Source organism: Gilliamella sp. B2969, from assembly GCF_026536195.1.
In the GTDB taxonomy this organism is placed as follows: Bacteria; Pseudomonadota; Gammaproteobacteria; order Enterobacterales; family Orbaceae; genus Gilliamella.
Window position 1 is genome coordinate 57,672 of record NZ_JAFNOP010000006.1, and the last position, 57,671, is coordinate 115,342.

General features: G+C 35.0%; 56 protein-coding genes, 1 tRNA gene and 2 pseudogenes (2 of these 59 cut by a window edge). 10 read left to right on the plus strand and 49 right to left on the minus strand.

What is annotated here, in order from left to right; translation table 11 throughout:
* The 19 genes and pseudogenes from J3U66_RS06655 to ilvI all read right to left on the minus strand — a co-directional run.
* Positions 1-2,117 carry the 5' portion of a DUF4132 domain-containing protein gene (locus tag J3U66_RS06655; RefSeq protein WP_267348489.1) on the minus strand. 427 nt of this gene lie to the left of the window's left edge, so 2,117 of the gene's 2,544 nt are visible here — the first part of the coding sequence; the start codon lies at positions 2,115-2,117; its stop codon lies off the left edge, out of view.
* 116 nt (positions 2,118-2,233) lie between these two features.
* Positions 2,234-3,256 carry a hypothetical protein gene (locus J3U66_RS06660; protein ID WP_267344590.1) on the minus strand — a complete coding sequence of 341 codons (1,023 nt, stop codon included), beginning with the start codon at positions 3,254-3,256 and terminating at the stop codon, positions 2,234-2,236.
* Positions 3,253-4,098: a deoxyribonuclease IV gene (gene nfo, locus J3U66_RS06665; RefSeq protein WP_267344589.1), complete on the minus strand. Its 846-nt coding sequence runs from the start codon at positions 4,096-4,098 to the stop codon at positions 3,253-3,255. Before nfo ends, J3U66_RS06660 begins: the two co-directional genes overlap by 4 nt.
* Positions 4,099-4,118: 20 nt before the next feature.
* Positions 4,119-5,123 carry a nucleoid-associated protein YejK gene (gene yejK / locus J3U66_RS06670; protein WP_267344587.1) on the minus strand — a complete coding sequence of 335 codons (1,005 nt, stop codon included), beginning with the start codon at positions 5,121-5,123 and terminating at the stop codon, positions 4,119-4,121.
* A gap of 694 nt (positions 5,124-5,817) precedes the next feature.
* Positions 5,818-5,953: pseudogene (locus J3U66_RS06675) on the minus strand (sodium:proton antiporter); the annotation flags it as partial.
* Positions 5,954-5,989: 36 nt separating this feature from the next.
* Complete coding sequence (locus tag J3U66_RS06680; protein WP_065633492.1) at positions 5,990-6,964, minus strand: sugar-binding transcriptional regulator; 975 nt, start codon at positions 6,962-6,964, stop codon at positions 5,990-5,992.
* A 22-nt stretch (positions 6,965-6,986) separates the two neighbouring features.
* Entirely contained in the window at positions 6,987-7,766 is a 780-nt protein-coding gene (locus J3U66_RS06685; protein WP_267344586.1) for a triose-phosphate isomerase, read from the minus strand.
* A gap of 214 nt (positions 7,767-7,980) precedes the next feature.
* Positions 7,981-9,093: a glycerol dehydrogenase gene (locus J3U66_RS06690; protein WP_065633494.1), complete on the minus strand. Its 1,113-nt coding sequence runs from the start codon at positions 9,091-9,093 to the stop codon at positions 7,981-7,983.
* Between the two features lie 82 nt (positions 9,094-9,175).
* Entirely contained in the window at positions 9,176-9,826 is a 651-nt protein-coding gene (gene dhaL, locus J3U66_RS06695; protein ID WP_267348491.1) for a dihydroxyacetone kinase subunit DhaL, read from the minus strand.
* An 18-nt stretch (positions 9,827-9,844) separates the two neighbouring features.
* Entirely contained in the window at positions 9,845-10,843 is a 999-nt protein-coding gene (locus J3U66_RS06700; protein WP_267332955.1) for a dihydroxyacetone kinase subunit DhaK, read from the minus strand.
* Between the two features lie 41 nt (positions 10,844-10,884).
* The gene (locus J3U66_RS06705; protein WP_416379676.1) at positions 10,885-11,232 is read right to left on the minus strand and encodes a Lin0368 family putative glycerol transporter subunit; all 348 of its coding nucleotides are present in this window, start codon (positions 11,230-11,232) and stop codon (positions 10,885-10,887) included.
* A 28-nt stretch (positions 11,233-11,260) separates the two neighbouring features.
* Positions 11,261-11,734, minus strand: coding sequence for a Lin0368 family putative glycerol transporter subunit (locus tag J3U66_RS06710; RefSeq protein WP_065799081.1), 474 nt, complete (start codon positions 11,732-11,734; stop codon positions 11,261-11,263).
* Between the two features lie 15 nt (positions 11,735-11,749).
* Entirely contained in the window at positions 11,750-12,133 is a 384-nt protein-coding gene (dhaM, locus tag J3U66_RS06715; protein WP_267332957.1) for a dihydroxyacetone kinase phosphoryl donor subunit DhaM, read from the minus strand.
* A gap of 581 nt (positions 12,134-12,714) precedes the next feature.
* On the minus strand, positions 12,715-13,623 hold the full coding sequence (locus J3U66_RS06720) for a lysine exporter LysO family protein (protein ID WP_267348492.1): 909 nt from the start codon (positions 13,621-13,623) through the stop codon (positions 12,715-12,717).
* Between the two features lie 82 nt (positions 13,624-13,705).
* Complete coding sequence (locus J3U66_RS06725) at positions 13,706-14,650, minus strand: VirK/YbjX family protein (protein ID WP_267332959.1); 945 nt, start codon at positions 14,648-14,650, stop codon at positions 13,706-13,708.
* A 226-nt stretch (positions 14,651-14,876) separates the two neighbouring features.
* Positions 14,877-16,178, minus strand: coding sequence for a phosphopyruvate hydratase (gene eno / locus J3U66_RS06730; RefSeq protein WP_065633501.1), 1,302 nt, complete (start codon positions 16,176-16,178; stop codon positions 14,877-14,879).
* Positions 16,179-16,224: 46 nt separating this feature from the next.
* Positions 16,225-17,862, minus strand: a complete 1,638-nt coding sequence (gene pyrG, locus J3U66_RS06735) for a glutamine hydrolyzing CTP synthase (protein WP_267332960.1) — start codon at positions 17,860-17,862, stop codon at positions 16,225-16,227.
* A gap of 402 nt (positions 17,863-18,264) precedes the next feature.
* The gene (gene ilvN, locus J3U66_RS06740; protein ID WP_065633503.1) at positions 18,265-18,759 is read right to left on the minus strand and encodes an acetolactate synthase small subunit; all 495 of its coding nucleotides are present in this window, start codon (positions 18,757-18,759) and stop codon (positions 18,265-18,267) included.
* Positions 18,759-20,477, minus strand: a complete 1,719-nt coding sequence (gene ilvI / locus J3U66_RS06745) for an acetolactate synthase 3 large subunit (RefSeq protein ID WP_267348493.1) — start codon at positions 20,475-20,477, stop codon at positions 18,759-18,761. The genes ilvN and ilvI overlap by 1 nt, the downstream gene beginning before the upstream one ends.
* Positions 20,478-20,753: 276 nt before the next feature.
* On the opposite strand from ilvI, the gene ygfZ reads away from it, so the two are divergent.
* Positions 20,754-21,632 (plus strand): tRNA-modifying protein YgfZ, encoded by an 879-nt coding sequence (gene ygfZ, locus J3U66_RS06750; RefSeq protein ID WP_267348494.1) that lies wholly within the window; start codon positions 20,754-20,756, stop codon positions 21,630-21,632.
* A gap of 117 nt (positions 21,633-21,749) precedes the next feature.
* On the opposite strand, the gene J3U66_RS06755 is transcribed toward ygfZ, so the two are convergent.
* The 5 genes from J3U66_RS06755 to ppdD form a co-directional block, all read right to left on the minus strand.
* Positions 21,750-22,901, minus strand: a complete 1,152-nt coding sequence (locus tag J3U66_RS06755; RefSeq protein ID WP_267332963.1) for a M20 aminoacylase family protein — start codon at positions 22,899-22,901, stop codon at positions 21,750-21,752.
* Positions 22,902-23,140: 239 nt separating this feature from the next.
* Entirely contained in the window at positions 23,141-23,890 is a 750-nt protein-coding gene (locus J3U66_RS06760) for a prepilin peptidase (protein WP_267348496.1), read from the minus strand.
* Positions 23,890-25,065, minus strand: coding sequence for a type II secretion system F family protein (locus J3U66_RS06765; protein ID WP_267348498.1), 1,176 nt, complete (start codon positions 25,063-25,065; stop codon positions 23,890-23,892). The genes J3U66_RS06760 and J3U66_RS06765 overlap by 1 nt, the downstream gene beginning before the upstream one ends.
* Positions 25,062-26,171 (minus strand): ATPase, T2SS/T4P/T4SS family, encoded by a 1,110-nt coding sequence (locus J3U66_RS06770; RefSeq protein WP_267332966.1) that lies wholly within the window; start codon positions 26,169-26,171, stop codon positions 25,062-25,064. Before J3U66_RS06770 ends, J3U66_RS06765 begins: the two co-directional genes overlap by 4 nt.
* A 29-nt stretch (positions 26,172-26,200) precedes the next feature.
* Complete coding sequence (gene ppdD / locus J3U66_RS06775; protein ID WP_267332967.1) at positions 26,201-26,632, minus strand: prepilin peptidase-dependent pilin; 432 nt, start codon at positions 26,630-26,632, stop codon at positions 26,201-26,203.
* 203 nt (positions 26,633-26,835) lie between these two features.
* Here ppdD and ampD point away from each other — a divergent pair.
* Positions 26,836-27,375: pseudogene (gene ampD / locus J3U66_RS12915) on the plus strand (1,6-anhydro-N-acetylmuramyl-L-alanine amidase AmpD); the annotation flags it as partial.
* Entirely contained in the window at positions 27,376-27,705 is a 330-nt protein-coding gene (locus J3U66_RS12920) for a YqcC family protein (RefSeq protein ID WP_416379555.1), read from the plus strand.
* A gap of 74 nt (positions 27,706-27,779) precedes the next feature.
* On the opposite strand, the gene mltG is transcribed toward J3U66_RS12920, so the two are convergent.
* From mltG to J3U66_RS06815, 7 genes are all read right to left on the minus strand, one after another.
* A complete protein-coding gene (gene mltG / locus J3U66_RS06785; RefSeq protein WP_267348500.1) occupies positions 27,780-28,802 on the minus strand; it encodes an endolytic transglycosylase MltG in 1,023 nt (340 codons plus the stop codon).
* Positions 28,803-28,807: 5 nt separating this feature from the next.
* A complete protein-coding gene (alr, locus tag J3U66_RS06790; RefSeq protein ID WP_267344569.1) occupies positions 28,808-29,893 on the minus strand; it encodes an alanine racemase in 1,086 nt (361 codons plus the stop codon).
* A gap of 396 nt (positions 29,894-30,289) precedes the next feature.
* On the minus strand, positions 30,290-30,685 hold the full coding sequence (locus tag J3U66_RS06795) for a hypothetical protein (protein ID WP_267344567.1): 396 nt from the start codon (positions 30,683-30,685) through the stop codon (positions 30,290-30,292).
* A gap of 30 nt (positions 30,686-30,715) precedes the next feature.
* Entirely contained in the window at positions 30,716-32,308 is a 1,593-nt protein-coding gene (locus J3U66_RS06800) for a hypothetical protein (protein ID WP_267348502.1), read from the minus strand.
* A gap of 329 nt (positions 32,309-32,637) precedes the next feature.
* Entirely contained in the window at positions 32,638-33,183 is a 546-nt protein-coding gene (locus tag J3U66_RS06805) for a hypothetical protein (protein ID WP_267348504.1), read from the minus strand.
* Positions 33,184-33,301: 118 nt separating this feature from the next.
* Entirely contained in the window at positions 33,302-34,942 is a 1,641-nt protein-coding gene (locus tag J3U66_RS06810; protein ID WP_267348506.1) for a hypothetical protein, read from the minus strand.
* A gap of 302 nt (positions 34,943-35,244) precedes the next feature.
* Complete coding sequence (locus J3U66_RS06815) at positions 35,245-35,580, minus strand: nitrous oxide-stimulated promoter family protein (protein ID WP_267343899.1); 336 nt, start codon at positions 35,578-35,580, stop codon at positions 35,245-35,247.
* Positions 35,581-35,655: 75 nt separating this feature from the next.
* On the opposite strand from J3U66_RS06815, the gene J3U66_RS06820 reads away from it, so the two are divergent.
* Positions 35,656-36,486 carry a shikimate 5-dehydrogenase gene (locus J3U66_RS06820; protein WP_267348508.1) on the plus strand — a complete coding sequence of 277 codons (831 nt, stop codon included), beginning with the start codon at positions 35,656-35,658 and terminating at the stop codon, positions 36,484-36,486.
* Positions 36,487-36,541: 55 nt separating this feature from the next.
* Here the strand turns inward: J3U66_RS06820 and ycaO are convergent, their stop codons facing one another.
* Positions 36,542-38,308 (minus strand): 30S ribosomal protein S12 methylthiotransferase accessory factor YcaO, encoded by a 1,767-nt coding sequence (gene ycaO / locus J3U66_RS06825; protein ID WP_267348510.1) that lies wholly within the window; start codon positions 38,306-38,308, stop codon positions 36,542-36,544.
* 123 nt (positions 38,309-38,431) lie between these two features.
* Here ycaO and J3U66_RS06830 point away from each other — a divergent pair, with 123 nt between their 5' ends.
* On the plus strand, positions 38,432-38,779 hold the full coding sequence (locus tag J3U66_RS06830; protein ID WP_065634591.1) for a DUF4282 domain-containing protein: 348 nt from the start codon (positions 38,432-38,434) through the stop codon (positions 38,777-38,779).
* A gap of 83 nt (positions 38,780-38,862) precedes the next feature.
* On the opposite strand, the gene tsaD is transcribed toward J3U66_RS06830, so the two are convergent.
* The 4 genes from tsaD to coaE are packed head-to-tail and all read right to left on the minus strand — an operon-like array spanning position 38,863 to position 41,472.
* Positions 38,863-39,882 (minus strand): tRNA (adenosine(37)-N6)-threonylcarbamoyltransferase complex transferase subunit TsaD, encoded by a 1,020-nt coding sequence (gene tsaD / locus J3U66_RS06835; RefSeq protein ID WP_267343896.1) that lies wholly within the window; start codon positions 39,880-39,882, stop codon positions 38,863-38,865.
* Positions 39,882-40,085 (minus strand): DNA gyrase inhibitor YacG, encoded by a 204-nt coding sequence (yacG, locus tag J3U66_RS06840; RefSeq protein ID WP_416379730.1) that lies wholly within the window; start codon positions 40,083-40,085, stop codon positions 39,882-39,884. Before yacG ends, tsaD begins: the two co-directional genes overlap by 1 nt.
* A 38-nt stretch (positions 40,086-40,123) precedes the next feature.
* Complete coding sequence (gene zapD, locus J3U66_RS06845; protein ID WP_267332980.1) at positions 40,124-40,861, minus strand: cell division protein ZapD; 738 nt, start codon at positions 40,859-40,861, stop codon at positions 40,124-40,126.
* A gap of 2 nt (positions 40,862-40,863) precedes the next feature.
* Positions 40,864-41,472 (minus strand): dephospho-CoA kinase, encoded by a 609-nt coding sequence (coaE, locus tag J3U66_RS06850; protein ID WP_267343894.1) that lies wholly within the window; start codon positions 41,470-41,472, stop codon positions 40,864-40,866.
* A gap of 369 nt (positions 41,473-41,841) precedes the next feature.
* Here coaE and lexA point away from each other — a divergent pair, with 369 nt between their 5' ends.
* Together lexA and J3U66_RS06860 are read left to right on the plus strand one after the other, a co-directional pair.
* Positions 41,842-42,468: a transcriptional repressor LexA gene (gene lexA / locus J3U66_RS06855; RefSeq protein ID WP_267332982.1), complete on the plus strand. Its 627-nt coding sequence runs from the start codon at positions 41,842-41,844 to the stop codon at positions 42,466-42,468.
* A gap of 51 nt (positions 42,469-42,519) precedes the next feature.
* Positions 42,520-42,891 carry a hypothetical protein gene (locus J3U66_RS06860; RefSeq protein WP_267332983.1) on the plus strand — a complete coding sequence of 124 codons (372 nt, stop codon included), beginning with the start codon at positions 42,520-42,522 and terminating at the stop codon, positions 42,889-42,891.
* Between the two features lie 64 nt (positions 42,892-42,955).
* On the opposite strand, the gene J3U66_RS06865 is transcribed toward J3U66_RS06860, so the two are convergent.
* The 3 genes from J3U66_RS06865 to J3U66_RS06875 are packed head-to-tail and all read right to left on the minus strand — an operon-like array spanning position 42,956 to position 45,176.
* Positions 42,956-43,681 (minus strand): ABC transporter permease, encoded by a 726-nt coding sequence (locus J3U66_RS06865; RefSeq protein ID WP_267332984.1) that lies wholly within the window; start codon positions 43,679-43,681, stop codon positions 42,956-42,958.
* A 15-nt stretch (positions 43,682-43,696) separates the two neighbouring features.
* Positions 43,697-44,380, minus strand: coding sequence for an ABC transporter permease (locus tag J3U66_RS06870; RefSeq protein WP_267332985.1), 684 nt, complete (start codon positions 44,378-44,380; stop codon positions 43,697-43,699).
* Between the two features lie 7 nt (positions 44,381-44,387).
* The gene (locus J3U66_RS06875; RefSeq protein WP_267332986.1) at positions 44,388-45,176 is read right to left on the minus strand and encodes a transporter substrate-binding domain-containing protein; all 789 of its coding nucleotides are present in this window, start codon (positions 45,174-45,176) and stop codon (positions 44,388-44,390) included.
* A gap of 538 nt (positions 45,177-45,714) precedes the next feature.
* Here J3U66_RS06875 and J3U66_RS06880 point away from each other — a divergent pair.
* The gene (locus tag J3U66_RS06880; RefSeq protein ID WP_065634191.1) at positions 45,715-45,963 is read left to right on the plus strand and encodes a hypothetical protein; all 249 of its coding nucleotides are present in this window, start codon (positions 45,715-45,717) and stop codon (positions 45,961-45,963) included.
* Between the two features lie 357 nt (positions 45,964-46,320).
* Here the strand turns inward: J3U66_RS06880 and J3U66_RS06885 are convergent.
* Positions 46,321-46,392: transfer RNA gene (locus J3U66_RS06885), tRNA-Arg, on the minus strand.
* A gap of 126 nt (positions 46,393-46,518) precedes the next feature.
* On the opposite strand from J3U66_RS06885, the gene J3U66_RS06890 reads away from it, so the two are divergent.
* Positions 46,519-47,277 carry an MlaA family lipoprotein gene (locus J3U66_RS06890; RefSeq protein ID WP_267332988.1) on the plus strand — a complete coding sequence of 253 codons (759 nt, stop codon included), beginning with the start codon at positions 46,519-46,521 and terminating at the stop codon, positions 47,275-47,277.
* Positions 47,278-47,328: 51 nt separating this feature from the next.
* Here J3U66_RS06890 and J3U66_RS06895 read toward each other — a convergent pair whose 3' ends face one another.
* On the minus strand, positions 47,329-48,132 hold the full coding sequence (locus J3U66_RS06895) for a TIGR03915 family putative DNA repair protein (RefSeq protein WP_267332989.1): 804 nt from the start codon (positions 48,130-48,132) through the stop codon (positions 47,329-47,331).
* Between the two features lie 3 nt (positions 48,133-48,135).
* Positions 48,136-49,401 carry a putative DNA modification/repair radical SAM protein gene (locus J3U66_RS06900; RefSeq protein WP_267348511.1) on the minus strand — a complete coding sequence of 422 codons (1,266 nt, stop codon included), beginning with the start codon at positions 49,399-49,401 and terminating at the stop codon, positions 48,136-48,138.
* A gap of 303 nt (positions 49,402-49,704) precedes the next feature.
* On the opposite strand from J3U66_RS06900, the gene fabB reads away from it, so the two are divergent.
* Positions 49,705-50,916: a beta-ketoacyl-ACP synthase I gene (gene fabB, locus J3U66_RS06905; protein WP_267332991.1), complete on the plus strand. Its 1,212-nt coding sequence runs from the start codon at positions 49,705-49,707 to the stop codon at positions 50,914-50,916.
* A gap of 126 nt (positions 50,917-51,042) precedes the next feature.
* On the opposite strand, the gene J3U66_RS06910 is transcribed toward fabB, so the two are convergent.
* The 7 genes from J3U66_RS06910 to J3U66_RS06940 form a co-directional block, all read right to left on the minus strand.
* On the minus strand, positions 51,043-51,765 hold the full coding sequence (locus J3U66_RS06910; protein ID WP_267332992.1) for an amino acid ABC transporter ATP-binding protein: 723 nt from the start codon (positions 51,763-51,765) through the stop codon (positions 51,043-51,045).
* On the minus strand, positions 51,752-52,513 hold the full coding sequence (locus J3U66_RS06915; protein WP_267332993.1) for an amino acid ABC transporter permease: 762 nt from the start codon (positions 52,511-52,513) through the stop codon (positions 51,752-51,754). The genes J3U66_RS06910 and J3U66_RS06915 overlap by 14 nt, the downstream gene beginning before the upstream one ends.
* A gap of 12 nt (positions 52,514-52,525) precedes the next feature.
* The gene (locus tag J3U66_RS06920; RefSeq protein ID WP_267348513.1) at positions 52,526-53,308 is read right to left on the minus strand and encodes a basic amino acid ABC transporter substrate-binding protein; all 783 of its coding nucleotides are present in this window, start codon (positions 53,306-53,308) and stop codon (positions 52,526-52,528) included.
* 355 nt (positions 53,309-53,663) lie between these two features.
* Positions 53,664-54,899, minus strand: a complete 1,236-nt coding sequence (locus J3U66_RS06925; RefSeq protein WP_267332995.1) for a pyridoxal-phosphate-dependent aminotransferase family protein — start codon at positions 54,897-54,899, stop codon at positions 53,664-53,666.
* Between the two features lie 55 nt (positions 54,900-54,954).
* The gene (gene allS / locus J3U66_RS06930; RefSeq protein ID WP_267332996.1) at positions 54,955-55,878 is read right to left on the minus strand and encodes an HTH-type transcriptional activator AllS; all 924 of its coding nucleotides are present in this window, start codon (positions 55,876-55,878) and stop codon (positions 54,955-54,957) included.
* Between the two features lie 3 nt (positions 55,879-55,881).
* Positions 55,882-56,835 carry a DUF2877 domain-containing protein gene (locus tag J3U66_RS06935; protein WP_267348515.1) on the minus strand — a complete coding sequence of 318 codons (954 nt, stop codon included), beginning with the start codon at positions 56,833-56,835 and terminating at the stop codon, positions 55,882-55,884.
* A 3-nt stretch (positions 56,836-56,838) separates the two neighbouring features.
* On the minus strand, positions 56,839-57,671 hold the 3' portion of the coding sequence (locus J3U66_RS06940) for a DUF1116 domain-containing protein (RefSeq protein WP_267332998.1). The gene runs 424 nt beyond the window's last position; 833 of the gene's 1,257 nt are visible here — the last part of the coding sequence; the start codon falls outside the window, past its right edge; it ends in the stop codon at positions 56,839-56,841.

Consider the following 57,671-nt stretch of genomic DNA (forward strand, 5'->3'; position numbering starts at 1 on the left):
TCATCTGACAAATAGACGCTATGCGCTAACTTAATATAATGCTCAGGATTTAAAGTGACTTCATCATCATTTATGTTAATCAAGCAACCATCTTCTGTCGGCCTAAAACTGTTAATGACTGTGTTGTTATTATCGACTTCAAGCCAGATCAACGATTCAATCATTCTATTCATGATAGGATGTTGGTATAAATTGGCAAACCAATCTTGGTAAGACCACACTTGCCCAATAGACATCATGTCATATAACCGCTTTGTTTGATTGTTGATAACTTGTTTTAACTCTGTTTTACTACTGGTTAGTAATTTTTTATATGCTTTGATTTGTTCAACATTTTCGCTATTTGTTGCTTCTGGTAACGATTTGAGTATTTTACCCGCTTCATTTTTTATCACTAATTGTAAACAGTGATCGAGCTGTGCTGTGAATTTACGATCTCCATAATCAAAATCTAATACACCTCGCTCGTTTAAATTAGCTGTTGGAACCATTCTTTCAATGAGTTGTTCAAGGCTGCATGCTTGCGCTTGCGCAAATTCTTCAAGTATTTTTTTGGCATTTTTACGAACAATATTTGAACTATAACGAAGCGAAGTAGAATAAACTAGTTGAGTAATTACCGCATGATTAATCGTGACAATCGCCTCAAATACCGCTGATATTTCACTACGTTTTGAGGAATGAAATTTTAAATAAGGACGCACAATATCAGCAATTTGATAAGGTTCACTATATTTACACAAAGCCAACATGCCTTTGGTATTTAGTGCAGATCTGACATAACGTGAGTACTTATCGGATGTTAGTTCTGTATCTTGTATAATGAACATTTGCACCACAAAATACCCAAGTTTTTGTTGGCTCTTTACATCTAATAATTTTAAATAGAAATCAAACAAGCCATTATCAGTGGTTTGTTTTAATTTTACCGCTAAGATGATCCACCAATAAATAATTTCAACAGCAACTTTCTGACCATTTTGCCACATTAATTCTGGTAGCATATAAGGTTCAAGCCAATCAAGACTGACTGGTTTTTTGGTTTTCAATCCTTTTTTTGCTTCATTTAGCAGATAATCAGGCGATAAATAATAAGAGATATCTTCACCCAACTGACTTAATGCGCTGAGAATAGATGCAATTACCGCTTCTTTTTTCTCTATTGATAAAGCACGCTTCAGTGATTTGATCGACGAATCCCCCCCTAATCTCGCTAACCAATCACTCGCAACTATTCGTATATCTTGTTTTGTTGATAATAATGCTTTTTCAACTTCTAGATGGATATTAGGAATTTTGTTTAAAATAAGCTGTGACTGTAAACGAAAGCGACGACCAGCGCCTAGAGCCCACTCCTGTAATAGTGGAATATACGGTTTAGGTAACTGTGGAAAAAGGGAAAGAATCGCTAAAGCATTTGCTGTTTTATAACATTCTAAATTAGTTTCACCGAATAGTCCCAATGCCTGATCAATATAATGCAAATTTTCGGCAAAAAATGGCCAAATAAGATGTTCTTGATTTAGTATATATTTTTCTAAAAAAGGTAAGGAAAAATAAAATAAAAAAGCACCGGCAATCTTATCTTTTATTGTCGTGCTACCAGTAATACTTTGTAATACATCAGCTAATAATCGCAGATCAACTCGACAATATAATTCTTGTTCCAATAATGATGAGAGATCTTTGTTGACATATTTAGGCTTTTCTAAATAATAAGCTCGTAATACATGCCATAAATTACACTCAGGTAGTTGTTGCAAACTATCTTGGTATAAGGCGAGTGACAATTCATATTTATCAAATATATCTAATTCATTATTATCCAAATCTAAATTGTTTTTTGGTACCAAACCATTTAAATAAGCAAAAACATTATCAAGATCGTTCGAGGTTATTGATTTCAATATGTCACAACGCTGCTGTTGGTTTGAAAGACTAACATTACAAGTTTTGTTAACTGCTTGTTCATCCTCAACCTTTATTTTTATTATTGCCAATTGCCTATCAATATTTTGTTGTAAGGTTTGTCGAAAATTATCTGGCAGCAGGCGTTGAGGAATGGATTGATATGGAGTTATATCGTTATCTTTAGCTTGTAATGTAGATTGACTCAAAGTATTTCCTTATTTCACTTATTTCATATTATTATAATATCTTGAGGATTATTTAACTCCTCACCCAAAATTTAAATACAACTTATATGACTTTTTAAACAAAATTAAACCTAATATTATTCAAGACAATAGTATTTTGGCGCAAAAAACTGATGCTTTAGATTAATAAATTGAAAAAGAGGTGCGCTGCCATAAATAAAATCAAAAATAACAGGGGGTTCATTTTTTAAAAGTTTACCTGTCCATTGTTCTATTGGTTCATTTTTATCTGCTAAATTATTCAATGGTTTAAAACCACCACCTTCACTATAACAAAGACTAACATTGGTTATCATATTCGAATCCGAATCTAAAATAATCAAATGCTCTAAAACCGTATCAGGATCGGATGGCTTTTGATAGTCTTGTAGATAAAATTGTAAACCATTTACTTCGGACAAATAGCTATCCCCTTTTACTAAGTCATCTGTCGGCCAATGACATCCAATAGAGGCAATTTCAATATTTTTATCAAGTACTGGGAAATCGTCTTTGCTAATTTTTTTCCACGATAATGGCGTTAATTGTTCTTGAGCGAATGGATTCTCTTTACCAAAAGACACCAGATAATCTGAATGGTGATCAAATAGTTTTTCATCTAATTTAAAACCATATATATAATCGTTCTGCTTAAAAGGAGCTTTATAATAAGTCGTATCCACCACAGCAAAAGCATTTAACTGACTAATCGGCAATGATGTTAAGTCATTATGTTTATAATCGTATATAAAAACCTTATCGTCTTCTGATAAACCCGCCAACTCAAAAAATTTAGCACGGTATGAATCTGTCAGTAAATATTGTTCATTTTGGTAACTCTCTTTTTCATCTCCAGGAATTAAAATAATAGCTTGTTGATTATTCTCATCATATAAATGCACATCATCAGATAATGAAACAAAAGTAGATTCAGGTTCATTTTCAATATTATAAACAGTAAATGGGCTATACATGCGAATATCCGACCGATATTGAGACTGAATTGTTGTTTTATCCCATTCTATTAACTTGTTTTCGCCAAGCATTGCCGCATAACTATAAGAATTAAGGGATGATAAAATGAATCCCCAAAATAAACCCTGTAATAAAAATTTTTTCATGCTGATATCTGTTCTTTTAGCCAAGCAATTTCTTGAGCCCAAATATCAGAATTTATGGTTTCTAAAATTAAAGGTATTTCATCAATTCTTGAATCTTGCATGATATATCTAAAAGCAGTTTTGCCAATATTACCTTCACCTAAGCTATCGTGACGATCGACATGGCTAGCCAGTTCGCTTTTGGCATCATTTAAGTGCATACCACGTAGATAATTAAACCCAACAATTTTTTCAAATTCAGCAAAGGTTTCTTGGCAGGCTTTTTCAGTGCGTAAGTCGTAACCGGCAGCAAAAGCATGACAAGTATCAATGCATACACCTACCCGGCTTTTATCATCAACTTGATCGATTATTTGTGCTAAATGTTCAAATTTATAACCTAAATTAGAACCTTGTCCGGCTGTGTTTTCAATAACGGCGACCACATTTTTGGTTTTATCTAAAGTCATATTAATCGACTCAGCTATACGCTTGAGGCATTCATCAACAGTAATCTGTTTTAAATGACTGCCCGGATGAAAATTTAACAGTGTTAAACCTAACTGTTCACAGCGCTGCATTTCGTCTAGAAAAGCAGTGCGCGATTTTTCAAGTTGTTCAGCATCGGGATGACCTAAATTAATTAGGTAGCTATCATGCGGTAGAATTTGTTTACTCGTGAAGCCATATTTTTCACAACGCTTTTTAAAGCTATCAATCATTGCCGGTTCTAGCGGTTTTGCATGCCATTGCCGTTGATTTTTGGTGAAAAGCGCAAACGCTGTTGCACCAATTTGATAGGCATTAATCGGTGCGTTGTCAACACCACCCGAAGCACTCACATGTGCACCAATGTATTTCATACTGTTATTCATCCTAATAGTTAATTTGAGCCATTGTTACGTTGCAGTTGATCCCGTAAATTGGGTGGAATACCTTTAATCACCAAAGAATCAGTTTGTGGATCCCATTTTATGCGTTCGCCTAATAGATCGGAATCAAAGCTAAGGGTTAATCCACCACCACTGCCTGAAAATTTCTTTAATTGACGTAATGCGCTACGATCAACCGGGAAGGTGTCTTCTAAATCATAATCACTGTTTTTAACAAATTGCATAAAGTTGTTATCGTCACTGACTGGTAATTCACTGGCTAGGTTTTTGAGTTCTATCTCTTCGCCTGCTTGTAATTGACCTTGACAGTAGTTATAAACATTTTCACGCGCGGCGTTTTTGTCTTGTTTATCAAATTGCATCTCTTGGCAATAATCATCAACCGCTTTAACTAACGTTTTATTTTGCGCTTTGGCATCTAATCCTTCACTAGCGCCTAAATAATCCATAAAAAAGTCCGATACTTTACGCCCAACTCGCCCTTTTAAAAAAGTCAAATAGCGTTTTGAATCAGCTTGAGTTTCCCATTCTGTTATATCAATTCGCGCAATAATGTCGGCATGATCGATATCTAAATATTGGGTTTCGGAAATATCCAAATCTTCATTCACAAGCATACTTGAACAGCTATTTAACACGGCAATAATTAGATATTCCACCGCTAAATAGCGATAATGACAAAATACGACTGTTCCCCCTTCGGCAAACGGATATTTGGCAAGTTCATTGCGTAATTGTTTAGTTGATTCTTGACTAAAGTGGAGAAAATCTTGATTACCTAAACGTAATTCTTTAAGCGATTGTTCAAACAAACTTTCACTATTAAAAAGTCCATAAGCTTTGCTTTTGTTGTTATAGATACGATTGATATCTTCAATTAAATTTACCACAGCTTGCTGATTGCTTAACATTGAATCACGAAGCTGTAATTCGATTTCAGTGTCACTTTTTCTAATTAATTTATGTAATATAACTTTTTCTATTTGCACACTCATTTTAAATTCCTATTGGGATAATAGCGTTTATTTGCAACTATTTTATCAAAGCGTTCAAAAAGTGCTATCTGCAATTATAAACAACAACAATAAACTAAGCTTATATCTATTTGAATATTCGATTCTTTCTGCCATTCACGCTTTCGTATAAATATTGCCAATCACATGGTTTATTTTTACTATAGCTTTCTGGTAGAACCTAGCTTTTATAGCTAATAATGACAATACGGTATAATGATAACATCCACGATTAAAAGTGGAATGACGTTAGTTACAGAAAATTGTAAGAATAACAAAAAACAATTAATCGAAAAGTGGAACAAACCAATTCTTTGTTATGGCTTTTTTCTATTTTTGCATTAAATGATCTGAATTTTTTGTAAATAGTTAATCTGAAAAATAGACTGTTATTAATTTTGTTTTATTACTTCTATAAATAAAAGTATAAGATGCATCCCCACCATCAATTTTTGCGGTATTTCAAATTGATGTTTTGCAATCTATATTTGACTTCAATATTAAGATCATCATAAATATCGGTAAAATTTTGTGCTATTTTTTAGTTTTTCGAAATACGCTAAAAGCCCCAAAAACAATATTTTTATACATAATCACCGTTGTTTTCTTAAACTTGTTAGCAAAATTAATCATTTTTAAAATGGGGAGGCGGAACATTTATCTTCAATTAATCAATAATATTAACCGGGCAAAGCATCTGCTTAACAGCCCAAAAAATCAACTCTAAAAAAACCAATAAATAACGGCGGATCACCTAATGGTGTTAATTCCCCGCCAATGTTAGCAACGAGAAAGATGAAAAAGATAATAAGAAGATAAAAGCGCCAATATGTGATTAATACAGCTATCTACTTAGCTGTATTTTGCTGCAAACTCAGCACTGTTCTTGCATTCGATGCACTGGTAGCAATAATATCAATTACCCCTGATCTCAACGCACCTAAAATAGCGGTTGATTTGGTGTTTTCCGAGGCAATAGCGATTACGCAGGGAATATTACGTAACTCTTCGATACTTAAACCAATGACCCGATCATTCATTACGGTATCAACTGGGTTGCCATTAATATCGAAAAAACCATAGCCAGCAATATCCCCAATCACCCCTTGATTTAATGTCGCATAGGTGATCTCTTGTGGGGTAAACCAACCTAATTGCACCATATAACAATTTTCGTTCATATCCCCTAAGCCAACTAAAGCAATATCAGCTTTAGATGCACGTTCTAACGTATCTTTTATGACACGATTTTGCATAAAAGCGTGTTTAAGCTCGCGGTTTTCGACATATGCTGGTGCATAAAGCGTTTCACTGCTGGCATTAAATTTTCTAGCTAGGCTTCGACTAATATGATCAGCATCAATAATTTCACCAACTCGTTGCGTTCCTCCTATTCCACAAATGAATTTACATTGTTTTTCAGGAAACACCCCAACATGACTGGCAATAGCAGCAACATTTCGACCTTGCCCTACCGCAACAGTCATACCATTTTTTAAATTACTTGATAAATAGTTAGAAACAAGAGCCGCAACTTGCCGTCGCTGTTCGTCTTCATCTTGATGATCTAAAGCTATCAGTGCACGCTTAATACCAAAATGGTTAACAAATTGTTGTTCAATCCGTGAACTAAATATTGGATGATATTTGACATTGATTTCAACAATCCCTTCAGCTCTAGCTTTTTTTAACAAGCGACCGACTTTAATACGCGAAATGCCAAATCGTTGCGCTATCTCTTCTTGAGTTTGTTCATACTCATAATAGGCAACAGCTATCTCGGTGAGTAGTTCTGCTTCTTGTTTATCGTCAAATCTATCCATTAGTTCGCCTTGTTTCTCAATATTATCGTTGCTGATTTATAGCGGATAATATATTACAAAAACCTGTCGCTTGCCATGCACTACGACCAATAAATAGACCATCAATATTGGGCTGAGCAATTAATTGGGTCGAATTTTCAAGATTGACACTACCACCATAGAGTAAAATCATGTGATTAGCCACTTCTGAACCATAGAGATCAGAGAGCGCTAAACGTAAATTATGATGAATAAATTCAGCCTCTTGAGGTGTTGCCGGTACGCCTTTTTCACCAATTGCCCATATCGGCTCATATGCAATCATAACCTGACTAACTTGATTATGATCAATTCCCGATAGCGCAATCTTCATCTGCTTTACAACAGTTTCACTCGAGACTCCCCAAGATTTTTCTTGAGCGCTGTCCCCAACACAAACTAATGGTGTTAATTGGTGTTTGAGTGCAGCATGAACTTTTTTATTTATTGTCATATCGGTTTCACCAAAAAATTCACGGCGCTCAGAATGCCCTAATTCAACTATTTTAGCACCGGTATCTTTTACCATAATTGGAGATATTTCACCGGTAAAAGCACCCGATTCTTCAAAATGCATATTTTGGACACCGGTTAAGCAATTTATGTTGTGTTGATATAAGTATTCCGCCACATCTCGAACACACGTAAAAGGAGGAATGACAAACGGTTGGATATGACTTTTTAAATCTTCGGGATAGTAGGTTTTTAGTTGTTCACAAAATAACAATGCTTCGGCTAAGGTTTTATTCATTTTCCAGCTGGTGCCTATGAATATTTTTTTCATAATTTGTCCTTTTATTAATGTGATTTTTTATCGCTTTTTTTAATAGGCTTCCAATAGTAAAAATGGGTTGAAGAATAGTTATTGACTAACCTGACTATTCTTCCCCATTTTTTTATCATTTATCTTGTTTTAGTAACACTCTCATTATTACGGCAAAAAGCAACTTATTTAAGCAATAATGATAGTTGACCTAAAAGCACGTGTTGTTTTGGTGTTAGGCGATACCTAAACGTTTTTTATAACTCTTCACATAATAATCTGTTGCTTTGATAGCTTGTATCACATCATCAGCCGTCACCGCAAAAGGCAGACTATGGATAGTTTCAACAGGAGCAATGGCTTTTTCGCCAATTAATTGAAACTCTTCTTCTGTAATTTTATCTAAATGCACTTGCTCTAACGTGATGGGTAAATCCAACTTAATATATAAATCGATATACCTTTCAAGCTCAGCAATTGGTCGACCTTCTAGCACTAGTTGAGCGATTGTGCCATATGCCACTTTTTCACCATGCGTTAGATGATGCACATCACCTGATACGGCAGTAAAACCATTATGAATAGCATGAGCTGCACCTAAACCACCATTTTCAAAACCAAGGCCACTTAGTAAGGTATTCGCTTCAACAATAGCTTCTAATGCAGGAGTAACAAGTTTTTTTTCATTTGATTCAACAGCAAGTAATGCATACTCAAATATGGTTTTTTCACACTCTCTGGCAATTGCTTCACCAGCAATTGTTGCAATACCACCAGCATCCGTTTTATGGCAACTACGAATGGAGGTTCTGGCTTCAACCCAAGTTGCCAGCCCATCAGCTATACCTGATTTTAACGATCTAACCGGTGCATTTGCAATCACTCGAGTGTCAACTAATACCAAATCTGGATTTTTATAATGGTGCCATAAAAAGTCAAAAACACCATCTTCAGTATAAACGACTGAAACTTTAGCCGTTGGTGCATCGGTTGATGCAGTTGTTGGTACACAAACTTTAGGTATATTATATTTGGCGGCAAGTGCTTTAGCCGTATCAAGTGTTTTACCACCTCCTACACCAATAATTGCATCAAATTTTTTTGATTTAAACTCATCAAGTAATCGGTTAATTTCTACCATTGAACATTCGCCGTTAAAAATGGCTTTAGTAATCGATAGTTCGGCTTTTTCGAGTGAATCGGCGAGTTGATTGGCAGCAATATTCCAAATATTCTTATCTGCTAGGATTAAAAAATTGGTCCCAAAGGGTTTGATGTATGCTTCTGCACGAGTCAGCAAATCTTTACCTTGTACATATCTATTAGGACTAACAAAAACCTTATCCATATTAAAATCCTCTTATAAACACATTTACTAACTAATTAATTATTATTAATTCAATTAAAATAATTAATTTACTTCTGGAGAATTACTTCTCGAGTTTTAATTGCTGTAAAAATTCATTCATAATCATCCAAGCTGATTCAGATCCCGCATCCTTGTGCCCTATCGCTCGTTCACCTAATCGCATGGATCGCCCTTTTTTAGCAACCAATGGAATAGTTAACTCGGAACCTTTTTTCATTTCATCAACGCAAATTTCTAACGTTTTTACAGGGTCATCACCCTCTTTATAATTGTTTAAAACATTTAGCCCCGGAATCAGTGCATCTATCATTGTTTTATCATTAAGTTCGGCTTTTCCTCGCATTTGTACAGCTTCAACACCATCTTGATACATTTGACAGAACTCTTTGAATGTTACTGCTTGTTTTCCAGTTGTATGGTTTGCCATTTTCATAAAAAAACTACCATATAAAGGCCCTGATGCTCCGCCGACTTTGCTCAATAAAATCATTCCTACTTTCTTCATTAATTCAGCAATATCTGCTGTTGAGTCAGACAAGAGTGGCAGTTGCTTTTCTACTTCACGAAAACCTATGGTCAAATTAATACCATGATCACCATCGCCAATGTCAGAATCTAATTTACTGAGGTGGTCACGGTTTTTTTCGGCCATATCGGCTATTTTTTTAAATGTTTCGATAAAATAAGATTTATTTAGCATCAGGGCACTCATTTTTCCTCTCCTTGGTAGTTAATAAGCAATTTTAAAATAAGGCGCATCACATGGATGGTCTAATAGCTGTTTTAGTTCATCATCTAACTTGATAACAGAGATAGACATCCCTACCATATCCATTGAAGTCACATAATTGCCCACCAGTGGTTTATAGATTTTAATGCCCTTTTGTGCTAATAAAAGATGTGCTTTTCGGTAGCAGATATATTGGTCCATCAATGCCAAACCACCTAATCCATTAATCAGTAATTGCACTTCATCACCTGCTTTTATTTTGGAGTCTTGTAAAAGATGATCGATTAATTGGCTCACAACGACATCGGCCTTTTCTAGCTTAGTTCTTTCAATACCGGGTTCACCATGAATGCCCATGCCAACTTCCATGTCACCTTCTTGCATATCAAAAATGACTTCGCCGGTAACCGGTAATGTACAAGATGATAGTGCAACACCCATTGAATAAGTATTGGCATTAGCTTTTTCAGTTAAAGCTTTAACTTTATCTAAGTCATAACCTTTGGCGGCAGCACTGGCAGCGACTTTGAACACAAATACATCACCCGCCACACCACGGCGATCACTAATGTTTTTTGAAGAATAGATATCATCAGTCACTGTCACCGTTTCAACCCGGATACCTTCATCGGCAGCTAATTCAGCTCCCATATCAAAGTTCATAACATCGCCAGCGTAGTTACCATAAACAAATAGGCATCCTTTACCAGAATCAACCGCTTTTACTGCTTCATAACAATATTCAGGAGATGGTGAAGTGTTCACATTACCGACTGCTGCCGCATCCGCAAAATCTTTGCCAACATAACCTAAAAATGCGGGTTCATGTCCTGAACCGCCGCCAATAATTATTCTAACTCTTGGCTCTGTACTGATTTTTTTACTTACGATTACGCGATTACACGCTTTTTTTAATTCGACATATTCACTATGCGCTAAGCAGTAACCTTCTAGCATCTCTTCTACGACATCATAGCCATCATTAATTAATCTTCTCATTACATCACCTCGGTCTATCCTTTACATGTTTTACTTGTTACTTAACTCACTAAAAAAAGTGATAATACATACCCACCAACAATACCTGCACATACTGCTGCAACAATATTTTTAACTGATTTACGTTTGCTTCCACCGGTTAAAGCTGAGGCTACCCAAATCCCAACACCAGCGGCTAACCCTTGATCGACCCATACTGAACCACTTTGCGTAATCATTGGCGTTGCTATTCCATGATTAATACACCAGACTGTTCCAACAATAAATGCTGCCGCCATCCAACCACCGATTGGTCCCCAATTGTCAACCATACGCCCCCATGCCATGCGTATAACAAAAGGGAAGATAAAACCACCGATTATTGTTGCAATAGCCAATTTAATTGACATCATCATTTGCTCCCTATATTTCAGCTAATTATTTCTTTTTTTGAAAAACTTTGATTTGTTTGCTACGCAAGATCTTTTCTTTTGCTTCTTTCAACTTTTCAAAATCAGAACGTCTTAAACCAGGTTCTCTTGGATTCTCATTAATAAATTCTGTTTTCTTCGCCATATCTTTTTCAATGAAAGCAGCAGTAATTCCCCCTAAAGTAGCGCCGACAATCACAAGCAATATGGTAGGTAAAGAAGAGACAAATGCATGCCCACCTTGAATAAAGGTATCGCGCATAATGCCACATACTGCAATAGCAAGTCCCATATCAACAAAAGCAGCATCATCTTCATTGCCAGTCAGATTGATATAATGATTCATGTACCACATTGGACCAATAATGATTACCGCCGCCAAAAAACCACCGAAAATGCCGTAAGTACCTAATTGTGACCAAACTGACATTACAATCATTCCAGCGATACAATAACCCACAAAGCTTCGAAAAAATTTCATCCTAACGCTCACTTTTTAAATATTTTGTAGTTCAGCTAAAATACCTTCAACATCTTCATCAACCATGGCTTGTATTGACGCAACAAATGCACCTTCAACAAGGGGGGCATCAACTAACGTCACCTTACTTCTTAAGGCTTCATCTTCGATAAGGTCAATAGCGGTTTCTGTGCTTAAAATGGCACTACCTATATCAGCAAATATCAGTATATTTTTGTGATCTTTTGATTGTTCGATGATGTTATAAATCGCAACTGAATCTGTTCCCAATCGTCCATCCTCTGTTCCGCCTGCTGAATAAATTTTTACATCACCGGTTGAATCGACCATCTCTTCGATCATTTCTTTTAATCCATCAGTAATTTTTTTACTGTGAGAGACTAAAATAATACTAATCATGCTTACCTCTTGAACATATGTCTCGTTAATAATCTTTTGTTCAATTATATCGAATAAAATTAAGGCGGAAATTGTTTTATAATAAATTTGTGATTCAGATCTAACTTTTAGATAGTGATAATTTTGACAGCAAAATAAAATAGAATAATTAGCTATATTAGTGTGATATCTAAAAAACAATACCGTTAACAGATTGATAGTTGATGTCAAATATATGATCAACGTTATTTTATTAAAATGAGCATAAGTTTACATATAAAACAAAAGATTCAGGTATTGATTAGCAAAAAAGATAAAAAGCATCACTCTATGCAATATTTTACAGTTGTATGGGTAACCTAGCTTAATTCGCTACGCTTGATAGTTTAAAAACAAAATAAATAAATTGCTTTTAAAACTGAGTAATGAAATGAATAAGTTGATGTTGATGCTTAGAAGAGTTTAAAAACTATTTAATATTTAGACAAATGACCCGCTAATTTAATTCAGCTTTTTACTCATTGATCCAACTCAATTAGTCAAAAAAGTTTTTAAATGAGCCTGACTGATTAATGAGTTAAATACAACTAATGCTTTTACCATTAAAATCCACCATAATTAAAAAGTGTCATTAAAATTGGCATTAATAAAGTCAATACAAACCCTTGTACAATGGCTGGTGGCACAATAGTGATGCCGGCGCCTTTTTGTAACATTGGTAAAGTAAAGTCCATCGAAGTTGCACCACACAAACCTAACGCAGTAAGTTTATAGCGTCTTATTAAGGTTGGAATAAGAATTATTGCACACAATTCACGCAAAATATCATTTAAAAAGGTTGCACTACCAATGATTGGACCATGCGCTTCTGTCATCAAAACTAAGGACAAAGAATACCAGCCAAATCCCGATGACATAGCAAGCCCAACACGAGTTGGAAAATCCAAAATGAAAGCAGCTAATATTCCACCTAAAAAAGTGCTTATGACCACGACTAAAGATGTCGTCAAACCAATTTTATTTAACAAAATCTGTTTAAACGAGATATTGTTACTACGTAGCTGGATACCAATGAGCAATAGAAGTAAAACTAACACTATTTGAATAATGCTGCCAGTATATTGCCAAAAAAACAAAGGTAAAAAACCCGCAATAAAACCGAGTATCAAGGCAATAAATACTTTTAAAGATTCAAAAATCAATTTAAAACGAGATTCAAACGACGAGCCGGTGTTAGCTGTTTTCCAAGGCAAAAATAGATCAAATAAGATTAATGCCAAAAAATTGCCACCAAAAGTACAGACAAAAACAACAGCGGTATAGAGCAAAATATGCTGTAAATTTGTGATTAAATTGTCTAACTGAGCTAATTCAGCCCCCATGATAAAAAGAATAAAATAGACCATATAGCCAAGTATCTGATTAATTTTGGCTAGCCATTTTTGATCTTTAATTTTAATCAAATAACCTAAACACAATGGGACAAATGCAATCAAAATACCATAATACATTTTTATTCCTTTCCATGTTCATCTTCATATAGTATTGTTATAAAAATTAGAGGTAAAACTCTGCTCTAATATATCCTCATTATCAACGTAATGAGGATAAACTTTCCTCAATGCTAACTTTAAGCTGATCTAATAATGCATAACGATTACGATATTCCGAGCGTTTTTTACTCGCTATTTCGTCAATCGATTTTCGATTAATTTCGGTCGGTAATATAAATAAGTTTCTGGAATCTGGTTTACCGTCAATTGTTAACCAAAAATCATCGTAATCCGATAAAATTCTTTCTTGTCGGCTATTATATCGCCAGTTATTGTACACATGTGTGTTATTGCCAACAGCAATCACCTGTTCTAAATTAAAATATTTAGCAATAATTAATGCCGCTTCTACCGCGACGCGTTTTGGAAAAAGTCCATAGCACTGTTTTGTTGCTTTTTGTACGCGTGTTCGTGCTTCATGATGCCCTGTTCCTTGTAAACCAGCAATAAATAGCGTAGATTTGTTTTGATATTCGACAAGGGTGAAGGTTAAAGTTGCTAAATCAATACCGTCATTATCATAAAAATAGAGACTCAATTCACCTTCACGCGCATATTTATTTCGCGCTTGAATAGCTATTTGTATGTTTGTTTCGTTTTTAGCGTCGATATTAGCCAAAATATAAGGCGATTCTGGGTTATAAAAAGCCTTAGACATATTGCCGGATTGCTTTGATAAAAAATCATAATGATAAACTAAAGCAGCTAAACGCTCTTTTTGTGTCAAACATGATGATAAATACGGCCGTTGTAATTTACAAGGTAAATTGGTTTGGCAGGAAAGGTAATAACCAAGTAAAGGATATTGTCTTAATTTATCAAGCAATTTGAGTGTAATTGGACTTAAAAAAAGTGTGCGAAAAAAGAACTTATATCGATAAGTTGGTTTAAGCCAAAGTTCATTAAGTGGAAGTTTGCCTACACAAAGCCAGTGAAAAAGTTGCCACTTACTTTTAGGCTGGGGCATATTTGTAATATTATTCATAATCAGAAAAAACTAAACTCGGTTAATTTAAAAAAATATAAAATGACTCAAGTATTACTTAATATGCAATATTAAAGATAAGTCATAAAATCAAGGCAATAAGGGTACAACACAATATAAGTCAGTGCAACTATCCTTATATAAGGTTATATTAAATAAAATGAAAATAAAAAACGGTGAATTTATCACCGTTTTTAAATAACGATTAATTTTTGTTAAAAATTAATTATTGACCTTTAACTTCTTTTAAACCGTTAAATGGTGCTTTAGAACCTAACGCTTCTTCAATACGCATTAATTGGTTGTATTTAGCAATACGATCAGAACGGCTCATAGAACCAGTTTTGATTTGACCTGCTGCTAAGCCAACGGCTAAATCAGCAATGGTTGAATCTTCTGTTTCACCACTACGGTGAGAAATCACAGCGGTATAGCCAGCATCTTTAGCCATTTTAACTGCTGCAATTGATTCAGTTAATGTACCGATTTGGTTAACTTTAACTAGGATTGAGTTAGCAATGCCTTTTTCAATACCTTGTTTGAAGATTTTGGTATTAGTAACGAAAAGATCATCACCCACTAATTGGATTTTGTGACCTAATTCTTTAGTTAAGTATGCCCAACCTTCCCAATCGCTTTCATCTAAGCCATCTTCGATAGAAACAATTGGATATTGTTCACTTAAACTTTCTAAATAACGAGTAAATTCTTGAGCAGTAAACTCTTTATTACCTTCGCCTTTTAATACATATTTACCGGTTTCTTTGTTATAGAATTCAGATGCAGCACAGTCCATCGCAAGAGTAATGTCTTTACCTAATACATAACCTGCTTTTTCTACTGCTTCTTTAATACATTCTAATGCTTCAGCATTTGAATCTAGGTTAGGTGCAAAACCACCTTCGTCACCAACTGCAGTATTCATACCTTTAGCGTGTAAAACTTTAGCTAAATTGTGGAATACTTCAGAACCAATACGAATTGCTTCACGCACTGTTTTTGCACCAACTGGTTGAATCATGAATTCTTGTAAGTCGATGTTATTATCAGCGTGTTCACCACCGTTGATGATGTTCATCATTGGTAATGGCATAGAGTATTGACCTGGAGTACCATTTAAATCAGCGATGTGTTGATAAAGTGGTACACCTTTAGCTGCTGCTGCTGCTTTAGCATTTGCTAAAGATACAGCTAAAATTGAATTAGCACCTAAGTTAGATTTGAAATCAGTACCATCTAAATCAATCATGATTTGGTCGATAGCTGCTTGATCTAAAGCATCTTTTCCTAAAACAGCTTTAGCAATAGGTCCATTAACATTTTCAACAGCTTTTAATACGCCTTTACCTAAAAAGCGAGACTTGTCACCATCGCGAAGTTCTAGTGCTTCACGTGAACCAGTTGACGCACCAGATGGAACAATTGCTAGACCAACAAAACCACCCTCTAAGTGCACTTCGGCTTCAACTGTTGGGTTACCACGAGAGTCGATCACTTCACGACCATGTACTTTAACGATTTTTGCCATGTTTTTTTCCTCTATATGACAGATATATAACTAATGTAAAAATAAACTATTTTTGCTGCTGATCTTGATACTCTTTAGCAGCTTTCACAAAACTACTGAACAATGGATGTCCATCTCGTGGTGTTGAAGTAAATTCCGGATGGAATTGACATGCGACAAACCAAGGGTGTTCTGGAATCTCAATAATTTCAACTAATTTCTTATCAGTTGATAGTCCAGTGATCTTCAATCCAGCTTTCACAATTTCCGGTAATAAATTGTTGTTTACTTCATAACGATGACGATGACGTTCAGTGATCGACTCTTTTTTATACATATCAAATACTTTAGAATTTGTATCTAAATGGCAAATTTGCGAACCTAATCGCATAGTACCACCTAAATCGCTGTTCTCATTACGTTGAACCACATTACCAGATTCATCACTCCATTCTGTGATCAACGCGATAACTGGGTTAGCGCAATCTTTAACAAACTCTGTAGAGTTGGCATCTTTAATACCAGCCTTATTACGAGCATACTCAATTAAAGCAACTTGTAAACCAAGGCAAATACCTAAATAAGGAATTTTATTTTCACGCGCATAACGAGCTGCCATGATTTTTCCTTCAACACCTCGATAACCAAAGCCACCAGGAATCAAAATCGCATCTAAACCTTGTAATAATTCCGTACCACGAGATTCAAGATCTTCAGAATCAATATATCGAATATGAACAGTTAAACGATTTTTTAATCCGCCATGTTTTAATGCTTCGTTTACCGATTTATAAGCATCAGGTAGAGCAATATATTTTCCAACCATACCAATGGTAACTTCACCTATTGGGTTGGCTTCTTCATAAATTACCTGTTCCCATTCAGACAGATCAGCTTCTTTACATTCAAGGTGAAAGCGATTGCAAACAAATGTATCTAAATTCTGAGATTTTAATAGTGCAGGGATTTTATAAATAGAATCAACATCTTTTAATGAAATAACTGCGCGCTCAGGTACATTACAAAATAGTGCAATTTTAGCACGTTCATTAGCGGGAATAATGCGATCTGAACGACAAATTAATACATCAGGTTGAATACCAATTGATAGCAGCTCTTTCACTGAATGTTGTGTCGGTTTGGTTTTTACTTCCCCAGCCGAAGCTAAATAAGGTACTAACGTTAAATGCATAAATAACGTATGTTCACGACCAACATCAACGGCTAATTGACGAATTGCTTCTAAAAATGGAAGTGATTCAATGTCACCCACTGTGCCGCCAACTTCAACAATAGCAACATCAAAACCTTTTGCACCTTCAATCACGCGTGATTTAATTTCGTTAGTGATATGGGGAATAACTTGAACAGTTGCCCCTAAATAATCACCACGTCGCTCTTTACGTAGTACATCGGAATAAATTCGCCCAGTAGTAAAGTTATTTTTGCGTGTCATTTTAGTGCGAATAAAACGCTCATAATGCCCCAAATCAAGATCAGTTTCTGCCCCATCTTCGGTAACAAAAACTTCACCATGTTGAATAGGACTCATTGTGCCCGGATCAACATTAATATAGGGATCGAGTTTGAGCATGGTGACTTTTAAATTGCGGGCTTCTAAAATTGCAGCAAGAGACGCTGCGGCAATGCCTTTACCCAAAGAAGAAACGACACCGCCTGTAACAAAAATATAATTCGTAACCATTAATACCAGACCATTATTAATTTATTAGAATAATATTGTGCGTTTTTAAACCATAAAAACCAACACAATATACGAAGAATCAGACGGGAAGATAGTATAACAGAATCAAGTATAGGTCTCAATTGAATAATTACGTTTAGCTGTTGTTTAGGCTGAATGATTTGATTAATCAGTATTTTTAATAGTAACTTGATTGTTGATGTAACTTCAATATTACTACCGTTTAGAACATATCTTAGTTTAGTGAAAACCTTAAGATCAAAGACAATTAAAACAAAGTTAGATGTGCGAGTTTAAGCATGATTTATTGATGTAACATGTCATAATATTTGAAAAATTAACTAAAAATAGCACTTAACAAGGCACTTAAGGTACCTTGTTATAAGCAAACTAAATACATAACTATTTGACTGTTTTTTCACTACGCGACAAACCAATAATCCCTGATCGGACTGTTTCCACAATATTACATGTTTCTCTAATTGATAATAAGAACGAATCAAGCTTTTCACTGGTGCCCGATAACTGAACAATATAATGCGTTGCAGTCACATCAACAATTGATCCTCGAAAGATATCGGCACATCGCTTCACTTCGTCACGTGCATCTGAATCTTTAGCGGCAACTTTAACTAACATAATTTCACGCTCAACATGAGGGCCTTCGGTTAAATCATTAACACGGTATACATTAATTAGTTTATGAAGTTGCTTTTGAATTTGTTCAAGTACATGCTCATCGCCTGAGGTTTGAATGGTCATACGATGCATGGTTGGATCTTCGGTTTGCGCCGTTGTGATGGTTTCGATATTAAAACCACGTTGTGAAAATAGACCAATTATTCGAGACAATGCACCAGGTTCATTTTCAGTTAAAATAGATAATATATAACGCATTAGGTTCTCTCCGTTTTACTTAACCACATCTCACTCATTGAACCACCACGAACTTGCATTGGATAAACATGTTCTGTAGCATCGGTCATCACATCTACAAAAACAAGTCGATCTTTAATTGCTAACGCTTGTTTAAGTTTAGATTCAAGCTCTTCACGCTTATTAATACTTATGCCAACATGACCATAAGCTTCAGCAATTTTAGCAAAATCAGGTAATGACTCCATATAAGACGAGGAATGTCGCCCTGCATAAATCATGTCTTGCCACTGTTTAACCATACCTAAAAAACGATTATTAAGATTCAAAATCAAAATAGGTAAACCATATTGTAATGCTGTTGATAGTTCTTGAATATTCATTTGAATACTACCATCACCGGTTACACAAACAACTCGATTTTTTGGGAAGGCCAATTTAACACCTAGTGCGGCAGGTAAGCCAAAGCCCATGGTACCAAGTCCACCTGAAGTAATAAAGTGTCTTGGTTTATCAAACGGATAATAAAGCGCTGTAAACATTTGATGTTGACCTACATCGGTAGTGATATAAGCATCGCCTTTAGTTAATTTATATAATACTTCAATTGCTTCTTGCGGTTTAATACTGTTACCTTCATGACTATAAGCAAGGCAATGTCGAGCTCGCCAATGATCGATCTGTTTCCACCAATCAACCAAGGCATCTAAGTCACGCTCTATGTTTAGTTCATCAATTTGATCTAACATAGTTTCTACAACAACTTTAGCATCACCAACAACAGGAATACTTGCCATGATGGTTTTAGATATTGATGTCGGATCGATATCGACATGAATTATTTTGGCTTTAGGACAATATTTTTCAACATTATTAGTTGTTCTATCATCAAAACGTGCACCGATAGCCAAAATAACATCCGCATTATGCATCGACATATTGGCTTCATACACACCGTGCATACCTATCATGCCTAGATAATGTTTATTTGTTCCGGGGAAAGCACTAATGCCCATCAGCGTTGAAGCAACAGGCAGATTCAATTTTTCAGCAAACAGTTTGATCGCCTCACTTGCATTAGCAGATATCACACCACCACCAATAAAAAGAACCGGTTTTTTAGCTGTAAAAAGTGTCGTTAGCGCTTTTTTTATTTGTCCTTTATGTCCTTGTATTGTTGGATTATAAGAACGCATCGATACTGATTTTGGATAATGATAATTATATTTATTAGCAGGATTGACAATATCTTTTGGTAAATCAATGACAACAGGACCAGGGCGACCGGTTGACGCAATATAAAATGCTTTTTTGATAATTTCTGGAATATCTTGAGTATCTTTGATTAAAAAACTATGTTTAACAATCGGTCTTGAAATACCGACCATATCGCACTCTTGGAATGCATCATTGCCAATTAAATTACTTGCTACTTGTCCAGATAATATAACCAGTGGCACAGAATCCATATAGGCAGTTGCAATACCGGTAATAGTGTTAGTCGCGCCTGGCCCCGATGTAACTAACACAACACCAACATCACCCGTAGCTCGAGCGTAACCATCAGCCATGTGCACAGCTGCTTGCTCATGACGGACTAATATATGTTCAATACCACCAAGTGTATGAATTGCGTCATAAATATCAAGAACACTACCACCAGGATAACCAAATATCTGTTTTACTCCTTGATCAATCAATGATTGAATGACCATTTCTGCACCTGACAATTTTGCCATGCTTATTGCCTCCAATATAACTTTTTTGTCATCTATTGATTTATTGTGCATTAACTTATATATAAAATCAATTAAGTCAATAATATAACTTTTAACTAAATCACAATAAAAAAATAATGGTGTAAATTTGCAAAATCAAAATAAAGGGAGTTTAATAAAGTAATCAAAATATTATATATTGATTTTCCAGTCATTTTTGTTTTGTTTTAACACTTTAGAAAATTGGAACTCTAGTGTTACTGATGTTAAAATTCTTTATTTGTAAAAGGCACTATTATGAGCAATTTCTCAATTAAACCCATTTCACTTGCCGATTGGCAGTTAGTAAAAGTATCTGGAGTGGATAATCGCAAATATTTACAGGGACAAGTGACGATTGATATCGATCACCTTTCTCAGCAAACTGCCTTGTTTGCTGCACATTGTGATGCTAAAGGCAGAATGTGGAGTAACATGCTATTATTTCAACGAGGACAAGATATCTACTATATCTTACGTAAAAGTGTTGCTGATGTGCAAATTGCTGCTTTAAAAAAATATGCCGTATTTTCTAAAGTCTCTATCGAGCAGGTTAATGATTTAAATATCGTTGGTTTAGAATACGATGCTATACCCGCAGATATTATTGACCAATTCAATCATCAAAATTGTATTACCCATAATAATATTACTTATATCAAATTAAATTTACCTCATACACGGGCAATTAGGGTATCTCCTCAAACTATCGATGAGGATTTACAACCTTGTAGCCGATGGGTTCAACTTGATTTAGAAGCAGGTTATGCCATTATCGATAAAGAAAATTGTGAAACATTACTGCCTCAAGCATGTAATTTACAATATTATGACGCCATCAGTTTTGATAAAGGCTGTTATTGTGGTCAAGAAATGGTAGCTCGAGCTCAATTTCGTGGCGCTAATAAACGAGGGCTTTATTTATTAACGGGTAAAAGCGATAGTTTACCCAATATTGGTGATACCATCGAATGCCAGATTGATGGCAATTGGCGTGAAAGCGGTCAAGTCCTTGCAACGATGAAATTAAATCAAGACAACGATATTTATGTTCAAGTTGTACTTGCTAATGGCATCGATCTCAACACACAATTTAGAGTAAAAGGCGCTGTAGCGAGTAAACTTTGTTTTCATTAATTGATTAAGGCTTGTTAAGATCAGTGAAAGCTAATCAGTTAACATCTACATTTAAAAAGATAGTTAACTGATTAGTTAAGTAAATTTCTGATAACAATTAAAAAATGTTAGGTTGAGTTATCCCCCAAGTTCTTGATTGACTATTTCAATAAAGTATTGCGCCCCGGTTATTAAAACTTCATCGTTAAAATTGTAGGCTGGATTATGTAAATTAGCACCTTTGCCAGCACCTAGCCACACATATACGCCTGGTATTTTTTGCAGCATAAAAGCAAAATCTTCCGAGCCCATTGATGGTAAAGGATCGATAATAAGACCATTTTCACCAACAACGTTTTTAGCAGCTTCTATCGCAATATCAGCTTGCTTAGCATAGTTAATTGTTGCTGGGTAACGCCGTTGATAATCAACCTCAGCCTTAGCTTCGAATGTGCTGGCAATACCTGTTGCAATCTGTGTAATGCGTTGCTCAGCCATATCTTGTACATCGGCGCTAAAAGCACGAACTGTACCACGAATTACCGCTTGTTGTGGTAACACGTTCCACGTATCGCCACTATGTATTTGCGTAACACTCACCACAAGAGAGCTAATAGGATCGACATTGCGGCTGACAATGCTTTGCAAACTATTTACGATTTGTGTTGCCGTTAAAATTGTATCTTTACCAAGATGAGGAGCGGCAGCATGAGCGCCAACACCTGTTACTTTGATTTCGAAAACATCATATGATGCCATCATTGGTCCATGGTTAATGTAAAAATGATTTAATTTCATATTCGGTTGATTATGAATACCATAAACAGCTTCAATTGGAAAACGATCAAACAAGCCATTTTCAACCATAACACGAGCACCGCCTTCGTTTTCTTCAGCTGGCTGGAAGATAACAACGACTGTACCCGAAAAATCACGGTGTTCACTCAAATATTTAGCCACGCCTAATAATGTTGCAGTATGACCATCATGACCACAGGCATGCATTTTACCCGGGATAGTTGAACAATAATCTATTTTATTCTCTTCTATAATATCTAAAGCATCAATATCGGCACGCAATGCGATAACTCGCCCTTCTTTTTTGCCTTTAATAATACCCACAACACCAGTTGGTGCAAAATCGGTATAGAGCTCAGTTATACCGAAAGATTTAAGCTTTTCAATTATAAATTCCGTTGTTTTCTTCTCTTCAAATGCGGTTTCTGGGTGGGCATGGATGTGATGACGCCATGCAATCATCTCTGATTTCAATTCATTAATACGACTCATTATACATTCCTTATTCATTCTCAATTGTAAACTTAATCAGTTTATTGATTAGTACTATACTGCTATTCTAGCTTTTATAAAAATAACTATTTTTACTATGATTAGTGATTTTAGTTATATATTAAAATACAGATAAGTTAACTGATGAACTTTGAAAAAGAAGCAAATATTTAATTGATTTACGTTATATATAAAAATTAGATGTGTATGAGCAAAATTTGACCATTTTAATCATTTAATTAACTAAAATAGCAGCAGCAATACGCCGAAATTAATAAAAATGGACCAAATGGAATAACTTTTAATGATTGTCGATAAAAAAGATAGTTTAAGATCAGAAAATAAAAAATACCCAATATTGAAGCCATAATTACTAATAAAGAAATTAAATGATAAGGAATCCATGCACCTATCGCAGCAAGTAATTTTATATCTCCCCCGCCTAATCCATGCTTGTTTGAAATTAAATAAAATAAACTAGCCGGTACTTTTAATAAAAGATATCCGCATAAAATACCAATAAATGCATCGGCTAATAGTATATTGCTGATATTCAAATATGCCGCCAATAAGCCTCCCCACATTAATGGTTGCGTAAAAAAATCCGGCAATAAATAATATTTAAAATCGATTAAGGCTAATAGTAAAAAATAACAACCCAACATCATTAACACAATACTTTGCGCAGTAATACCTTTATGCCAATAAATCACCATAAACAACACTGACATAGCTAACTCTAGCAAAAAATAGTGAGCCCGTATTTTAGCCTGACATGCATAACAGCGTTGCCTTAATAGCAAATAAGACAACAACGGAACTAATTGCCAAACTTTCAGTTTATTCAAGCAATTTGGACAAGATGAACTTGTTAAACTTATGGCCGATAAATAAATAAAAGGAGAATGTAATGGCGAAAACCGACTAAAAGCAACGCAAATAAAACTGCCCATACATGCACCTAACATCGCAATAATACAAGCTATCATTAGTTAATCACCTCGCCAAGTTGAAAGATAGGCAAATACATAGCGATTATTAAACTTCCAATGATTAGCGCTAGTATTAACATTAACAACGGCTCAACTAATTGAGATAGATTATCAGTTAATGTTTGACTCTGCGCTTCATAGTAATCGGCTAACTTGGTTAGCATTAAATCCAGCGTACCGGATTGTTCTCCTATGTGGATCAATTGACGACATAAAGTTGGAAAACACGGTTGTGTTTGTAAAACATGACTAAATGAAAGCCCTTTTTCGATTTCGGCTATCATATAAAAAATACTTTTTTGATACACGCGATGCATAATCGTATTAGCCGAAGTGGTCAAACCTGCAAGTAAAGGGATGCCAGCTTGTTGAGTTGTTGCTATTGTTTGAAAGATATGTGTTAAACAAGTAGTAGCAATTACTTTACCGATTATAGGTAATTTTATTGTATAACTATCAATCACATCTTGATAGCGAAGCTTAAGATAATACCGATACAATAAATAGCTTAGTAATAGAGTAATTAAAACAACGAACCAAGCCCGTTGTAAAAAGTATGACAAATCGATAACGCACTGGGTAAACAACGGCAATTGAGCATCAAAATCTTGATAGATCTGAGCAAACTTAGGTAAAACCACTAATAACATTATCACTATCACAATTATAGATACCGTGAGTAAAAAGCATGGATAACGCATGGCCTGTTTGATACGCTTTTGTAGTTTTATTGATTTTTCAAGTTGTAACGTTAACTGTTCAAAACTTGAATCTAATTGTCCTGTCATCTCACCGATTGCAACAATTTCACAATAAAGTGTCGGAAAGACCAAATGATGATGAGTTAAAACTTTTGATAAAGGTTCCCCTTTTGCAATCTGTTGTTCAATTTCAACAAGAAGATATTGCCAATGAGGATGAGGGTGCTCTTTCGCTAAAATAAGTAAACTATCAACAATAGAAAGACCTGCTTTAAGCATCGTTGCTATTTGTTTAGTAACAACCAGTAACTCTAAACGAGTAAAACTATGTTTATTAATATATTTAACTGCTTTTATTTTGATGGCAATTTTGCCTTGTAATAATAGCTGTTTTTTCGCGTCTTGCTGAGAAGACGCAATTATTTTATTTTCATTAAAATCCAAATCATACCATACGTAGAGCCTTTTCATAGATAATCACCCAAAACACGTTGCAATTCTGCAATGGTGGTAACACCATCTTTAACCAGTTTTTGTCCTGCAACTTTAAGCGTTATCATATTGGTAGGCGAAATCATTTGGTCACGGAGTAATTGATGTTGTATTTCTGCCGTTATTGGTAAAAATTCATATAATCCTATGCGCCCATGATACCCACCAAAACAATGTTCGCAGCCCATAGCAATAAAATGAGCTGTTGTTTCTCCTCCTAGCACTATTAATTGACTTGCGACAACCTTACAATACTGACAAAGCTTACGAACAAGACGTTGGGCAATAATTAATTTTAAACTTGAGGAAACCAGATAATTTTTAATTCCCATTTGATTTAATCGAATTAAGGCTTCTAAACTTGAATTGGTGTGCAATGTGGATAAAACTAAATGTCCTGTTTGCGCTGCTTGAATAGCAATCTCTGCTGTTTCAGGATCACGAATTTCACCAATCATTATCACATCGGGATCTTGCCTAAGTAAGGCTCGCAATATAACAGCAAAGGTTAAACTTGCTTTAACATTTATGGCAGTTTGATTAATGCCATCAATGGGGATTTCTATCGGATCTTCAACGCTACAAATATTACGCTCAGGTTTGTTTAACTTTTTTAATCCACTATATAAGGTAACCGTTTTCCCGCTACCGGTTGGCCCAGTCACTAAAATCAACCCTTGAGGATAATCTAAAATTTGTTGAAATATTGAAAGATTGTGTTGTGTTAATCCTAAATCATCAATGGTGAGTTCCGATTCATTATTGTCCATGACTCTCAGCACGATTTTTTCACCATTAATGACCGGTAACGTAGATATCCGCATTGCATAACGATCTACTATCAATTGACCATCTTGTGGCAAGCGTTGCTCAGCAATATTTAACTTTGCCATAATTTTTAACCGAGCGGCAATTTGTTTTGCTAAAGCTAATGGTGGCATAAGCATATCTTGCAGCACACCATCAATTCGCATGCGAATACGATAATGATGTAAATAAGGTTCAAAATGAATATCCGAAGCCCGTTTATCTAATGCTGACAACAATAATTTATCTAAACTTTCAACTAATTGCTCTGCATTCATCACATATTCCTTGTCAATCGTTTTAACGATCAAAATTTAAAAATAGCTTCACAAGCTTGTGTTAAAGACGTATCTATCGGTGTTGTTAAACAATTTCGGGTCCAAACTAAATTACCTTCAGTGGTATTAATTGTCGGTGTTAAGGTTGTGGTTAATCCCAATAAAGCGCTCTTGCCAACCAAAGTAATCACGCCGTTAGTTACAGAAACAGATGTGACATAATTCGATGATTTACTGATGGGCACACCATTATTACCATTACTGCAATGTGTTAAATGACCTTGTTCAATTGCACATATTTCAATAGCGGTTTTATAAGCTGTCATAGTCTGTAGCATATCGGTTAAAGCCGCCTTTTTTACATAACCTTGATAAGCCGGCAAGCCAATGGCTGTAAGAATAGCAATAACAACTATTGCAATCATAAGTTCAAACAAGGTAAATCCTGATTGAGCTGTCATAATTTTCTCGTGAGTTAAAGTTAGTGAATAAGGTAGTGACTTTATAGCAAAACAAAAAAATGAAATAATATGTAAAAATTCATTTTGGAAGTAATGATTGATATTTATTGCAACTATTTAAGATGCAAGAAGAATGTTTGAGAACGTTATCGCAAAATTAAATTTTATCCTCACTGTATAAAGCAAAGTTTATTGGAGTCCATATGTCACTTAATATTGTTAATGGTTGGTTACAGGGTGTAAAACAAGTCATTTCACCTTATTATAATGATCGCCCTGCTAATGAAGAAATTTCATTAATAGTGATTCATAATATCAGTTTACCGCCAAATCAATATGGTGGTCCTTATGTTGAACAACTATTTACGGGTAAACTTGATCCTAACGAACATCCCTATTTTGCAACAATTTATCAACTAGAAGTATCTAGCCATCTATTTATTCGTCGTGATGGTCAGATAATTCAATTTGTTCCATTTGATAAGCGAGCTTGGCATGCTGGGCAATCACGTTTTGAAGGTAGGGAGAATTGTAATAATTTTTCGATTGGCATTGAAATGGAGGGTTGTGATACAGATGATTTTACGGATTATCAATATCAACAATTAGCCGCTGTTACCTTATTGTTGCAACACACGTATGGCATTAAAAATATTACTGGTCATAGCGATATTGCACCAGAACGTAAAACTGATCCTGGACCTTGTTTTAATTGGCAATATTATCGCAAACTTATTGATGAATTGTCACAAGCCCAAAAAATAGTAAAACAACTTGAGTTAATCAAACTTGAATTACAAAACATTCGTTTATGGCAAACAACGCCACCACCAACTGCTGCTTTTTTAAGCCAAGAACCTTTTGCAATTGATACTATGCAAAGTCATGAATGGTTACAATGGATTTTTATTCCGCGGATTTTGGCGCTTATCGATGCCAAAACCAATATTCCGACATTTGCACTTCATCCTTATTTTGAAGAAGCCTTAAAAGAACATCCTGAAAATACCGTTCAACTGTTACATCTTATTAAACAGCTTGACAAACTATCCACCGAAAATGAACGCAATTAAACCGTTATGCTTACATTTTTGGAATTTGTTATAGATGCCGCATACTGATTTATGCGGCGATGATAGCGATAAGATTAATTAACATCACGCGTTAATTTACGGTATTCATTTACTGCTTGTTGATGACTACCATAACTATTGGAGAACGTATGACCACCGTTGCCTGTTGCCACAAAAAACAGATAGTTGGTCTTAGCTGGGTGAGCAGCGGCTTCTAAAGAAGCAAGGCTAGGCATAGCAATAGGTGTAGGCGGTAACCCCTCAATAACATAAGTATTATACGGATTGTTGGTATCGGTTAGATCTGAGCGCCTAATGGCACCAGTATAATTATCACCTAAGCCATAAATGATCGTTGGATCAGTTTGTAATTTCATTTTTGCCTTTAATCGATTCACAAATACCGAAGCAACATTCGCTCGTTCAGAACTAATGCCCGTCTCTTTTTCAATAATTGAAGCTATGATTAACATTTCGTAAGGCGATCGATATGGCAAATCTTTATCACGATTATCCCATACTTTTTGTAAATTATTTTTCATGGTCAGATAAGCACGTTTTAATATACTTACATCTGTCGAATCGGCCGTATAAAGATATGTATTTGGTGATAACCATCCTTCGATTGAACCATCAATACCCAATAATTTAGCAATTTCTTCATTGGATTTGCCATCGAGTGTTTGTTGAATATAAGGTGTAGCTTTAAGCACATTAAGCCAATCTTTAGCGCGTTTACCTTCAACAAATTGAATAGAAAAATTACTCTCTTTTCCAGAGACTAGTAACTGTAAAAATTCTTCAACTGTCATGTGAGCATGTAATTGATATGTGCCAGCTTTTATCGAACTCAACGAAGGATCTAATTTATAAAGATAAGGTAACAAATAAGCTTGTTGCATTAAGTTGTTTTGTTTTATTTCAGCAACTAATTGATGCAAAGTTGTTCCCTTTTTAAGCACAAATATTTGGTTGTCATCTGTGACTTGCATTTGCTGTTTTGAGAATTGGTGCAGAAAATAGTAACTAATACCAATTGCACCACCTATAATAATAATGAGTGTAAGAATCGTATATAAAAATATTTTTTTTGTCATAATGATTAATCTATATAGTGAATTTTTGCGCGGGAAGTTAAGCGCGTTAAAAGCTCATATGCACTGATACCGGTGTGTTTAGCAATCTCTTCAACAGGTAACTGTTTACCCCAAAATATGACCTCATCACCGGGTTTTTCTAGACTATCGATCCCTAAATCGATCACAATCATATCCATCGAAACTCGCCCCACAATTGGCACTCGGCGTCCGTTAATAACGACAGGCGTATTTTCCGCAATATTACGTGGATAACCGTCACCATATCCCATAGCAACCACGCCTAAAAGCGTATCTTTGTGGCTTGTCCAGATTTGACCATAACCGACAGCTTGACCTTTTTTATGTTTACGCACAGCAATTAATTCAGATTTGAATGTCATTACAGGTTTAAGATCCGCAATAGGATCGTTGAAAGGAGAAACACCATACAACGCAATTCCTGCTCTTATCATATCACGATGAGAATCCGGCCAATGCAATATTCCTCCAGAGGCAGCAATAGAAAGTTTATTGATCAATGATTTATTACCTGAAGAATGAATAAACGCATCTAATCGTGCATTTTGTTTGTTAGTTTGTGCTGAATCAAATTCATCCGCTGAGCTAAAATGGCTAATAATGTTTATCGATTTACGTATCACTTGACAATTAGCAAGCCGATTAAATTCGGCTTGTGCTTCATCTAAATGAAACCCTAACCGATGCATTCCTGTATCAACTTTAAACCATGCGGTAATTTGATTGTCAATGGCAATATTATTTAAAGCATCAATTTGCCAACTAGCGTGGATCACCGGTTGCAAATTAAAATCGATCAAATCCGCCACATCATCATGAGGAAAAAAACCTTCAAGTAAGACAATCGGTGTATTAATACCAAGTTTTCTTAAAAATAATGCTTCAGAAACTCTTGCAACCCCAAAATAACTGACTTTATCTTGCAATAACTTAGCGATGCCCTCAACACCATGACCATAAGCATTGGCTTTAACAATAGCCATTAGTGCGCTTTGCGGTGCTTGATTTTTTAAAACGTCAAGATTATGCAGAATTGATTTACGATTTATTTCAACAACAGCGATAGACATTGTGTATAACCTAACTGATATATCAGGAAGATATTGTAAATTTTGTTGTTGAGAAGCACAATAAAAATATTGGTTTGATTATTTATGATATAAGTTTAGTAAAACTAGGCGGCACTTTGTAATAAAGTCAGTAAAATAACTTTATCATCAAAAATTTTTAAAAATAATAATTAAATAACCTTAACAGATTGATTAATTATGCTTAATTACAAAACATTATATTATCTTGTGTCAGTGTCTATTCAATTATTAAATTTTTTAGATCTGTTAAAAACGCGTTCGTTTTCAAAATTAATCAATTAAAATTCAGCTTGTTTTGCTAACGATGATGTAATATGAACACAAATCAAATATTTTTTTCTAGACAATAGCAGTTAGCTATTGTCTAGATTTTGCTCAAATATAGTGCGAGCTCCGACGCCGACGGCTCGTCGTTGATAACGACTCGGAGTCGGCTTTTGCCATTTCGTTCATTTCATTCTCTTCAAGGCAACGTCGCGCAAACCATTGACCATAATTCGTTAAATCAAATTCACCAGCAATTAGGTAACCAAAAGAGGTTAAGGTCGCTCCCGGTAAACGTTCGTTTATCTTATTTGCCGGAAAGGCACACTTAACAATCCATTGATTTCGAGCACCTGTAGCTTGATAAAATTTCAATTTTAGCTGTTGTCCAAGTATCTCATTTAAAATGTAGGCAGACTGATTATACGCACGTAAAAATAATCCTTCACGAAATAATAAAATACCTTGATATTGACTCAATAAATCTAACTTCTTATCAATTTTCATTTTTATACCAACCAAACAGATAAAAAGCCGTTATTGTCGACAAACCAAATAGTCAGGAGCCCCTACTGCATCAGCATCTACCCCTAAAAGACCTGAACTTGAATTAACATCAATATGAGTACCATAACTACTTTGATAATATAAATCTTTTGTCCAATATCTATCGCCTTCATCTCGCCATGTTGAATCAGGATAAGTTTGTTGAGTTGAATAACCCCATTCGGGTAGAAGTCCCTGACCAATGGCTCTTGTATAACCATTTATAATTTCAAAAGAACCATTTAAACGATCATCAACAGGTGTATTGGTTAACTCCGAGTATGAGAGCAAATTATTTATACTACATCTTTGAATAGCAACACTCCAAATATCAAAAAAATCTTTAAGCGGATTCGCCCAGACACTGGTTGGATTAAATGTATAATCAAATTTAATTGTTGGATCTCGTTTCAATGTAGCCCGTACAGTAACATTACCAGTTGGTTTGCCTTTTAGTAAGACATAACCTTGTTGATCAATAGCCACTTGCCCCCCAGGATTATTGGGAATACTAAAACTATAATCAGTTTGTACGCCTGCGACTATTAGTTGAAACTTGGCACCAGAAAAGCCGGTAGTAGGAAATGTTTTCCCTCCCGATTCGGTTGGATTAGTTTTAAACCCCTTATTAGGAACATAATCTGCTGTATAGCCACCACCAACAGCTGTCCTTGACGTATAACGTGAATCATTCCATGCAACGAATGTATTACTACTATCAAAACTTAACCACTGAAATTGTGGCATTTTTTCAATAGCATAGGGTTTAGCATAACAAACTTGAGGTTTAAAGGAAATTTGATAACGCTTAGTTATAGGCACATTGTCGCTTTCATTTGGTATGCCATAGGTTGAAACCGTCTTCGCACTCGTGGTTATCTCTAAAGTTAAGGGCAGCGAATATCCACCTCCACAACCTAGTTTTTGACTCAAATCGGTGATTACTTTTCCATTACTGTCATACCATTTGTAACTCGTATCATCGATTAAAAATCGAATATATGGATTCACCTTATCGCCATCTTTATCTCGATAATTTATTCCAACCTTCAAAGTATCTATACCAAATTCTTGTATCCTAAAATCTTTTAGCGTCAAACTGTCATCATCAAATTCCTTTACCACATTGCCCTTTAAATTTTTACTCGCTTCACTATAAAAGACACCGCCCACTCTAAACCCATGATTATTCGCGGCCGAAACTGTATTTATCACTTCCGGCGCATTGCCTTCTATCGCTTTCGCTGTCAATGTACTTAATGCTTGGGCTGGATGAATCGTCAATAAAATAAAAAATATCAATAAAGAACATTGCGCTAATGTTGATTGAATTAATTTAAAATAATCTTTTACATATGAATTATTTAACGAAATAATGCTCGAAAAGTGTTTAAGGAAATATAAAAATTTTAAAAATGTGAAAAAAGAGATAAAAGTCGATAAGTGCGAGGATAATCCACTGACGCGATGACTTGTTGTAACTAGACTATCTAATAATGCCCGATGCCCGATGCCCGATGCCCGATGCCCGATGCCCGATGCCCGATGCCCGATGCCCGATGCCCGATGCCCGATTAAGACCACATTTTAACATATTTTTACCATTCCTTGTAGTTAATTTTATTAACTTTTTCAAAAAATACAACATATTAGCTTTTATATATATCATCTAATGTAACTCATTTGTACGCGATAATATCAAAAATTCAGTCTAATATTAAAATAGAATAATCAAATTGTAATGTGTATTTATGTAAATGTTTGTTAAGAATCTACGATAAGTCGATTAAAATGCACGTTAAATCTATATTATTTTATTGACTAATCTCACCGATTATTAATCGTTAGTTTATTGAAGATCTACAAAACAAAAGAAAAAAAATAGTTATCCTTTCATTAAATAATGATCTCACTTAAGATCTGAACAATTGCCGCTGTAAACTAAGCATAAATTGTTGGGTTATTTTGTTATTATCACTATCAGGCTGCCAATTTTTTAGAAAAATTAATTGATTAGCATTAAGATGCAGCGTTGTTCTTACAGTTTTTGGGGATAATTTTGGCATTATTTTAGGTTGTTGTGATTGATTTATAATTTTAGATTGATGATGAACTAGGGGATTGGCTCTAGTATTAATATCTTTCTTTGATAAAGTAAAAAATTGATTAAACCACATTTGATATCCACTTAAATCGAAATCTCCAGCTATTTGATAGCCCCATTCCATTTTTTGAGCGTTATTAAAATGCAATGAAAGATTTCTTTTAGGAAACCCGCAATAAACTATAGGGTAATTGTTCAATTTACCTAGGATATTATGCATTATCTTCAACTTCTGTTGATATAGCTCACTAATGATATAAGCTGATTGATTATAAATTCTTAAAAAACTCCCCTCATCAATTAAACTTAGATAGCCAAGTCGACGACTAATTTCTAACTTTTTAGTAATATGCATGCTCATTTTTTGTTCTTCAATTTTGGCGTGCTAGCGACTTCGCGCTAACACGCCGGTGACTGGGTAACTTTCTTTAATTAAAATAAAAGTTAATGTTATAATTTACTTCAGTGAAGAATTAACCTTTGCAAACTGCCCTAAGATATTTTCTACTATCTACTAGATCAATATCACTGTTATTGCCCATAAAAGAAACTGCGCCATCGCCAGTAATAACAATAAAGTGAGAAAACGCATCATGAACTTCTTTAGTCCAATAATGAGAATAGGAATAACCAGCTGTACTTGCTAAGGTTTGAGCTCCCCAATTGGCATCAGGATAAGACTTTTTGCCTTCAATATATCCCCATTCTGATAAAATACTTTCACCAATAGATCGTGTATAAACATTATTATGTAACACCCAATTTAAAGGGGCTGATTTAACAGGAGAATTCGTTAACTCACTACGTAAAAACATATTTTGTTCACCACCACATTTAATTTTGACCTGCTCGTAAGTACCATAAAAGTCTCCTTGTGGAATAGCCCAAACACTGGTTGGATTAAACGTATAATCAAATTTAATTGTTGGATCTCGTTTCAATGCAGCCCGTACCGTAACATCACCGGTTGGTTTTCCTTTTAGTAAGACATACCCCTGTGGGTCGATAGTCACTTGCCCACCAGGATTATTGGGAATACTAAAACTATAATCAGTCTGTGCGCCTGAAACAATTAATTGAAATTTTGCACCAGGAAAACCTGTCATTGGGAATTTTTTGCCAGCAGATACCGTTGGATTTACTTTAAACCCCATGTTAGGCACATAATCTGCAGTATAGCCACCCCCATAGACAGGATTTGGAACTTTGTACGTTTCTTGATTCCAATCAGCAATACCACCTGTAGATGAATTAACCCCACGCCATTGATACATAGGAAATATTTCTAAAGAATAAGGTTTAGCATAACAAACTTGAGGTTTAGAAGAAATTTGATAACGTTTTACTATTGGCACATAATCACTTTCCCTCGGCATGCCATATTTAGAATAGGTCTTTACTTGTGTTGTTATTTCAAGCGTTAATGGCATCGGATAACTACTTCCGCATCCCATCGTTTTACTAGTATCTGTAATTAATTTTCCATTACTGTCATACCACTGTTTACTGGTAAATGAGAGTAAAAATGGCTTTGATGTATCTATCCCATCACCATCTTTATCCGCATAATTTAATGTGTTATCCAATGAATTATAGTAAAAATTCTTAACGATAAAATCAGCAGGGCTTAACTCACCACTAAATTCCTTAATTACATCACCCTTGATATTGTTGCTTGCTTCACTGTAAAAAACACCATTAACCGTAAATCCTTGCTTATTCGCTGCCAAATCGATATTTATCACTTCCGGCGCACTGCCTTCTATCGCTTTTGCTGTCGTTGTACTTAATGCTTGAGCGGTATGAGTCGTCAATAAAATAAAAAATATCAATAAAGAACATTGCGCTAATGTCGATTGAATTGATTTAAAATAATCTTTTACATATGAATTATTTAACGAAATAATGCTCGAAAAGTGTTTAAGGAAATATAAAAATTTTAAAAATGTGAAAAAAGAGATAAAAGTCGATAAGTGCGAGGATAATCCACTGACGCGATGACTTGTTGTAACTAGACTATCTAATAATGCCCGATGCCCGATGCCCGATGCCCGATGCCCGATGCCCGATGCCCGATGCCCGATGCCCGATGCCCGATGCCCGATTAAGACCATATTTTAACATATTTTTACTACTCCTTGTAGCTAATTTTATTAACTTTTTCATAAAATACAATATATTAGCTTATATATATTATCTAATGTAACTCATTTGTGCGCGATAATATCAAACATCCAGTCTAATAGTAAAATAGAATAATCAAATTGTAATGTGTATTTATGTAAATGTTTGTTAAGAATGATTAACACCTAAAACAATCAACCTCAAATAAATGATTTATTTTTATCACTGGCAACTTTAACCCTATCATGATCAACCTATTTTCAAACGACGTTTAACAATAAAACTAATAGCTTTATTTTTTTAAATCAAACAAATTTTTATATAAATGCTTCAATGCCATAATCGGGTGATAAATTAGCATTCTTGGACCAGAAAATCGCATCACTTGTTTGATTTTTTGTTGGTAATCTTTACGATAACAATGTTTAGGGCATTTTTCGCAAGTTGTTTTATTTTCGCCAAAGCGGCATAAGATGAGTCTTCGCATCGCATATTGCAATAGATCATCACATTCATTACACAATTGATGCTTTTCAGTATGATGTTTTTTGTGGCAATATAAATGAATCATTACCTTAATCGTTGCTTTTTCTTGCTGTATTTTAGGACCAGTATTATTGGCTACCATAATCAAAATATACGCTAATATAAAAAGTGGTAAAATAAAGTTAATTATCAATTATAATCACAAGGATTCGTTACAATGGCAAGAATTATTAATAAAGATACCATAGTTTGTATGTCACTTTCTGCAAGGCCAAGCAATTTTGGAACCCGTTTTCACAACTTCTTATATGAAAAGCTTGATCTCAATTATATTTATAAAGCATTTACAACCAATAATTTAAAAGACGCTATTTATGGTATTAAAGCGTTAGCCATTCGCGGTTGTGCAATTTCAATGCCTTATAAACAAGCGTGTATTGAGTTTATCGATGAATTAGATGTTTCAGCAAGTTCAATCCAGTCAGTCAATACCATTGTTAATACCAATTATCATCTAACTGCTTATAACACTGATTATATTGCTGTAGCTAAACTTATTGAAGAAAATCAGATAGAAAATACCACGCCGTTTGTACTAAAAGGGAGTGGCGGTATGGCCAATGCCGTTATTGGTGCCTTTTACGATAAAGGCTTTAAAAACGGGATTATTGCAGCTCGAAACCAACAAAAAGGACAAGCACTGGCAAAACGCTATGGTTATAAATGGATAAAAGATGAAACAGAAGTTCCTGCTGAACAAGCAAAATTAATTATTAATGTTACACCAATTGGAATGCAGGGCGGTATCGAAGCTGATCAACTATCTTTCCCTACGACAATGATTGAACAAGCCGAAATTGTGTTTGATGTAGTCGCATTACCTGTTGAAACGCCAATGATTAAATACGCAAGCAAATTAAACAAAACAATAATTTCTGGCGCTGATGTAGCGGTGATCCAAGCACTTGAACAATTTGTATTGTACACTGGAATTAGACCTGAAAAGGAGCTTGTTGAACAAGCCGCAGACTTTGCTAGAAAAGGTTAAACATCAATGTTAGATTTATTCCACCGAAACAATCGGTGGAATATAATTCAATTTCTTATAACATTGCCTGATGCAGTTTGTGATAAACAGAAAGCAATTTTTGATGCATTGTAAATTGTTCAAGATCGTTATTTGACATATTAGGATCGTTAAATAAATCCGTTAAACCAAAAAACTTTTTCTCACCATTGGCATATTGCCACATTTGATCAACACAATTTTTGCCATACATTTTATTAAATGCGTCTTGATAATTCTCAAACTGTTTTTTATCCCGATCAATGATAAAACTGACTAATGTTTGCAGACAACGATAAGCATGATTCCGTTCTGAGGTAAAAATTGATTCATTCATTTCAATTGTCCAATCGATCCATGTTTGTGCTTGAACTAAATCTTTTGCGGCTAATGCTAACATTGCTTTTAACTCACCAACACGTAAAGTTAACCATGCATTATCTTTACCTGTTGCAATACCAAGTAATTCACGAACGCGAGCAAAATCATCTAGCCCCTGCTCATCTAGCTGCTCTATAATTGCCAAATACTGTTTTGCTGTCAGCTTTTTATTCGGTAAAGATAAAATCAGATCTCTAAACTCAATTGCCATATTATTATTCGCAATTAAAAGATCTTCTGGCGGATAGATTTCTGACATACCTACAGCTAAAATGCGACAGGCATAAACACCAAGATGTTCATAGTCCATGATAAGAACCTCTGTTTTGTGTCGAGCAAAAATCGCCATAAGGTTATCAAACTCTTGTTCTGTTGTGCCAGAAAAATCCCAGTCAACAAACTCATAATCAGCTTGTTTATTAAATAGATCCCACGAAATTAAGCCACTTGAGTCAATAAAGTGGGTTTCTAAGTTACTTAAATCAGCCACTTCGTCATTATCAAAACTTGGTGGAGAAAACACATCAAGATCTTTCAAACTACGTCCTTGTAGTAGTTCCGTAACCGTTCTTTCAAGCGCGACACCAAAGTCAGGATGCGCACCAAATGAGGCATAACAAGTACCATTGTTTGGGTTCAATAATACGACACAGATAACAGGGAATTCACCGCCAAGAGAAGCATCAAAACAGTAAAGTGGAAAGCCTTCACTTTCAAGCGCATTTATAGCGGCTAAAACAGCCGGATAACGGTTAATGACTTCAGGCGGAATAGTTGGTAAGCTTATTGCTTCAGCAATTATCTTATTTTTAGTGTAACGCTCAAAAATTTCTGATAACCCTTGCACTCGAGCCTCATTACGCGTATTGCCCGCTGACATACCATTGGAAGCATATAAATTAGCAATTAAATTAACCGGTACATAAATCGTTTTCTGATCGGATTGTTGTACAAAAGGCAGTGCGCAAATGCCACGCTCAGCATTACTTGATTGCAAGTCGACTAAATCAGTAGCAGTTAATTCCTGATCAGGATCATAAAACTTAAGTAATTTTTCGGATAAGATTCCTTTTGGCAAGCTATTATCTTGAGGTATTGCAAACCATTTTTCAGTTGGATAATGAACAAAATCAGAATTAGCAACTTGTTGTCCTAAGTAAAAGTCAGAAAAGAAGTAATTAGTTGATAAACGTTCAAAATATTCCCCGAGTGCAGAAGCTAAAGCGGCTTTTTTACTTGCGCCTTTACCATTAGCAAAGCAGAGTGGGCACTGTGTGTTTTGAATATGCACCGACCAAACATTTGGCACAGGATTAAGCCAAGAGGCCTCTTTTACCTCTAATTGGTATTTAGCGAGTTGTTGATGAAAATATTGGATGGAATCTTCAAGGGCGGCATCTTTGCCTGGAATATAAGTTTTCATGTGTTATCTCAGAATATTGTGTAATAATAGATTGCTTTATTCATTTATTTATTCTTAAATGTATACGCTATTAACTAAAATGAAAAGTAATAATCATTAATAATTTTTAATTAAGGAAATAAAATGAAGAAAATTATAAATTCCGAGGGTTTTTCATTAGTAGATTTTTTCTTTTTCAATAAAATGATCACACCAGTAATTATCACTATCCTTTATTGGGTAACATTGGTGTTAATAGTTTTAAGTGGATTAGGTGTCATTATTGCCAGTTTCCATAGTTTTCAATACAGTTTTTTAGGTGGACTTATCGCATTTTTTACAGGTGTCATAGGTCTTATTGTTGGTGTTATTTCTGCAAGAATCGGCTTTGAATTAGTTTGTGTGTTATTCAATATCAATCGTAATATTGAAAAATTAGCCGTAAACCAAAACAGCAGTAACGAAGACCAAAACAGTGACGACAAACAGTAGTGTTTATTTTAACAGTAGGCATTTGTCTACTGTTAAATATCGTTTGATTGAGCTTTAACTAACGTTTAAAAACAATCTTATTGTTACTTTAAAGCACTTAAAGGCCATCTAGGTCTCACCGCAATAGCTAAATCACTATGCTGCCCTTCCTTTAAATGTACCATTCCTGCATAAGCAATCATAGCCCCATTATCTGTACAAAATTCTAATCTCGGATAATAAACTTGTCCTTTGCGGTTTTTCATCAATACCGATAATTGTTGACGTAATGTTTTATTGGCGCTAACGCCGCCGGCAATAACTAGTCGATTAAAGCCTGTTTCATCAAGAGCTCTACGTGACTTAATTACTAAGGTGTCGACCAATGCATCTTCAAAAGCTCGAGCAATATCAGACTTAGTTTGTAAATCAATAGTGCCATCACAAGTGTTTTGATGAATGATGTTAGCAGCAGCGGTTTTGAGTCCTGAAAAACTAAAATCCAATCCAGGCCGATCGGTCATTGGCCTAGGAAAATAGAATCGATTTGCAATCCCCTGCTCTCCTAGTTTTGAAAGCTTCGCTCCACCGGGGTAATCAAGTCCCAATAATTTAGCTGTTTTGTCAAATGCCTCACCTGCTGCATCATCAATCGATTCACCGAGTAACTGATATTGACCTATGCCTGTAACACTAATTAATTGAGTATGTCCCCCCGAAACCAATAACGCAACAAAGGGAAATTCTGGTGGGTTATCTTCCAGCATCGGGGCAAGTAAATGTCCTTCCATGTGATTGACAGCAACTGCTGGCACATTCCAAGCGTAAGCAAGCGCACGGCCGATAGATGCACCAACCATTAAAGCGCCAATTAACCCGGGCCCTGCTGTATAAGCGACGCCATCAATATCCTCTGCCGTTATGTTAGCTTGTTTTAACGCGGCTTGAATCAATGGTACCGTTTTGCGAATATGATCACGTGATGCAAGCTCAGGCACGACACCACCATAATCAGCATGTAAATTAATTTGCGAGTAAAGTTGATTAGCTAATAGACCAGATTGATCGTCATAAACAGCAATTCCAGTTTCATCACAAGACGTTTCAATACCAAGCACTTTCATTAATGTTTTCCTATTAAATCAGAAAGATTATCTTCACTCCAAAGATCGTGTTCTGTGATTTCTTTATCGGGAATTCGATGTTCTTCTGCTGCCCACTCGCCCAAATCAATAAGCTGACAACGTTTGCTACAAAATGGTCTAAATAAACTTTTTTCCGACCATTCCACCTCTTTTTGACATGTTGGACATTTCACAAATTGCATTATTTTTTTGTTCATTTTGACTCTTTAATTTTATGCTATTAACAGCACGCTAATTCAAATTCTATCGTATCGGTACTCGTATTATCACAAGCTTCAAGCGGAATAAATCGAATACTATAACGCGACATATGACCCGATACTTGTGGATAAACATTTTTATCTAACGAAACACGAATACGAATAAGGTTAATGTCACCATTGGTTTCTTGAAAAAAATTATTGGCACAAGTGAATAATTTAAATTCGCCAAGTTGGCGTATCAACTGCATACATGATGAGAGCGATTCATTTAAAATAGCAAGATGCTGCAACCAACTTTGTACTTGTCTATCTCGTTTTTCTGCTGATTGTTTTAACCACAGATAGAAAGAGGGAAGATCAAAACTACAGCACCCGCCAGGAATCATTAAGCGTTGGCGAATTGAGGTAATAAAACGATCATCTTTCAATGCTTGCCCTAATCGAGGTGCTGTATTAAATTTTAGTAAATAATGATCAAATTTATTAAGTAATTCGGTTATTAACTCTTGATCAACGCCTTCAATATTTAACCAAGAAGATAGTTTTTGTTTTTGAGACTCGATTTCTTTAATCAAATCACTTCTAACATCATTACGTTCAATAATTTCTAATAACTCAGACAGTGCATGAAAAAAAAGTAACGCATTATTTTGATCAAAATGACAATGTAGATCTAATTGTTTTAATAAAAATTCAACACGTAACCAGGTACGCATCTTTTCATTTAGTGGATGTTCAAAAATAATCTTATCCATACTTATCCATTATTAATTTTAAGGTTATTTAAGTATTGTTGATGTAATTCATTTACTTGCTCAGTCAAACAAGCTAAATCACCATTATTGATGATTATATCATCAGCATAGGATAATCGTTTTTCACCAGAAACTTGAGATTGAATCATTTTTTGAGCTAACGCTATATCAATATTATCTCTTTGAACCAGACGCTGTAATTGTAGTGCTTTCGGAATATCGATCATCAAAACTCGATCAGCTAAGTGATGTAAATTATTTTCAATCAAAAGTGGCACCACCCAAATTACATAAACCGCAGTCTGTTTTGCAATTTGTTCCTGCGTTTTTTGTTGAATAATCGGATGTAATAAGTGGTTTAACCAAAGCCTTTCATGCGAATTATTAAAGATAATTTCCCGCAATTGACTGCGATCCAATTCACCATCAGGTAATAAGATTTCCTGGCTAAAATGTTTAACAATTTCAAGATAAGCATCAGTTCCAATCTGAACAACTTGCCTAGCAATAACATCAGCATCAATAATCGGCACACCTAATTGTGCAAAAAGATTTGCAATGGTACTTTTACCACTGGCAACACCACCACTAAGTGCAACAATATAAGACATGAATATAGTTTCCGATCTAATAATTACCATGATTAGTATATCATATAACTGAATCTCATTATATATGCTAATTTTTCTTACCTAAAAACAAAAAATACATTTTATTCAGAATATTATAATTTTTTTAATAAAAATCACTTATTGCAAACCAACATAAAAAAATTAAGTTAAGATGATAAAAATGATCACTATTGGAATAAAACAAAATTTATCTTTTTCAATAGAACTTGATTTTATCCAAATGAACAAGTTATCAACATATTGAAAAATTGATCAACCAATAAAAAATAAAATCAACAAAACTGTTGGTTTTATAGTATTAGCTGTATATAATCACATATATCTGTATATAAACACAGGAAATTGATAATGAGACCATTAACAGAACGTCAGCAGCAAATATACGATTTGATCAAAGAAAATATTCAAACAACTGGCATGCCACCAACACGCGCTGAAATTGCGCAAAAATTAGGATTTCGCTCCGCTAATGCGGCTGAAGAACATTTGAAAGCTTTAGCTAAAAAAGGGGCGATTGAAATGATAGCTGGTTCATCTCGTGGTATTCGTCTACTGCTCGAAACGTCCGATGATCAACATGATTTTGAAGGTCTTCCACTTATTGGGCAAGTGGCTGCCGGCTCACCTATCCTAGCGCAAGAACATATTGAAAGTCATTATCAAATCGATCCTTCTGTATTCAAACCCCAAGCTGACTTTTTATTAAGGGTTCACGGTATGTCAATGAAAGATATTGGTATATTAGATGGTGACTTACTTGCCGTGCACAAAACCCAAGATGTAAAAAATGGCCAAGTGGTAGTTGCACGAATTGATGATGAAGTCACCGTTAAAAGACTATCTCGCCATGGTAAACATGTACACTTACTGGCCGAAAATGAAGACTTTTCACCTATTGAAGTTGATTTAGAACAACAGAGCTTTGCTATTGAAGGTATTGCTGTAGGTATTATTCGTAATGGGTCATGGATGTAAATAAAAAGTTAGTATAAAATAGCAACTAATTATTGCTTAGGAGATAACAACATGTGGCTATTTTGGTTATATGAATTTTTAGGATTTGTTGCGATTTTTTTACTTATATTTGCTTATTGTCGATTTCGTGGACAAGGCTTTTGGTCGTTTATTTGGCGACACTTAAAATGGGTAGCATTAGCGATTGTTGCCGTTTGGCTAGTCATAGCCGTGCTCTGTCGTAACGACTTATATAATGCGACACATTGTTACTTTAGAGGTGTGAGTATGCATGCTAATACCAAGTACTCAATCTATTTAGAAGAATGTCAGATCGAAACACCAAGTGGGAGCTATGTACCAATCGATCGCACCAGAGCGTTACCGGGTTCTTCAGATCATGAAGATCATACCGAAGACTATGGCTACCCAGCAGCTAATTAATTATATAAATGATCATTTTACCAAAGCCATTATTGATACAATAATGGCTTAATATTTTGAATATTTAATTAGCTTTTACAGACCAATCTATTTGCATATATGCCAAACAACGCCTTTCTAATTTTCTAAATCCCCAAATTAATGTAAAACTAACACAAAGATAAATAACCGCAGCAATACCAAAGGCATGAAAAGGTTGATATGTTTCAGCATAAATGTCACGAGCAATTTTCATTACATCTTGAACGGTTGCGGTAAATGCTAATGCAGTTGAGTGCAACATAAAAATAACTTCATTACTGTAAGCAGGCAAAGCAAGACGAAAGGCTCTTGGTAAAATAATATATCGATATAATTGAAATCGGTTAAAACCTAAGGCTATTGCCGCTTGAATTTCACCATCGGGCACATTACGCATTGAGCCCGCTATAACCTCAGTGGTGTAAGCACAAGTATTTAAGGTAAACGCTAAAATAGTACAATTTAAGCCACTTTGAAAAAAATCATTAACCCATTGATGATTCTGCACAAAACTCAATGTATAAAGTCCTGTATAGATAACTAATAATTGAACATACAAAGGCGTGCCTCGAAAGACATAGGTGAAACACCAAATAGGTAACTTGATGTATTGATTTTTTGAATTACGACCAACCGCTAAAACTAAAGACAAAATACCGCCAAGGGAAACCGATAAGACCAAAATCCACAGCGTCATAGCTAGCCCAGTGATATTATACCCATCTGTCCATAACAACGCTTTCCAGTAGTCTTGAAGAATCTCTAACATGATAAGGCTCTTTGTTTATAATTTTGCTTTGGTTATACCAATGGAATAATGCTTTTCAAGCCACCACAAAGCAAGATTTGAAATAGTGGTGAAAAACAGATAAAACGCGCCAGCGATTAAAGCAAATAATAGTGGTTGATACGTTGCTTCGCCTACCGTTTTTGTTGCTTTAACTAAATCAAATAAACCTAATAACGAAACCAACGCAGTTGATTTTAAAACAACCAACCAGTTATTTGCTATTCCCGGCAAAGCAAAGCGCATCATAAGTGGAAACATAACATAACGAAAAACTTGAGTTTGACTTAATCCAAGTGCAATAGCAGCATTCAAGGTGTTTTTCGATACTGACTGATAAGCACCTCGGAAGGTTTCAGTAAAATAGGCGCCGTAAATAAAACCTAACGTAATCATTCCAGCTACAAAAGGATTAATTTCGATAATATCCATATTAAAAAAATCGGTAATATTATTGAGCGCAAATTGTAATCCAAAAAATATTAGCATCATAAGAACTAAATCAGGCACACCTCGAATTAAAGAGGTATAAGCCTGACAAAGTAATCGTAGTAATTTTATTTTAGACATTTTGCCTAAAGCACAAATCACACCAAGTAATACAGCCACAATCAACGAAGTGATTGCTAGTCCAATGGTAATTAAAGCACCTTGCAAAATAAGCGGAATATAACCTTGCATTACTTAATTATTTTTTATTGCCATAAACACTAAAATCAAAGTATTTATCATTGATTTTTTTATAGGTACCATCATTTAGAATCTCAACAAGAGCCTTATTAAAAGCCTCTCGTAATTCAGTATCATTTTTACGGAAGCCTAACCCTACCCCAACATCGAAATACGTTTTATCGGTTAATGCGTTGCCTGCAAACGCAAAACCTTTTCCTTGCGGTTGTTTTAAAAATGCATAACTACCGGTTACCTCATCTTGTAATGACGCATCTAAACGCCCCGCCACTAAATCAGAAAACACTTGTAATTGATTTTGATAAGGGACAATGATCACACCGTTTGGACGCCAAACTTCATTAGCAAAATGTTCTTGCGAAGTACCTTGTTCAACACCTACTCGCTTACCTTTTAAAGATTCAACTGTAGGCATAATATTGGCACCTTCTTTTGTGATTAATCTTGAATTAGTCACAAAAATTTCATCAGAAAACGCAATCTGCTTTTTACGTTTTTCGGTCATCATCAAAGATGACGAAATCATATCAATCTTTCTCGATAAAAGTGAAGGAATCAGTGCATCAAAATCAGTAGTTTTAAAGACACATTCAATATTTGCTTTAGCACAAAGTGCCTTTGTTATTTCAATATTAAAACCTGTAATTTCACCATTTGCGTCAATAAAATCGAATGGGGCATAGGAAGTATCTGAACCAATTTTAATTGATTCTGGTAATTTTGCCTGACTATATAATGGTAAACTAATCAAACTAATAAGGGATAGTACCTTTAAAAATATTTTCATAATGATGTCTCTTATAATTTTTTGAGGCGCATAATATAACGTGTTATGAATAAATTTAATAATAAAAAAATCTTTAATATCCGGTATAGTATAAGGATTGATTATTTGAAGTAGTTATTTAGAGTAAAAAGTATCGTATTAAAACTCCAAAAATCACATCGCCATATTAAAATGATAAATTATATCTCTTAATTAAAGACAATATTAATCATGACCATTAACTGCAAGATAAAATTGTTAAACCTATTAAGCTGACAGCAAGATTTTACTAGACTGTAATAAAGTTTACTCATTGCCGTTATAATTAAATAAGGATCAACAACAACCAAATAAATATAAACAAATTAGTGCTAGATGCTTATTGATTTAACTCAACGCAATTTAACACCATGTCTAACATCTGTTTAATAACACATTTGATATATTTTAATTATAATATTTATTAATAGATATAGTGATAACAACACTTACTTTATAAATTAAAGGAAATTTTATGAAAATAGTTATCAAAACAATTATATTAATTCTGATTCCATTTATGCTACAGGCAAAACCCGATGTGTCAAAAATCTATGGAAAAATAAAATTTGTTGATTCATTCCCCGATTACAGGGTGAAAGTCGTGAAAAGTTTTCCCGATCTGCGGGTCAAAAAAACGAATGGTTTTGCAAATAAACCCGGAGAGTGGAAAATAGTCGATAGTTTTCCAAATTACAAAATACAGATAGTCGATTCTTTTCCTGATTTTACTATTCAGTATGTCGATTCGTTTCCTGGAGTTAAATAATAATTAATCGGATAGTTAAACGAATCTATTTTAACTTAATAAAAAATAAAAATTTACAGTGCCACGTAAATAACAGTTATATCCTTGTACAAATAAATAGCTATTTTTTGGCTATTTCATGCTAAATAATATAACAGTTCAATTAGAGCGATTTTAGTTATCGGATATATATTAGAGGATTGAAATCGAGAAAAAGTAGACTCGACTGACCCATCAATATTGAGTGCTTTTATATGCATAAATCCTTGTAATATAGGATATTATATAATTTAGTCAGTCGTTGAGGTTCTATTTAGATTTTATCGTAAAACTTTCAATAAAAACGCTTTTTAAAATCGTTATATTCTTATCAAAATTTGACCCCAGCAGGAATCGAACCTGCAATTAGCCCTTAGGAGGGGCTCGTTATATCCATTTAACTATGAGGTCACAGCGGCGTGTATTTTAATAAATTTATATCAATAATACCAATTAAATAACGAAAAATTTTCTATTTTAAGTAAACATGATACAATCGCAGCATCTCTAATCTTATATTATTTTGTCGAAGATATTATGAAAAAAAGAATCGTTGGCATGATGTTTTCTGTAATGGCGCTTACTAGTTGTGCAACTTATCAACCAGAAACCAATACCTATAGTGATCCATTATCAGGATTTAATAAAGCGATGTTCAATGTAAACTACTACGCGCTTGACCCCTATGTTTTACGCCCTGCCGCTGTTGTATGGAAAGATTATGTCCCTACGCCTATGCGAAAAGGGATAGTTAATGTGTCATCAAACCTTTCCGAACCAGCATCGATGGTAAACAACCTTTTACAAGGAGATGTGCATAAAGCTGGTACACATTTAGCTCGATTCTTTTTGAATACTGTTTTTGGTGTTGCAGGTCTTTTTGATGTTGCAAGTATGGTCGAACCCCAATTACAAAAAGGCAATAAACGTACTTTTGGTGATGTATTAGGTCATTACGATGTTCCTTATGGTCCTTACGTTGTGTTACCTTTCTATGGTTCAGCGACATTACGTGAAGAAGGCGGAGGATTAGTTGATACCCTTTATCCCCCACTAGTTTGGTTAGATTGGCAATGGGCGTTAGTACGAGGTGTGTTTGATGGTATTGAAGCGCGTGCTGTCGCTATTCAATATGAAGATCTTATTAAAAATAGTGATGACCCATACAATTTTATGCGTAATGCTTACTTCCAACGTAATGACTTTATTGCCTCGGGCGGCAAAGTGGACGAAGAAAAGCAACAGCAACGTGAAGAGAGTATTAACAGCTTTATTAACGATATTGATTCACAATAGCCATTTTCACTATTACCAAATAATGAAACCGCCGCTAACATTGGCGGTTTTTTATTTACCTTTCATTTCAGGTAGATATTGCCAAAATCGTTTTGGCATCTGTTGACGTTGCAATTTAGGATTCACTCTTTCTTTAATAGTTAGCGCGTTACAATAACGCAGCCACATGGTTTGGAATAGTTGTTCATCTTTAGTCATATAATCTTGATTGATCATACTGTTAACAACGATATCTTCATGATTAGCTAGCGAGATTCGTTCAATCTTTTCAAGATTATAAAAATAGCCATATTGCCGCTTCTCATCATAAATCGCCCATTTTTGATCCGCATAACGATCTTGAAAAAAATTTAACACTAAGGGTAATGCATTATAAATGGGTGCAATGACCGCAAAATAAATTTTTTCACTTAAACTATTTTCACTGGCGCTTATTGGATTATTTATCGCATTAAATCGTACAAACTGCACTAAATGATGCTTTTCGCGACTCACTTTTTTAGCGATATCATGCACAGTTAGCACATCAGGATCGCCAAAATCGGTCTCAATTGAATGTGTTGATTGAAAAACTTTACAGATATAGCGCAAAATAATTAAGTCACTTTCAGGAAGTTCAGATAACCAAACATACAACAACTGATTAAGTGCGATTTTGGAAATTTTTTTTTCGAGTGCTAGTTGTACCCGTTCGTATTTGCTATTACGAAATTCAACTACATGCGTTTCTGACGCTAATAAAGGGGCTACATCGCCTTCAAGCAATAAACACTCTGGCATTTTTTTTAACTTGAATATGTCAAACACGGCACAAAGTAACCCTTCAAAAGTTTTGTCATAATAAAAGACTATCATCAACTAAAACCCCATGACTAATTGCTGAGGTAAAGAAGCGGCTTTCGCTTCTAACAAAGGCGGTTCTTGTAAAGAAAGACGAATATATTCAGCTGAAGAGTCGAGTAACTTGAATTCTCGCATCTCATGACAAATGATAAAAAACTGTGCACGCTTCAAAACTACCCCTATGCGTTTAAGTGCTGCTAAATTAAGTTTTCGATGGCGCCTTGCCATAACAATAAGTTTGGCCGATTTAACACCAATACCGGGAACGCGTAAAATTTTTTGATAGCTATCGTAATTAATATCTACCGGAAAAAATTGTGGATTACGTATTGCCCACGATAATTTAGGATCAACTGTCAAATCGAGATCCGGATAACTGTCATTCACAATCTCATCCACATTAAAACCATAAAAACGCAAAAGCCAGTCAGCTTGATACAATCGATTTTCGCGAACTCTAGGCACGTCTTGTAATACAGGTAACCTTTTATCATAGCTATTTACTGGCACAAATCCTGAATAGTAAACACGCTTCATGCTGGGTCTTTTATATAACTTAGCGGTCAATTGTAAGATTTGATTATCCGATTCATCCGTTGCGCCAATAATCAGTTGGGTACTTTGACCTGCGGGTACAAATTTGGGAGTCGATTTTATTCTTTTACGATCTTCCACATTTTCCAATAGATTTTGTTGGATATGGCGCATGGGTTGATAAATGGTTTGATGATCTTTGTCTGGTGCCAATAATTTAAGATTTTTTTCTGTTGGAATTTCTAAATTAACACTCATTCGATCAACTAATAATCCAGCTTGTTTAATCAAATCATTACTTGCTCCGGGTATCGCTTTCATATGAATATAACCATTAAAATCATATTCTTTACGCAAAATGGTAACAACTTTGATCATTTTTTCCATTGTATGGTCAGGGCTTCTAACAATACCGGAACTTAAAAATAGCCCTTCTATATAGTTACGACGATAAAATTCTATTGTTAATTGGGCTAACTCTTTCGGGGTAAAACCCGCTCTTGGAATATCATTACTCTGTCGATTAATACAGTAAGCACAATCAAACATACAGTAATTAGTCAACATAATTTTAAGCAATGCAACACATCGACCATCGGCGGTAAAAGTATGACAAATACCTCGACTATGAGCATTACCAATACCTTTATGTTTATTTGATCGAGAACTGCCGCTCGAAGCACAAGAAACATCATATTTAGCTGATTCTGCTAATATTTCAAGTTTATTAATCATTTTGTCATTCATAGCACACCACAATAACTGTTTTTATATACAGTATTATAAGGATTATATTATTGTGTGCAACAATTTAATAATGGTTAATTTTATTTGATCTACCTCATCAGATCAGTAAATTCATCATAATTATTGTCTAAACAACCGGAATGAAAAACGTAGAGTTAATCACGCTTTGTGATGAAAACGGATTATTATCTTTCATCAGCTTAAATAAAATAGATAATAAGGTATTGTTCAGCTTACAAGTGTACGCTATAATCACATCAATTTTTCATATGAAGCCAGATAATTTTAGGAGTAAAGCATTAAATGAAACGTGTTGTAATTACTGGGTTAGGTATTCTATCAAGTATCGGTAACAATACTAAAGAAGTTCTAGAATCATTAAAAGTAGGTCGAAGCGGCATTACTTTTTCACAAGAAATGAAAGATAGCGGAATGCGTAGCCATGTATGTGGAAATGTAAAACTAGATACAACAGGATTAATCGATCGTAAAATTGTTCGCTTTATGAATGATGCTTCTATTTATGGTTATTTAGCTTTACAACAAGCTATAGAAGATGCCAAATTAACCCCTGAACAAGTATCAAATCCTCGCACTGGTCTTATTGCGGGCTATGGTGGTTCAACTAAAACGCAATATAATGTTGTTGCAGGTATGAAAGAAAAAGGGTTACGTGGAGTAGGTCCTTATGCGGTAACAAAATCAATGTCATCGGCAATTTCTGCATGTTTAGCAACGCCATTTAAGATTAAAGGGGTAAGTTATTCCATGACTTCTGCTTGTGCAACATCAGTACACTGTATTGGTCATGCGGCTGAATTAATTCAATTGGGCAAACAAGATATTGTTTTTGCTGGTGGTGGTGAGGAACTCTGTTGGGAAATGTCTTGCGAATTTGATGCAATGGGTGCCCTTTCAACCAAATATAATGATACGCCAGAAAAAGCATCGAGAGCCTATGATGCAAACCGTGATGGTTTTGTTATCGCAGGTGGCGCCGGTATGGTAGTTGTTGAAGAGTTAGAACATGCGCTTGCGCGTGGTGCACATATCTACGGCGAACTAGTCGGTTATGGTGCGACTTCGGATGGTTATGACATGGTTGCACCATCTGGTGAAGGCGCTATGCGTTGTATGCAGCTTGCTATTCAAGATTTAGACGTCCCTGTTGATTATATCAATACTCATGGTACTTCAACACCAGTTGGTGATGTTAAAGAGCTTTGGGCAATCAAACAAGTGTTTGGTGACAATATTCCAGCTATTTCTTCCACAAAATCAATGACAGGTCACTCATTAAGCGCCACCGGTGCACAAGAGTTAATTTATTCACTATTAATGCTAGAGCATGGTTTTATTACACCAAGCATTAATATTGATGAACTTGATGAAGCCGCTATTGGTATGAATATCATTACTGAACCGACTGAACGTGAACTGACAACTGTTATGTCAAATAGTTTTGGTTTTGGTGGAACTAATGCTTCAATTGTGATGAAAAAATATAAAGCATAATTTAGCTGCTTGCTAAAAACTAAACTAAAAACCGTTCAACTTAGAACGGTTTTTTTATTTAAGGTGGCGATAGATAAGCGTAAATAAAATTATCACATCACGTTTAGTGCCTTTTATTTTCAAGTTTTATAGAACTTTACTTAAAAATAACTGTGTTCGTTCATTTTGTGGATGATTAAAGATTTGATCGGGTGAACCTTGTTCTTGAATAATGCCCTGATCAATAAAAATCACCCGAGTAGACATTTCTTTAGCAAAGCCCATTTCATGAGTCACAACAATCATTGTCATGCCCTCTTGCGCAAGTGATTTCATGACCGCTAAAACTTCACCGACTAATTCGGGATCAAGCGCCGAAGTTGGTTCATCAAATAACATTACTTTAGGATCCATCATAAGTGCTCTAGCAATAGCCACGCGCTGCTGTTGTCCACCGGAAAGTTGACTTGGATAAGCATCAATTTTATCAATCAACCCGACTTTGGTTAACAACTTCTCCGCTTTGCTAATCGCCAGATCTTTGGGCATCTTTTTCACGTCTCTAGGTGCTAAAATAAGATTTTCCAGTACTGTCATATGTGGAAAAAGATTAAAGCGCTGAAACACCATCCCTACTGATTCTCGTAATTGATTAATATTGGTTTTAGGATTGTGCACTTTAAAACCATTAACTTCAATTTCACCTGATGTAATATCTTCCAATCCATTGATGCATCGTAAAAAAGTGCTTTTACCTGAACCAGATGGACCAATTACCGAGATCACTTCTTTTTCTTGAATATCACACGAAATACCACGTAACACATGGATATCACCAAATTGCTTTTGTAGATTTTTAATGTGAATCACTTTTGCTCAACCTTTTTTCTAAATATTTAACCAGTAGCGATAGCAAGGATGTCATTATCCAATAAACCAAAGATATGACGAGGTAGGGCTCAGTATATGAGCCATAAGCCGCACCAGACGTTCTTGCAGCGAAAGCTAAATCAGCCAGACCAATAGCTGCACCAAGGGAAGAATCTTTCAAAATAGCAATAGCATTATTACCTAGAGGTGGTAACATTCGTCGAAAAGCTTGGGGTAATATCACCTTTCGCATGGTACTGCCATATCCCATACCTAATGAACGTGCAGCTTCCATTTGTCCTTTATCAATCGACTCAATCCCTGCCCTAAAAATTTCTGATATATAAGCACCAGCATTTAAAGTAATGGCTGTAACGCATGAAATAAATGCACCATATTGAGATCGTAAAAAGCGAGCGGTATCAACCGAAATCAAGTTATCCGATACAAGCAAACCATCTCGTGGGTTAATTAACAAAGGCATAAGGACAAAGTGAACGACCATAATTTGCACAAATAATGGCGTACCACGAAAAGCACTAACATATATTCTAACCGGCCATTGTACACAAAAATATAATGTATATTTCCAAACCCCATATTTTGCTGAAGCAGTGCGACCAATACCTAGCAATAATCCCCATAATGTACCTAAAATGACACAAAACAGCGTACATTCAATAGTCATTTTTGCCCCTTCTATAAATAAGGGCAAGTACTCATTAATTATTTCCCAATTAAACGCCATAAAAAATCCACATTATTCTTTATCGGTTAAAGGTAACGTTGGAACATTATTATCAAACCATTTTGAATAAATGTTGGCATAAGTGCCATTATCGATAATTTTTTTCAGTCCTTGGTTAATCATATTGCGCAATTTATCATTACCTTTTGCAACAGCAATACCAAAATATTGCGGCTCAAAATTTTGATCAGAAATCAGATTAAACTCTTTACCGGGATGCATTTTGATATAAAACTTAACGACACCAACATCGCCAATAGCAGCATTAATGCCTTCTTCATATAATTCTTGCAGTAACAAAGGTGTGTTATCAAAACGTTTAATTGACGTACTGTTTTTTCCTAATACTTTAGATACAACCACATCAGCTGTACTACCATTAACAACACCAACAGAATGAGAGCTCAAATCAGCGATAGATGTGATTTTCGACCCTTTTTGAGTCACAATAACTTGCTCAGCAGGAAAATAAGGTAAAGAAAAATCAACAGAATTTTTACGTTTTTCGGTAATGGTAATACCTGAAATGATAATATCGCGTTCACCATTATCTAAGGTAGCAAAAATACCTTCCCATGGTGTATTAATTAATTTAATTTTAAAATGTTGAACATCTGCAATGGCTTTAATTAAATCGATATCAAACCCTTCAAGTTGTTTTGCGCTATTTTCGTACTCAAATGGTCGATATGTACCGCCCGCTCCGACTACATAAGTTGGCTCATCTGCATACGAAAAACTGGTTGTTAATAAAATGACAATACTAAAAATGAGTGAAAAAAAAGATTTGATCATTGTTTATCCTGCCTTGAAATAAATGGGGAAAAATATAATAACTTTTGAACAAAATATTGCAACACTATATTAGAGCGTATTAACAAATAACGTTAATAGTTATAATAGAGTACTGCGTTTTTTTACTGATTAATCACAATCACTAGCAAAAAATTTTCTAGCACAACCAACGCTTTGGTAATGCATTACAACTACATTAAATCAATTAATAATAATTTAAAAACATGATGTGATTAACATTTTGTTTTAATGATTTATTTTGACTACTGTTAAACTCATTTTTTAGTATTAAATAAAGTAGAGCTAAACATAAAAAAGCTCACAAATGTGAGCTTATTATTATACTATTGATTGATTAATGATTCTGATAGATATCCCAAGCAGCCTGTAATCCAGCACCTTGGGTTGTTTTAAAGCCTACACGGTTTAAGACAGCTTCAAATGCAGTTAACGTTTGCATTACACATTGCTTTCTAGCGTTATATCCCATAGTACCAATACGCCATACATTACCTTTAAGTGGACCAAAAGATGCGCCAATTTCAATGCCAAAATCATTTAACATGAGGTTTCGGACTTCTAGATCATTAATATGTTCTGGTTTTTTAACCCCAACCACATTATTCATTTTATGAGAAATATCACCAAATAGCTCAAGTCCCATAGCTTGTAATCCTGCAACCATTGCCGCACCATTAACACGGTGACGCTCAATAACATTGTCTAATCCTTCTTGTAAAACAATGCGCGCACATTCTCGGGCAGCATAAAGCATCGATGTTGCTTCAGTATGATGATTGATACGTTCAGCCCCCCAATAACGGATGATCATGTCAATATCGAAATAGTTAGAATAAATAATTTCGTCACTACCACTGCTGTCGCCATCTGCTCGAATACCCAATTCCACACATTTTCGTGCTTGAATGATATCAACCATTTGTGGGCTTAACGTTAATGGAGCAACACCAGGAGGGCCACTAAGACATTTTTGTAAGCTGACCGAAACACCATCTAACTGCCATTTATCGACTTCAAGTTCATTACCAACAATAGATGCAGTGGCATCAACATAAGATAATACGCCATGCCGACGACAAATTTCACCAATCTTATCTAATGGTTGCAACAATGTCGTTGAGGTATCACCTTGTACGCAAAGTAATAAGCGAGGTTTGATTTTTTTAATGGCATCTTCAATCACATTTGGATCAAAAACTTCACCCCATGGGACTTCAATGGTATGCACCTCTGCTCGGCAACGGTGAGCTATTTCACAAAGTAATAAACCGAAACGACCAAAAACAGGCACTAAAACTTTATCACCAGGACGAATGGTAGAAACAAGCACCGCTTCAATACCTGCACGAGCGGTACCATCAATAACAAATGTTTGCTCATTTTTAGTTTTGAAAATTTCTCGATAAAGTTCCATGGTTTGATTCATATAATCAGTCATAACAGGATCAAATTGACCAATTAATGGAGCAGCCATTGCTCTTGTCACGCGTGGATCTGCGTTAATTGGACCAGGACCCATAAGTAACCGCGTAGGCGGATTAATTTGATCATATTTGTTTAGGTCTAACATTTATTTTTTCCTTTGTTTATATTTAATTATTTCAATAATCACACGGCATAGTGATTTATCGTTTTTTATCAATATTTTTTAAAAAATTATTTGCTAAAGGATGATGAAATTTGAATAAATTAACAATTTCACTCATAACCTTTCCCATATGAGCTTTTTTCCAAGCTAGTGATAATGGAGAGGGTTTTCGTTCGTTAACCACTTGGCAAGCAATTAAATCGCCTGAATCTAAATAGGGTTGGCAAATCGATTTTGGTAAAAATCCAATGCCAAGACCTTTTAAATGACAAGCTAATTTGGTCGAAATATTCGGTACAATAATTTCTGATTGACTCGGTAATAACCAAGCTACGCGTTTATTCATATGTACTGAAGTATCTTCAACGTTAATGGCTGGGAATTTTCGTAATGATTCATTAGATAATGGCCCCTCAATTTGTGTTACCGGATGATTTTTAGCGGCAACAAAAATCCAACTTACTTCGCCTAACGGAAAAATATTGATCATATTATCTAGCGATTCAGTACCGGTAGCACCAATCGCAAGATGGCATTCGCCATGCAATAATGAATCCCAAACCCCCATATAAACTTGGCGAGTAAAGTTAAAATTGGTAAAAGGGAATTTCTCTTTTAAATGGGCCAACAATTCTGTTACGGCTTCAACATCATATAATAAATTATTAATTGTTACATTGACTTTACGCTCAACACCATCACGGATTTGCTGGAGCTCATCGGGCATGGTCGATAACCAAAGCAACCATTGACTACAATGTTCATAAAGATGTTGACCTGCCAAGGTAAGCGAAACCGATCGCGTGGTCCGTTCAAATAATTGGGTATTTAAGTCAGTTTCTAATGATTTAATGCGATAACTAATTGCTGCTGGCGTTTTATAAAGTAATTTAGCCGCCTTTGAAAAACTATTACATTCAACGACTTTGGTAAATGTTCGCATTGTTTCAGTATCTAACATGATTCAATCCTCTAAAATAAAACGATCAATGCCTAACCACATACCAAGTAAAAGATCAGCGCCAGAGGTATGACCATAATTTAATAATTTATTTATTGATGAATGATCTAACCTATTTTGGTTAAGCGCCTTAACCATCTGTAGTACTAATAACGAAAACTTACCTTCTAATGCATAATTGAGAAAAGATGCACTAATTAACGTTGTTAAAGAATTTAAAGATAACGCTGACAAGCCATGCTTTAGTTGACTTAATTTACCGACAAAACGAACATCGCTTGAAATGACCGCGAGAATCCCCACTAAAATATCATCCATACTAGGTGTTAAACCTGGGCCTAAACCGATAAATGGTGTAATGTCAACAACTTGTCCATCCATCAATTGTTTAATTTTACCACACAATAAATCAAGTTGCGGTGGCGATTTATCAATAATATTATCTTTCAAATTGCCAAACAATCCAGTCGGATAATCGACGTGTTGTAATAGCTGTACAATAGACTGTTTATTGAAACTCAGCTTTTCATCACGTTTGATTTGCAAATGACATTTATGAGTATGATTCATGATTAAAATATCACCGCAAATCAAATCACCATTCATGAGTTGATCTATTTTGAATTCATTGTTTAATAAAACCGATTTAATATAATCAAAATCTTCAGATTTAAGCACCCACCCCATTGGTGATATGCCACTTGCATATCGATGAAGCGCAATTAACTGCTGATGCGTATTAATTAAATTAATCGTGTGCTGATGTAAACTAAATAACGATAAAGCACCTTCGATTGTTGGCGCATGCGCACTAACAAGCAAAGGCTTAATTTTATGTAAGTAATTTTGATTCGATAACATGCAGCTATAACGATTTTTCAGCGTAAAACTCGAGTTTAATAAGCAATTATCAATATGTTGATTTAATCGATTGCCATTAGCATGCATAATGTTCATAAATTATACTTCGAGCTTTTTAGCCAGTGCTTCTAGTGCTTTTTCAAAACAAGCTAACGGTGCACGCACTGTTCCTGCGCCAATTTGACCAACACCTGCCTTTTTATGAGCAATACCGGTATTGATTAATGGTGTGATTCCTGTTTCAACAATTCGGCGTATATCTAATGCCATACAGCAGCCCTGAAAATTCCAAGATGGTATTTGAAATAGCATGTTATGTTCTAAAAATATTTCGCTCATCTCTTCTGATACCTCATACGCAACATCAGCACCACCAGCACCAACAAATCGCGTAACACCTGGCGCAGCAACCATTGCGGCGCCTCCAATACCAAAAGTTTCAGTTATAGCACTGTCACCAATATCGGGATTAGCATCTTGCTGTGAATAACCGGTAAAAAATAGTCCTTGAGGTGTATTTACTGGAGCGGTAAACCACTGATCACCAAGACCACTAACTTTAATACCAAAATCTTTACCATTACGTGTCATCGCTGTAACAATAGTACCAGCTTGAATCTGGGCGGCACTATCCATTACGGATTTACAAAATGCCATTGCTAAATTCAAGAAAAATTGATCTGTGACACTTAAAAAATCAAAGATTTTTGCCATCTCTTCTTGACTACGTTTAAGTACAGCTAATTTTGGTGACAATGTACGTAATAATAATGCAGAAGCGGCAATATTACGTTGGTGAAATTCATCTCCCATAGTAATGGCTTGCGCCATCAATGCAGTTAAATCAATGCCTTTATCAAATAGTTTAAGTGCATCATTTAATGCTGGACCTAATGATTCTTTCATCCAACGATGACGATTTAAGACTTCTT

Bases quoted from the DNA above. Each gene is read 5' to 3' on its own strand.
- J3U66_RS06660 (WP_267344590.1), bottom strand. From the start codon at position 3,256: ATGAAAAAATTTTTATTACAGGGTTTATTTTGGGGATTCATTTTATCA.
- nfo (WP_267344589.1), bottom strand. From the start codon at position 4,098: ATGAAATACATTGGTGCACATGTGAGTGCTTCGGGTGGTGTTGACAAC.
- yejK (WP_267344587.1), bottom strand. From the start codon at position 5,123: ATGAGTGTGCAAATAGAAAAAGTTATATTACATAAATTAATTAGAAAA.
- J3U66_RS06680 (WP_065633492.1), bottom strand. From the start codon at position 6,964: ATGGATAGATTTGACGATAAACAAGAAGCAGAACTACTCACCGAGATA.
- J3U66_RS06685 (WP_267344586.1), bottom strand. From the start codon at position 7,766: ATGAAAAAAATATTCATAGGCACCAGCTGGAAAATGAATAAAACCTTA.
- J3U66_RS06690 (WP_065633494.1), bottom strand. From the start codon at position 9,093: ATGGATAAGGTTTTTGTTAGTCCTAATAGATATGTACAAGGTAAAGAT.
- dhaL (WP_267348491.1), bottom strand. From the start codon at position 9,826: ATGAGTGCCCTGATGCTAAATAAATCTTATTTTATCGAAACATTTAAA.
- J3U66_RS06700 (WP_267332955.1), bottom strand. From the start codon at position 10,843: ATGAGAAGATTAATTAATGATGGCTATGATGTCGTAGAAGAGATGCTA.
- J3U66_RS06705 (WP_416379676.1), bottom strand. From the start codon at position 11,232: ATGTCAATTAAATTGGCTATTGCAACAATAATCGGTGGTTTTATCTTC.
- J3U66_RS06710 (WP_065799081.1), bottom strand. From the start codon at position 11,734: ATGAAATTTTTTCGAAGCTTTGTGGGTTATTGTATCGCTGGAATGATT.
- dhaM (WP_267332957.1), bottom strand. From the start codon at position 12,133: ATGATTAGTATTATTTTAGTCTCTCACAGTAAAAAAATTACTGATGGA.
- J3U66_RS06720 (WP_267348492.1), bottom strand. From the start codon at position 13,623: ATGTATTATGGTATTTTGATTGCATTTGTCCCATTGTGTTTAGGTTAT.
- J3U66_RS06725 (WP_267332959.1), bottom strand. From the start codon at position 14,650: ATGAATAATATTACAAATATGCCCCAGCCTAAAAGTAAGTGGCAACTT.
- eno (WP_065633501.1), bottom strand. From the start codon at position 16,178: ATGGCAAAAATCGTTAAAGTACATGGTCGTGAAGTGATCGACTCTCGT.
- pyrG (WP_267332960.1), bottom strand. From the start codon at position 17,862: ATGGTTACGAATTATATTTTTGTTACAGGCGGTGTCGTTTCTTCTTTG.
- ilvN (WP_065633503.1), bottom strand. From the start codon at position 18,759: ATGCGTTATATATTATCTATTTTAACTGAAAATGAACCTGGTGCATTG.
- ilvI (WP_267348493.1), bottom strand. From the start codon at position 20,477: ATGGCAAAATTGTCAGGTGCAGAAATGGTCATTCAATCATTGATTGAT.
- ygfZ (WP_267348494.1), top strand. From the start codon at position 20,754: ATGAGCAATTTCTCAATTAAACCCATTTCACTTGCCGATTGGCAGTTA.
- J3U66_RS06755 (WP_267332963.1), bottom strand. From the start codon at position 22,901: ATGAGTCGTATTAATGAATTGAAATCAGAGATGATTGCATGGCGTCAT.
- J3U66_RS06760 (WP_267348496.1), bottom strand. From the start codon at position 23,890: ATGATAGCTTGTATTATTGCGATGTTAGGTGCATGTATGGGCAGTTTT.
- J3U66_RS06765 (WP_267348498.1), bottom strand. From the start codon at position 25,065: ATGAAAAGGCTCTACGTATGGTATGATTTGGATTTTAATGAAAATAAA.
- J3U66_RS06770 (WP_267332966.1), bottom strand. From the start codon at position 26,171: ATGAATGCAGAGCAATTAGTTGAAAGTTTAGATAAATTATTGTTGTCA.
- ppdD (WP_267332967.1), bottom strand. From the start codon at position 26,632: ATGACAGCTCAATCAGGATTTACCTTGTTTGAACTTATGATTGCAATA.
- mltG (WP_267348500.1), bottom strand. From the start codon at position 28,802: ATGACAAAAAAAATATTTTTATATACGATTCTTACACTCATTATTATT.
- alr (WP_267344569.1), bottom strand. From the start codon at position 29,893: ATGTCTATCGCTGTTGTTGAAATAAATCGTAAATCAATTCTGCATAAT.
- J3U66_RS06795 (WP_267344567.1), bottom strand. From the start codon at position 30,685: ATGAAAATTGATAAGAAGTTAGATTTATTGAGTCAATATCAAGGTATT.
- J3U66_RS06805 (WP_267348504.1), bottom strand. From the start codon at position 33,183: ATGCATATTACTAAAAAGTTAGAAATTAGTCGTCGACTTGGCTATCTA.
- J3U66_RS06810 (WP_267348506.1), bottom strand. From the start codon at position 34,942: ATGGTCTTAATCGGGCATCGGGCATCGGGCATCGGGCATCGGGCATCG.
- J3U66_RS06815 (WP_267343899.1), bottom strand. From the start codon at position 35,580: ATGGTAGCCAATAATACTGGTCCTAAAATACAGCAAGAAAAAGCAACG.
- J3U66_RS06820 (WP_267348508.1), top strand. From the start codon at position 35,656: ATGGCAAGAATTATTAATAAAGATACCATAGTTTGTATGTCACTTTCT.
- ycaO (WP_267348510.1), bottom strand. From the start codon at position 38,308: ATGAAAACTTATATTCCAGGCAAAGATGCCGCCCTTGAAGATTCCATC.
- J3U66_RS06830 (WP_065634591.1), top strand. From the start codon at position 38,432: ATGAAGAAAATTATAAATTCCGAGGGTTTTTCATTAGTAGATTTTTTC.
- tsaD (WP_267343896.1), bottom strand. From the start codon at position 39,882: ATGAAAGTGCTTGGTATTGAAACGTCTTGTGATGAAACTGGAATTGCT.
- yacG (WP_416379730.1), bottom strand. From the start codon at position 40,085: ATGCAATTTGTGAAATGTCCAACATGTCAAAAAGAGGTGGAATGGTCG.
- zapD (WP_267332980.1), bottom strand. From the start codon at position 40,861: ATGGATAAGATTATTTTTGAACATCCACTAAATGAAAAGATGCGTACC.
- coaE (WP_267343894.1), bottom strand. From the start codon at position 41,472: ATGTCTTATATTGTTGCACTTAGTGGTGGTGTTGCCAGTGGTAAAAGT.
- lexA (WP_267332982.1), top strand. From the start codon at position 41,842: ATGAGACCATTAACAGAACGTCAGCAGCAAATATACGATTTGATCAAA.
- J3U66_RS06860 (WP_267332983.1), top strand. From the start codon at position 42,520: ATGTGGCTATTTTGGTTATATGAATTTTTAGGATTTGTTGCGATTTTT.
- J3U66_RS06865 (WP_267332984.1), bottom strand. From the start codon at position 43,681: ATGTTAGAGATTCTTCAAGACTACTGGAAAGCGTTGTTATGGACAGAT.
- J3U66_RS06870 (WP_267332985.1), bottom strand. From the start codon at position 44,380: ATGCAAGGTTATATTCCGCTTATTTTGCAAGGTGCTTTAATTACCATT.
- J3U66_RS06875 (WP_267332986.1), bottom strand. From the start codon at position 45,176: ATGAAAATATTTTTAAAGGTACTATCCCTTATTAGTTTGATTAGTTTA.
- J3U66_RS06880 (WP_065634191.1), top strand. From the start codon at position 45,715: ATGCTACAGGCAAAACCCGATGTGTCAAAAATCTATGGAAAAATAAAA.
- J3U66_RS06890 (WP_267332988.1), top strand. From the start codon at position 46,519: ATGAAAAAAAGAATCGTTGGCATGATGTTTTCTGTAATGGCGCTTACT.
- J3U66_RS06895 (WP_267332989.1), bottom strand. From the start codon at position 48,132: ATGATAGTCTTTTATTATGACAAAACTTTTGAAGGGTTACTTTGTGCC.
- J3U66_RS06900 (WP_267348511.1), bottom strand. From the start codon at position 49,401: ATGAATGACAAAATGATTAATAAACTTGAAATATTAGCAGAATCAGCT.
- fabB (WP_267332991.1), top strand. From the start codon at position 49,705: ATGAAACGTGTTGTAATTACTGGGTTAGGTATTCTATCAAGTATCGGT.
- J3U66_RS06915 (WP_267332993.1), bottom strand. From the start codon at position 52,513: ATGGCGTTTAATTGGGAAATAATTAATGAGTACTTGCCCTTATTTATA.
- J3U66_RS06920 (WP_267348513.1), bottom strand. From the start codon at position 53,308: ATGATCAAATCTTTTTTTTCACTCATTTTTAGTATTGTCATTTTATTA.
- J3U66_RS06925 (WP_267332995.1), bottom strand. From the start codon at position 54,899: ATGTTAGACCTAAACAAATATGATCAAATTAATCCGCCTACGCGGTTA.
- allS (WP_267332996.1), bottom strand. From the start codon at position 55,878: ATGTTAGATACTGAAACAATGCGAACATTTACCAAAGTCGTTGAATGT.
- J3U66_RS06935 (WP_267348515.1), bottom strand. From the start codon at position 56,835: ATGAACATTATGCATGCTAATGGCAATCGATTAAATCAACATATTGAT.